The sequence below is a fragment of the Agromyces aerolatus genome (assembly GCF_031432255.1).
In the GTDB taxonomy this organism is placed as follows: domain Bacteria; phylum Actinomycetota; class Actinomycetes; order Actinomycetales; family Microbacteriaceae; genus Agromyces.
On record NZ_JAVKGQ010000001.1, the window covers coordinates 350,084 to 406,401 of the forward strand.

At 71.5% G+C, this 56,318-nt stretch carries 51 protein-coding genes and 2 riboswitches (2 of these 53 running past the window's edge); of the genes, 24 read left to right on the top strand and 27 right to left on the bottom strand.

Going from position 1 to position 56,318, the window contains the following annotated elements:
• A protein-coding gene (locus RH864_RS01660; RefSeq protein WP_310515755.1) for a TFIIB-type zinc ribbon-containing protein crosses the window boundary here: on the bottom strand, positions 1–33 show its start. 345 nt of this gene lie to the left of the window's left edge; the window shows 33 of its 378 coding nt (coding positions 1–33); its start codon is at positions 31–33; the stop codon falls past the left edge of the window.
• A gap of 178 nt (positions 34–211) precedes the next feature.
• Here RH864_RS01660 and RH864_RS01665 point away from each other — a divergent pair, with 178 nt between their 5' ends.
• From RH864_RS01665 to RH864_RS01675, 3 genes are read left to right on the top strand one after another with little or no spacing between them, the layout of a single operon-like run.
• Entirely contained in the window at positions 212–1,063 is an 852-nt protein-coding gene (locus RH864_RS01665; RefSeq protein ID WP_310516010.1) for an NAD-dependent epimerase/dehydratase family protein, read from the top strand.
• A gap of 9 nt (positions 1,064–1,072) precedes the next feature.
• Positions 1,073–1,366 carry a DUF1905 domain-containing protein gene (locus RH864_RS01670; protein ID WP_310515756.1) on the top strand — a complete coding sequence of 98 codons (294 nt, stop codon included), beginning with the start codon at positions 1,073–1,075 and terminating at the stop codon, positions 1,364–1,366.
• A gap of 46 nt (positions 1,367–1,412) precedes the next feature.
• On the top strand, positions 1,413–1,883 hold the full coding sequence (locus tag RH864_RS01675) for a hypothetical protein (RefSeq protein WP_310515757.1): 471 nt from the start codon (positions 1,413–1,415) through the stop codon (positions 1,881–1,883).
• A gap of 5 nt (positions 1,884–1,888) precedes the next feature.
• On the opposite strand, the gene RH864_RS01680 is transcribed toward RH864_RS01675, so the two are convergent.
• Positions 1,889–3,346: a phytoene desaturase family protein gene (locus tag RH864_RS01680; RefSeq protein ID WP_310515758.1), complete on the bottom strand. Its 1,458-nt coding sequence runs from the start codon at positions 3,344–3,346 to the stop codon at positions 1,889–1,891.
• A 23-nt stretch (positions 3,347–3,369) separates the two neighbouring features.
• Positions 3,370–3,846: an SRPBCC family protein gene (locus RH864_RS01685; RefSeq protein WP_310515759.1), complete on the bottom strand. Its 477-nt coding sequence runs from the start codon at positions 3,844–3,846 to the stop codon at positions 3,370–3,372.
• Between the two features lie 309 nt (positions 3,847–4,155).
• Between RH864_RS01685 and RH864_RS01690 the strand changes: the two genes are divergently transcribed.
• Complete coding sequence (locus tag RH864_RS01690) at positions 4,156–5,697, top strand: stealth family protein (RefSeq protein WP_310516011.1); 1,542 nt, start codon at positions 4,156–4,158, stop codon at positions 5,695–5,697.
• Here RH864_RS01690 and RH864_RS01695 read toward each other — a convergent pair.
• Complete coding sequence (locus RH864_RS01695) at positions 5,672–6,661, bottom strand: phosphodiesterase (RefSeq protein WP_310515760.1); 990 nt, start codon at positions 6,659–6,661, stop codon at positions 5,672–5,674. The two genes, RH864_RS01690 and RH864_RS01695, sit on opposite strands and share 26 nt — an antisense overlap.
• Before the next feature lie 307 nt (positions 6,662–6,968).
• Here RH864_RS01695 and RH864_RS01700 point away from each other — a divergent pair, with 307 nt between their 5' ends.
• Positions 6,969–8,702, top strand: a complete 1,734-nt coding sequence (locus RH864_RS01700) for an ABC transporter ATP-binding protein (protein ID WP_310515761.1) — start codon at positions 6,969–6,971, stop codon at positions 8,700–8,702.
• Entirely contained in the window at positions 8,699–10,783 is a 2,085-nt protein-coding gene (locus tag RH864_RS01705; RefSeq protein ID WP_310515762.1) for an ABC transporter ATP-binding protein, read from the top strand. The genes RH864_RS01700 and RH864_RS01705 overlap by 4 nt, the downstream gene beginning before the upstream one ends.
• 152 nt (positions 10,784–10,935) lie before the next feature.
• Here RH864_RS01705 and RH864_RS01710 read toward each other — a convergent pair whose 3' ends face one another.
• Complete coding sequence (locus tag RH864_RS01710) at positions 10,936–11,139, bottom strand: hypothetical protein (RefSeq protein WP_310515763.1); 204 nt, start codon at positions 11,137–11,139, stop codon at positions 10,936–10,938.
• A 153-nt stretch (positions 11,140–11,292) separates the two neighbouring features.
• On the opposite strand from RH864_RS01710, the gene RH864_RS01715 reads away from it, so the two are divergent.
• On the top strand, positions 11,293–12,618 hold the full coding sequence (locus RH864_RS01715; RefSeq protein WP_310516012.1) for an MFS transporter: 1,326 nt from the start codon (positions 11,293–11,295) through the stop codon (positions 12,616–12,618).
• 153 nt (positions 12,619–12,771) lie between these two features.
• Here the strand turns inward: RH864_RS01715 and RH864_RS01720 are convergent, their stop codons facing one another.
• On the bottom strand, positions 12,772–15,834 hold the full coding sequence (locus RH864_RS01720; RefSeq protein WP_310515764.1) for a DEAD/DEAH box helicase: 3,063 nt from the start codon (positions 15,832–15,834) through the stop codon (positions 12,772–12,774).
• A 104-nt stretch (positions 15,835–15,938) separates the two neighbouring features.
• On the opposite strand from RH864_RS01720, the gene RH864_RS01725 reads away from it, so the two are divergent.
• Complete coding sequence (locus RH864_RS01725; RefSeq protein WP_310515765.1) at positions 15,939–16,118, top strand: hypothetical protein; 180 nt, start codon at positions 15,939–15,941, stop codon at positions 16,116–16,118.
• A 27-nt stretch (positions 16,119–16,145) separates the two neighbouring features.
• Here the strand turns inward: RH864_RS01725 and RH864_RS01730 are convergent, their stop codons facing one another.
• On the bottom strand, positions 16,146–16,808 hold the full coding sequence (locus tag RH864_RS01730) for a nucleoside/nucleotide kinase family protein (RefSeq protein ID WP_310515766.1): 663 nt from the start codon (positions 16,806–16,808) through the stop codon (positions 16,146–16,148).
• A 143-nt stretch (positions 16,809–16,951) separates the two neighbouring features.
• Between RH864_RS01730 and RH864_RS01735 the strand changes: the two genes are divergently transcribed.
• The 3 genes from RH864_RS01735 (at position 16,952) to RH864_RS01745 (ending at position 19,852) form a co-directional block, all read left to right on the top strand.
• Entirely contained in the window at positions 16,952–17,539 is a 588-nt protein-coding gene (locus tag RH864_RS01735) for a DUF4232 domain-containing protein (protein ID WP_310515767.1), read from the top strand.
• Positions 17,540–17,645: 106 nt separating this feature from the next.
• Positions 17,646–18,530, top strand: coding sequence for an SDR family oxidoreductase (locus tag RH864_RS01740; RefSeq protein WP_310515768.1), 885 nt, complete (start codon positions 17,646–17,648; stop codon positions 18,528–18,530).
• A 101-nt stretch (positions 18,531–18,631) separates the two neighbouring features.
• On the top strand, positions 18,632–19,852 hold the full coding sequence (locus RH864_RS01745) for a DUF2510 domain-containing protein (protein ID WP_310515769.1): 1,221 nt from the start codon (positions 18,632–18,634) through the stop codon (positions 19,850–19,852).
• Positions 19,853–19,912: 60 nt separating this feature from the next.
• Here RH864_RS01745 and RH864_RS01750 read toward each other — a convergent pair whose 3' ends face one another.
• The 6 genes from RH864_RS01750 to RH864_RS01775 all read right to left on the bottom strand — a co-directional run bounded on the left by RH864_RS01750 (position 19,913) and on the right by RH864_RS01775 (position 24,323).
• Positions 19,913–20,506, bottom strand: coding sequence for a TetR/AcrR family transcriptional regulator (locus RH864_RS01750; protein WP_310515770.1), 594 nt, complete (start codon positions 20,504–20,506; stop codon positions 19,913–19,915).
• A gap of 126 nt (positions 20,507–20,632) precedes the next feature.
• Positions 20,633–21,373, bottom strand: a complete 741-nt coding sequence (locus RH864_RS01755) for a glucose 1-dehydrogenase (RefSeq protein ID WP_310515771.1) — start codon at positions 21,371–21,373, stop codon at positions 20,633–20,635.
• A 176-nt stretch (positions 21,374–21,549) separates the two neighbouring features.
• Positions 21,550–21,822, bottom strand: a complete 273-nt coding sequence (locus RH864_RS01760) for a hypothetical protein (protein WP_310515772.1) — start codon at positions 21,820–21,822, stop codon at positions 21,550–21,552.
• 17 nt (positions 21,823–21,839) lie between these two features.
• The gene (locus RH864_RS01765) at positions 21,840–22,352 is read right to left on the bottom strand and encodes a methylated-DNA--[protein]-cysteine S-methyltransferase (RefSeq protein WP_310515773.1); all 513 of its coding nucleotides are present in this window, start codon (positions 22,350–22,352) and stop codon (positions 21,840–21,842) included.
• 115 nt (positions 22,353–22,467) lie between these two features.
• On the bottom strand, positions 22,468–23,070 hold the full coding sequence (locus RH864_RS01770; protein ID WP_310516013.1) for a response regulator transcription factor: 603 nt from the start codon (positions 23,068–23,070) through the stop codon (positions 22,468–22,470).
• 14 nt (positions 23,071–23,084) lie between these two features.
• A complete protein-coding gene (locus RH864_RS01775; RefSeq protein WP_310515774.1) occupies positions 23,085–24,323 on the bottom strand; it encodes a sensor histidine kinase in 1,239 nt (412 codons plus the stop codon).
• Positions 24,324–24,491: 168 nt separating this feature from the next.
• On the opposite strand from RH864_RS01775, the gene RH864_RS01780 reads away from it, so the two are divergent.
• Positions 24,492–25,061, top strand: a complete 570-nt coding sequence (locus RH864_RS01780; RefSeq protein ID WP_310515775.1) for a small multidrug efflux protein — start codon at positions 24,492–24,494, stop codon at positions 25,059–25,061.
• 89 nt (positions 25,062–25,150) lie between these two features.
• On the opposite strand, the gene RH864_RS01785 is transcribed toward RH864_RS01780, so the two are convergent.
• Positions 25,151–30,052: a putative Ig domain-containing protein gene (locus RH864_RS01785; protein WP_310515776.1), complete on the bottom strand. Its 4,902-nt coding sequence runs from the start codon at positions 30,050–30,052 to the stop codon at positions 25,151–25,153.
• A 272-nt stretch (positions 30,053–30,324) separates the two neighbouring features.
• Here RH864_RS01785 and RH864_RS01790 point away from each other — a divergent pair, with 272 nt between their 5' ends.
• From RH864_RS01790 to thiM, 4 genes are all read left to right on the top strand, one after another.
• A complete protein-coding gene (locus RH864_RS01790) occupies positions 30,325–30,753 on the top strand; it encodes a (deoxy)nucleoside triphosphate pyrophosphohydrolase (RefSeq protein ID WP_310515777.1) in 429 nt (142 codons plus the stop codon).
• A gap of 19 nt (positions 30,754–30,772) precedes the next feature.
• The gene (gene glsA / locus RH864_RS01795) at positions 30,773–31,993 is read left to right on the top strand and encodes a glutaminase A (RefSeq protein ID WP_310515778.1); all 1,221 of its coding nucleotides are present in this window, start codon (positions 30,773–30,775) and stop codon (positions 31,991–31,993) included.
• 140 nt (positions 31,994–32,133) lie between these two features.
• Entirely contained in the window at positions 32,134–32,328 is a 195-nt protein-coding gene (locus tag RH864_RS01800; RefSeq protein ID WP_310515779.1) for a hypothetical protein, read from the top strand.
• A 141-nt stretch (positions 32,329–32,469) separates the two neighbouring features.
• A riboswitch (TPP riboswitch) is annotated at positions 32,470–32,567 on the top strand.
• On the top strand, positions 32,559–33,413 hold the full coding sequence (gene thiM / locus RH864_RS01805; RefSeq protein WP_310515780.1) for a hydroxyethylthiazole kinase: 855 nt from the start codon (positions 32,559–32,561) through the stop codon (positions 33,411–33,413). (Overlaps the previous riboswitch by 9 nt.)
• 64 nt (positions 33,414–33,477) lie before the next feature.
• On the opposite strand, the gene RH864_RS01810 is transcribed toward thiM, so the two are convergent.
• Positions 33,478–33,876 (bottom strand): DUF7715 family protein, encoded by a 399-nt coding sequence (locus tag RH864_RS01810; RefSeq protein WP_310515781.1) that lies wholly within the window; start codon positions 33,874–33,876, stop codon positions 33,478–33,480.
• A gap of 404 nt (positions 33,877–34,280) precedes the next feature.
• On the opposite strand from RH864_RS01810, the gene cspE reads away from it, so the two are divergent.
• Positions 34,281–34,484, top strand: coding sequence for a transcription antiterminator/RNA stability regulator CspE (cspE, locus tag RH864_RS01815; RefSeq protein WP_310515782.1), 204 nt, complete (start codon positions 34,281–34,283; stop codon positions 34,482–34,484).
• A 191-nt stretch (positions 34,485–34,675) separates the two neighbouring features.
• On the opposite strand, the gene RH864_RS01820 is transcribed toward cspE, so the two are convergent.
• Together RH864_RS01820 and RH864_RS01825 are read right to left on the bottom strand one after the other, a co-directional pair.
• The gene (locus RH864_RS01820; RefSeq protein WP_310515783.1) at positions 34,676–36,001 is read right to left on the bottom strand and encodes an RNA polymerase sigma factor; all 1,326 of its coding nucleotides are present in this window, start codon (positions 35,999–36,001) and stop codon (positions 34,676–34,678) included.
• On the bottom strand, positions 35,998–36,396 hold the full coding sequence (locus RH864_RS01825) for a YciI family protein (RefSeq protein WP_310515784.1): 399 nt from the start codon (positions 36,394–36,396) through the stop codon (positions 35,998–36,000). Before RH864_RS01825 ends, RH864_RS01820 begins: the two co-directional genes overlap by 4 nt.
• A gap of 138 nt (positions 36,397–36,534) precedes the next feature.
• Positions 36,535–36,633: riboswitch (TPP riboswitch) on the top strand.
• Here RH864_RS01825 and RH864_RS01830 point away from each other — a divergent pair.
• On the top strand, positions 36,625–39,030 hold the full coding sequence (locus RH864_RS01830) for a bifunctional hydroxymethylpyrimidine kinase/phosphomethylpyrimidine kinase (RefSeq protein WP_310515785.1): 2,406 nt from the start codon (positions 36,625–36,627) through the stop codon (positions 39,028–39,030). (Overlaps the previous riboswitch by 9 nt.)
• Before the next feature lie 306 nt (positions 39,031–39,336).
• Entirely contained in the window at positions 39,337–40,566 is a 1,230-nt protein-coding gene (locus tag RH864_RS01835; protein WP_310515786.1) for an alpha/beta hydrolase family protein, read from the top strand.
• Between the two features lie 13 nt (positions 40,567–40,579).
• Here the strand turns inward: RH864_RS01835 and RH864_RS01840 are convergent, their stop codons facing one another.
• The 4 genes from RH864_RS01840 to RH864_RS01855 all read right to left on the bottom strand — a co-directional run bounded on the left by RH864_RS01840 (position 40,580) and on the right by RH864_RS01855 (position 43,540).
• Positions 40,580–40,807, bottom strand: a complete 228-nt coding sequence (locus RH864_RS01840; protein ID WP_310515787.1) for a hypothetical protein — start codon at positions 40,805–40,807, stop codon at positions 40,580–40,582.
• A gap of 83 nt (positions 40,808–40,890) precedes the next feature.
• On the bottom strand, positions 40,891–41,892 hold the full coding sequence (gene gap / locus RH864_RS01845; RefSeq protein ID WP_310515788.1) for a type I glyceraldehyde-3-phosphate dehydrogenase: 1,002 nt from the start codon (positions 41,890–41,892) through the stop codon (positions 40,891–40,893).
• 155 nt (positions 41,893–42,047) lie between these two features.
• Complete coding sequence (locus RH864_RS01850) at positions 42,048–42,560, bottom strand: metallophosphoesterase family protein (RefSeq protein ID WP_310515789.1); 513 nt, start codon at positions 42,558–42,560, stop codon at positions 42,048–42,050.
• Positions 42,561–42,589: 29 nt separating this feature from the next.
• On the bottom strand, positions 42,590–43,540 hold the full coding sequence (locus RH864_RS01855; RefSeq protein ID WP_310515790.1) for a GlxA family transcriptional regulator: 951 nt from the start codon (positions 43,538–43,540) through the stop codon (positions 42,590–42,592).
• Between the two features lie 134 nt (positions 43,541–43,674).
• On the opposite strand from RH864_RS01855, the gene RH864_RS01860 reads away from it, so the two are divergent.
• Both RH864_RS01860 and RH864_RS01865 read left to right on the top strand, forming a co-directional pair.
• Positions 43,675–44,892, top strand: a complete 1,218-nt coding sequence (locus tag RH864_RS01860; RefSeq protein ID WP_310515791.1) for an AI-2E family transporter — start codon at positions 43,675–43,677, stop codon at positions 44,890–44,892.
• A gap of 179 nt (positions 44,893–45,071) precedes the next feature.
• On the top strand, positions 45,072–46,214 hold the full coding sequence (locus RH864_RS01865) for a glutathione-independent formaldehyde dehydrogenase (protein WP_310515792.1): 1,143 nt from the start codon (positions 45,072–45,074) through the stop codon (positions 46,212–46,214).
• Between the two features lie 174 nt (positions 46,215–46,388).
• Here RH864_RS01865 and RH864_RS01870 read toward each other — a convergent pair whose 3' ends face one another.
• Positions 46,389–46,562: a hypothetical protein gene (locus RH864_RS01870; protein WP_310515793.1), complete on the bottom strand. Its 174-nt coding sequence runs from the start codon at positions 46,560–46,562 to the stop codon at positions 46,389–46,391.
• A gap of 161 nt (positions 46,563–46,723) precedes the next feature.
• Here RH864_RS01870 and RH864_RS01875 point away from each other — a divergent pair, with 161 nt between their 5' ends.
• Positions 46,724–48,643, top strand: coding sequence for a BCCT family transporter (locus tag RH864_RS01875; RefSeq protein WP_310515794.1), 1,920 nt, complete (start codon positions 46,724–46,726; stop codon positions 48,641–48,643).
• A 223-nt stretch (positions 48,644–48,866) separates the two neighbouring features.
• The gene (locus RH864_RS01880) at positions 48,867–49,274 is read left to right on the top strand and encodes a hypothetical protein (RefSeq protein ID WP_310515795.1); all 408 of its coding nucleotides are present in this window, start codon (positions 48,867–48,869) and stop codon (positions 49,272–49,274) included.
• A 74-nt stretch (positions 49,275–49,348) separates the two neighbouring features.
• Here RH864_RS01880 and RH864_RS01885 read toward each other — a convergent pair whose 3' ends face one another.
• The gene (locus RH864_RS01885; protein ID WP_310515796.1) at positions 49,349–50,269 is read right to left on the bottom strand and encodes a 5'-3' exonuclease; all 921 of its coding nucleotides are present in this window, start codon (positions 50,267–50,269) and stop codon (positions 49,349–49,351) included.
• Positions 50,270–50,330: 61 nt separating this feature from the next.
• Between RH864_RS01885 and RH864_RS01890 the strand changes: the two genes are divergently transcribed.
• The gene (locus tag RH864_RS01890) at positions 50,331–51,389 is read left to right on the top strand and encodes an FUSC family protein (protein WP_310515797.1); all 1,059 of its coding nucleotides are present in this window, start codon (positions 50,331–50,333) and stop codon (positions 51,387–51,389) included.
• A gap of 187 nt (positions 51,390–51,576) precedes the next feature.
• On the opposite strand, the gene RH864_RS01895 is transcribed toward RH864_RS01890, so the two are convergent.
• From RH864_RS01895 to RH864_RS01910, 4 genes are all read right to left on the bottom strand, one after another.
• Positions 51,577–54,561, bottom strand: a complete 2,985-nt coding sequence (locus tag RH864_RS01895; RefSeq protein ID WP_310515798.1) for an OmpL47-type beta-barrel domain-containing protein — start codon at positions 54,559–54,561, stop codon at positions 51,577–51,579.
• Positions 54,558–55,118 carry a hypothetical protein gene (locus RH864_RS01900; protein WP_310515799.1) on the bottom strand — a complete coding sequence of 187 codons (561 nt, stop codon included), beginning with the start codon at positions 55,116–55,118 and terminating at the stop codon, positions 54,558–54,560. The genes RH864_RS01895 and RH864_RS01900 overlap by 4 nt, the downstream gene beginning before the upstream one ends.
• Complete coding sequence (locus RH864_RS01905) at positions 55,115–55,873, bottom strand: hypothetical protein (protein WP_310515800.1); 759 nt, start codon at positions 55,871–55,873, stop codon at positions 55,115–55,117. Before RH864_RS01905 ends, RH864_RS01900 begins: the two co-directional genes overlap by 4 nt.
• A gap of 426 nt (positions 55,874–56,299) precedes the next feature.
• Positions 56,300–56,318, bottom strand: the end of a protein-coding gene (locus RH864_RS01910) for a response regulator transcription factor (protein WP_310515801.1). The gene runs 656 nt beyond the window's last position; 19 of the gene's 675 nt are visible here — the last part of the coding sequence; its start codon lies beyond the right edge, outside the window; the stop codon is at positions 56,300–56,302.

Genomic DNA, 56,318 nt, shown 5'->3' on the forward strand with positions numbered 1-56,318 from the left:
CACGAGCACGGCTGCGTCGGTAGGGCACTGCATGTCGGGCTCCTTCGTCGAGGGTTCGGCGTGGCACAGGGGTCTCGACGCGAGCCTATTGATGCTGGCTGTGCGGTTGCTCGGCGACCTGGCCGGCGACGCGCAGATCGGCCACGAGCGCAACCGCGCGTCACCCGGCGGGCCCCTCGACCACCCGGCGCGCATCCCGCACACTGGGACGATGCGCATCATCGTCACCGGCGGCTCGGGCAAGCTCGGCCGCGCCGTCGTCCGAACGCTCCGCGACGAGGGGCACGAGGTCGTGAACCTCGATCGGGCCGGCGAGCGCGGCAGCGTCGTGGTCGTGGCCCTGACCGACGCGGGTCAGGTGCTCGACGCGGTCGCGGGCATCGACGAGCAGCACGACGGGGTGGATGCGATCGTGCACCTCGCCGCAGTGCCGGCGCCGGGCCTGATGAGCGACGTGGCGACGTTCCGCAACAACACGCTGTCGACGTTCAACGTGCTGCAGGGCGCGAGGCGGGCGGGCGTGAAGCGCATCGTGACGGCGGCGAGCGAGACCGTGCTGGGGTTGCCGTTCGACGTGCCGCCGCCGTACATCCCGGTCGACGAGGACGTGACGAGTCCCGAGTCGACGTACTCGCTCGTGAAACATCTCGAGGAGCAGCTGGCGATCGAGCTCGTGCGCTGGGATCCCGGGCTGTCGATCACCGCGCTGCGCTTCTCCAACGTGATGGACCCCGAGGACTACGCGGCCTTCGCGTCGTTCGACGCCGACGCGCGGCTGCGCAAGTGGAACCTGTGGGGTTACGTCGACGCACGCGACGGCGCGCAGGCCGTGAGCCGCGCACTGGCGGTCGCGAAACCGGGCTTCGAACGGTACGTGATCGCGGCGGCCGACACCGTCATGTCGAGACCGAACGCGGAGCTCGTGGCCGAGGTCTTCCCGGGTGTCGAGGTGCGCGGCGAGCTCGGCGAGCACGACACGATGCTGTCGATCGAGAAGGCGCGGCGCGAGCTCGGCTACGAGCCGGCGTTCTCGTGGCGCACGCACGTCGGCGGCGCCGCGTAGTCTCGGCGCATGCGCTTCCGGTTCACTGCACCGCTGTGGGAATGGTCGTCACGCGCCGAGTGGTATTTCGTGACCGTGCCGGCCGAGGCGTCCGCCGACATCGGCGAGATCCCGTTGCCGCCACGCGGGTTCGGCTCGGTCAAGGTCCGCGTCCGCGTCGGCGGTTCGCGGTGGTCGACGTCGATCTTCCCCGACTCGTCGCAGGGGGCGTACATACTGCCCGTCAAGAAGGCCGTACGCCAAGCCGAAGGGCTCGAAGCAGGCGAGCCGGTCACCGTCGACCTGGAGCTCGTCGACCTCTGAGGTCGGCCCATTGACCCACTCTCGCACGGGCATCTAGAGTACTGATATGCACTCTCGCCGTCGGAGTCTCCGCGTGCCCGCCCTCATCGTGACCATCGCAGCATGCCTCGGGGTGCTCGCACCCGCGGCAGCCCAGGCCGCACCCGACCCCGACGTCGAGCCCGTGACCGTGGTGTCGGCGACCCAGCTGCCGCCGCTGCAGGATCACCGGCCGATCTGGGTCGCCATCGATCCGTTCACCTGCCCGACCGACCACCCGTGGCTCGCGAGTCGGCCCTCGTCAGAGTACGACACGGTGCCGCGAGGGGTCGAGGTCGATCGCGGGCGGTCCGTGCTCGTGATGATCAATGGCGAGGCGACGGTCGACGAGGAGACGGGATACGTCACCGGCTGGGGCGCGGGCGCGAACCGCACCGCCAACCTGCATCCGACGGAGGCGTCGCACCTCACGCTCACCGCCCACTGCACCGACAACCCCGACCGCGCGTACCGCGACGGCGACCGCGACCGGTCCTGAGCGGGCTATCGCGGCGACAGATCCGGCCGGATCCGGGTGCCGAACTCGTGCCTGAGTGCGCTGAGCGCGGCGTACCAGCCGCCGAGCCCGTGCACACCCGGCCCCGGTGCCGCCGAGGCGCCGCAGAGGTACACCCCGGGTGCGGGAGTCCGCCACGGGTCGGGTGAGATGACCGGGCGTTTGAGCAGCTGCCAGACATCCGGCTCGCCCGACGAGATGTCGCCGAGCACGTAGTTGGGGTTGTGCGCCTCGACCTCGACCGCGGTGCTCGACGCGGTCGCGAGGATGGTGTCGCGGAAACCCGGCGCGAAGCGCTCGATCTGCGCGATCACCGCGTCGCGGCGGTCCACGTTCGAGCCGCGGGGCACGTGTGTATAGGTCCAGAGCGTGTGCTTGCCCTCGGGTGCGCGGCCCGGGTCGAACGGTGTGGGTTGCGACACGAGCACGTAGGGCGCCTCGGGGTGCACGCCGCGGGTCACCGCGTTCTCGGCCGCCGCGACTTCGGCGCGGGTGCCCCCGACGTGCACGGTGCCGGCCGCCGCGAGCTCGGCGTTCCGCCACGGGACCGGGGCCGACAGCGCGAAGTCGACCTTCGCGACGCCGTTGCCGTAGCGGAAGCGGTCGAGCGCGGCGAGGTACCGGTCGGGCAGCCGCGAGCCCGCGAGCTCGGCGACCGCGCGCGGCGTGACGTCGAGGAGCACGGCACGCGCCGGCGGCAGCTCGTCGAGTGTGGTCACCTCGTGTCCGGTCACGAGTTCGCCGCCGTGCGCGACGAGGTCGTCGACGAGGGCCGTGATGATCGCCTGACTGCCGCCGACGGGGATCGGCCAGCCGACCGTGTGCGCGTACGTGGCGAGGGAGAGCCCGGCGCCCGCGGCCGCGAGGCTCGGCAGCGGGAGGATGGTGTGCGCGGCAACGCCCGTGAGCAGCGCGGGTGCGAGATCCTCGGCGAAGCGGGCGTTCCATGCCGCACTCCCCTGCTCGAGGGCCCGCAGTCCGAACCGCACCGCGGTCACCGGGTCGGCGGGCACGCGGAGCAGCGCCGAACCGGTGAAGTCGGCGACGCCGCGCACGTGCGAGACGAGCGGGCGCATCAGTGAGCGGTAGGCGGCGCCGTCGCGGCCCAGCTCGCTCGCGGTGCGATCGAGGTCGCGCCACGCGAGCGCGGCGCGACCGCCGTCGAGCGGATGCGCGAACGAGAGCTCGGGTGCGACGAACTCGACGCGCCTGGTGAGGCCGAACTCGCGGAAGAACCGCGACGCGAACGCGAGCGGATGCACCGCCGAGCACACGTCGTGCCGGAACCCCGGCAGCGTCAGCTCGGACGTGCGGGCACCACCGCCGGGGGTCTCGTTGCGCTCGTACACGCGGACCGCGAGCCCCGCGCGCGCAAGCGTGACCGCGGCGGCGAGCCCGTTGGGTCCGGCCCCGACGACGATCGCATCGAGTTCCGTCCGAGGCATCCGCTCACCCATTCGCGACCGACTCACTCGGCATCAGGAACCGGCTCGGCCTCGGCCTGGCCGGTGCGGTGCCGGCCCTCGGCGAGATAGGCGAGCCGGTGCAGCGTCTCGGCGTTCCGTACCCGCAATGCGGGTTCGGTGAGGAGTCTCGGCACCCACGACCCCGGGCCTTCGACGGCCTCCTCCTGGATGCGCACGACGCATCCGTCACCGCGCGGTTTGACGTCGATGACGACGTGCGCCTCGCCCAGCGGCCAGCCCTTCGCCCGCAACCGCATGCGGTGCGGCGGCTCCCATTCGAGCGAGCGCGTCTCGTCGTCGATCACGAGCGGCCACGCGCCGACCGAGTGATGCAGCCGCGCCCCCTCGGCCGGCCACGCCTCGTCGACGTCGCGCATGCGCGAGGCGCCGACCACCCACGACGGGTAGAGCCACGCGTCGGCGAGCACTTCGAAGACCGCCTCGGGCGGGCAGTTCATGACTCGGACATTACGTGCCACGGATGTCTCCTCAAGGTCGCCTGCTCACGACCCTAGAGCGAGGCACCGACGGTGTGCACCGGGTTGACGAGTCAAGCGGTGCCTGGCATCGCCCGCGCAGCCATACAATCAGACTCCCAGCGCGCTGCGTTCCAGCGTGACCGCCCACCGTGAGGAGACCCCCGAGACGTGACCGACCGCGATCCTGCCGCCCGGCCCACTGCGTTCACGCACCCCGAGCCCGCACCGCCGCCGAGCTTCGAGATCGCCGACGAGCCCGAGCTGGTGCTCGTCCGCGCCACGCGGCGGTTCGATCGCGACGACATCGTCATGCGGAAGGGCGAGTACGCCCTGCGCAACGGTCACCAGACACCGCACGAGTCGATGGTCGAGGACCTGCTCGCGATCCGGCGGGTGCTCGACGACGCCGGGATCCCGCATCTCCTGGTGCGCGCCGACGGCATGCGACCGGTCCTCGCGGTCGATCGCGCCCAGCGCAAGGTGCTCGCACGGGCGTTCGCGGAGGCGTTCGCCGACGAGCCGTTCTACTCGGCCCCGATCGCCCCGAACAAGGCGAAGGGCACGGCACCGGTGCTGCTCGCCGACGGGCAGCTCGCCGCACATCGGAAGGCCAGTGCGTTCCGGCTCTACCGGCCGCGCATCGAGCCGCTCGGCCGGCTGCGGTACGGCAAGGAGACCGCGGTGCAGCTCGAGCTCTGGCGGTTCGGCGAGGAGATCATCGAGGCGCCGCTGCCGAACGCGCTGATGCGCACGACGCTGCCGCGCGGCGAGGCCGTCGAGGAGCCCGTCGAGCGCTACGGCACGACCTGGACGACGCTCGAGCACATGTGGCGGCCGCTCGCGAGCGATGTCGACTTCGACATCGACCTGGTGTTCTCGTGGGTCGACGGCTCGAGCGACGAGTTCGTGCGCGAGCGGGCCAAACGCATGCAGAGCTACGTCGTGGGCGAGGGCGACGACTCGGCGGCACGCTACCGGCAGATCGACGAGCTGAAGTACGCACTGCGCAGCGTGTACCTTTTCGCGCCGTGGGTGCGGCGGATCTTCATCGCGACGGACTCGCCCGCGCCCGCGTGGCTCGCCGAGCATCCTCGCGTGCGGATCGTGCGCAGCGAAGAGTTCTTCAGCGATCCCGAGGCGCTGCCGACGCACAACTCGCACGCGGTCGAGAGCCGGCTGCACCACATCGACGGGCTGGCCGAGCACTTCCTCTACTCCAACGACGACATGTTCTTCGGGCGACCGGTCTCACCCGACCTGTTCTTCTCACCGGGTGGCATCACGAAGTTCGTCGAGGCGGGCACGCGCATCGGGCTCGGCGAGTCCGCACCCGAGCGCAGCGGGTTCGAGAACGCCGCCCGCGTGAACCGGGCGCTGCTCGCGGGCCGGTTCGGCAAGGTGACGACGCGGCATCTCGAGCACTGCGCGGCGCCGCTCAGGCGGAGCGTCATGGCCGAGCTCGAAGCGACGTTCCCCGAGGAGTTCCGCCGGACGGCACGGGCGCAGTTCCGGTCGGCGACCGACATCTCGGTCACGAACTCGCTGTACCACTACTACGCGCTGATGACCGGCAAGGCGGTCGTGCAGCAGAACGCGCGCGTGCAGTACATCGAGACGACGCTCAAGCGCGCGCTTCCCGCGATGGACCGTCTGCTCAAGCGGCGCGACCAGGACATGTTCTGCCTCAACGACGGGTCGCGCCCCGAGATCCCCGTCGAGGTGCGGACCGCCGCGGTCACCGAGTTCCTCGAGCGCTACTTCCCATTCCCGGCTCCCTGGGAGAAGGGCGCGGACGCGAGCCCGGTCGCCGGTGTCGAGGCCCCCGCTATGGCAGCAGAATCGGCTCGGTGAACGGCCCCTCGGCGAACCGGCGTTCGAGCTCGTCGACCTCGCCGAACACGTCGGGCATGACGCTGGCGTCGGCGGGTGCGAAGCGCACGCCGGCGGCGCCCAGCCGCCGGGCGCTCTCCTCCGCGTCGATGTAGTCGAGTGCGGGGAACGCGCCGAGCGGCACGACCGAGTGCAGCACGGTCGACGGGTAGACGTGCACGAGGTTGAAGGCGCGCGCGCCGTCGCGGCCTCGCGTGCCCCCGACCGGGACGTTCAGGTCCTGCGTGTAGCAGGTGGCTGAGGCCACGGACACGGGGATCCCCGCGAACGTCGCCGTCGACGAGTAGTGCAGGTGGCCCGCGAGGATCGATCGGATGTCACTGCCCGCGACGACCTCGGCGAGCGCCGACTGGTCGTGGAGCTCGACGGATGCGGCGAGGTCGAGCACGCTCGGCACGGGCGGGTGATGCATGGCGAGGATCGTGCCGTACGGGGCATCCGTCGCGAGCTCTTCGGCGAGCCAGTCGAGTTGGTCGCCCGAGACCTCGCCGTGGTGGTGCCCGGGCACGGTCGTGTCGAGCGTGATCACGCGGAGCCCCTGGACGTCGTCGACCCGGTCGACGGGGCGGGTGCCGCCGGCGGGCTGACCGAGCAGCGCCCTGCGGAACTCGGAACGGTCGTCGTGGTTGCCCATGACCCAGATGACCTCGGCGCCGAGCCGCTCGGCGGCGGGCTCGACGATGCGGCGGAGCCGGTCGTACGCGTCGGCCTCGCCCTTGTCGGCGAGGTCACCGGTGAAGACGATCGCGTCGGGCCGGCCACCGGATGCCTCGAACTCGTCGAAGAGCTCACGCAGGTGGCGTTCGCTCGCGACCCGGTCGTACAGGGTTCGGCCGCCGCCCAGCAGGTGGGTGTCGCTGATGTGCAGAAGGAAATGACTCGGCCGCGGGTGTTCGGCCGTCCGGCTCGTCACGAGGAATCCCATCGTCTCGGATGTTGCGCAGCTTCGGGCTTCTTGCGCGCGACATTAGCCGATCATCTGCGACTGAACGGGCGGTGAACGCGGCGTGTGCGGGTTCTGTGCGGGGCAGCGCAATGCTGACCATGCCTCGGACACATAGCAATGCATGGATTCCGCCCTCGGTGAACGGCGATGTCGGAGGGTCCGTTTAGCTTGATTCCCGACCCTCACCAGTGAGAAGTTTGAACGCTGCGCGGGCGCATTTGGGGGTGCGTCTCTGCGCACCGAATGCTGCGCATTCGCCCTCCCGTTCCCCGCTCCCGGAGATCTCATGCTCGGAAAGCTCCTCGTCCGTTATCTCAAACCGTATTGGCTCCTGCTGCTCGGCGTCCTGGTCTTCCAGACCCTGGCGGCGTTCGGCAACCTCGCTCTGCCCGACCTCACCGCCGACATCGTGAACAACGGCGTGGCGCAGGCCGACACGGCCTACATCTGGTCGAGCGGCATCACGATGCTGACCATCTCGCTCGGTCAGATCACGGCGTCCATCATCGCGACGTTCTTCGCCGCGAAGGCGGCCATGCGCCTCGGTCGCGACATCCGCAACGACGTCTATCAGCGGGTGAGCGGGTTCTCCGAGCGCGAGGTCTCGCAGTTCGGGCCGGGCTCGCTCATCACCCGCAACACCAACGACGTGCAGCAGGTCCAGATGCTCACGATGATGAGCGCGACGTTCCTGATCACGGCGCCGCTGCTCGCGATCGGCGGCATCGTCATGGCGCTGCGCCAGGACATGGGGCTCAGCTGGCTCATCGCGGTCGCGGTGCCCGCGCTGCTGATCATGGCGATCATCATCATCAGCCGCATGGTGCCGCTCTTCCGCAAGTACCAGAAGAAGCTCGACAACGTGAACCGCATCATGCGCGAGCAGCTCACGGGCATCCGCGTGGTGCGGGCGTTCGTGCGCGAACCGATCGAGGCCGACCGCTTCCGCGTCGCGAACACCGACATCATGGTCGTCGGCCGCAAGGTCGGCTCGCTGTTCGTGCTGCTGTTCCCGCTCGCGATGCTGATCCTGAACGTGACGATCGTGGGCGTGATCTGGTTCGGCGCGATCGAGGTCGACGCGGGCACCGTGCAGATCGGCACGTTGTTCGCCTTCATGCAGTACGTCGGGCTCATCCTCATGGGCGTGCTCATGGCGAGCTTCATGACGATGATGATCCCGCGCGCCGCCGTGTCGGCCGAGCGCATCGGCGAGGTCCTCGACAGCCGCTCGACGCTCGAACGGCCGGCGAACCCGATCACGACGTTCCCGACGCCCGGCACGGTCGAGTTCCGCGACACCGAGTTCGCGTACCCGGGCGCCGAGCAGCCGGTGCTGTCCGGAATCTCGTTCGAAGCCCGTCGCGGCGAGACCGTCGCGATCGTCGGCTCGACCGGTGCGGGCAAGACCACGCTGGTCTCGCTCATCCCGCGGCTGTTCGACGCGACGGGCGGCACCGTGCTCGTGAACGGCGTCGATGTGCGCGAAGCCGACCTCGACCGCCTGTGGTCGACGATCGGACTGGTCCCCCAGCGTCCGTTCCTCTTCAACGGCACCGTCGCATCGAACCTGCGGTTCGGGCGGGAAGACGCCACCGACGAGGAGCTCTGGCACGCGCTCGAGATCGCCCAGGGCCGCGACTTCGTCGCCGAGATGGAGGGCGGGCTCAACGCACGCATCTCGCAGGGCGGCACGAACGTGTCGGGTGGTCAGCGGCAGCGGATCTCGATCGCCCGCGCGATCGTGCACCGTCCCGAGGTGCTCGTGTTCGACGACTCGTTCTCGGCGCTCGACCTCACGACCGACGCGAGGCTGCGACAGGCGCTCTGGCGCGAGCTGCCGGACGTGACCAAGATCGTCGTCGCGCAGCGCGTCTCCACGATCACCGATGCCGACCGCATCGTCGTCCTCGAAGACGGCGGCATGGTCGGGGTGGGCACGCACGCGGAGCTCCTCGAGACCTGCCGCACCTACCGCGAGATCGTCGAATCCCAGCTCGGAGCGGAGGCCGCACGATGACCAGCCCCACCCCCCTCAGCGAAGAAGAACAGCTCGAACTCGAGCTCGGCGAGCAGGCGCGCATCGCCTCCGACTCGTGGGACAGCGTCGCGCCCGGCAAGGCCGACAACTTCGGCAAGAGCTTCGGCCGGCTCATCGGCCTGCTGAAGCCGCACGCCATCGGGTTCATCTTCGTCTCGATCCTCGGCGCGCTCGGCGTCGTGCTCACCGTGATCGCCCCGAAGGTGCTCGGCGAGGCCACGAACATCATCTTCGAGGGCGTCGTCACCGCGAGCCTGCCGGTCGGCATCACCCAGGAGCAGGCGGTCGAAGGCCTCCGCGCCGCCGGCCAGACCGACTTCGCCAACATGGTCGCGGCGATGGACCACTTCCGCCCGGGCGAGGGCGTCGACTTCGTCGCGCTCAGCCAGGTGATCATGCTGGTGCTGCTGCTCTACATCGCGGCGTCGGTGCTCACCTGGCTGCAGGGCTTCGTGATCAACATCATCATGGTGCGCACCATGTGGCAGCTCCGTGAAGACGTCGAGGCGAAGATCAACCGGCTTCCGCTGCGGTACTTCGACCGTGTGCAGCGCGGCGAGCTGATCTCGCGGGTCACGAACGACATCGACAACATCACGCAGACAATGCAGCAGTCGCTGTCGACCGTGGTGACCTCGGTGCTCACCGTCGTCGGCGTGCTCATCATGATGTTCTCGATCTCGTGGCAGCTCGCGCTCGTCGCGCTCGTGGCGCTGCCGCTCATGGGCGTGATCTTCGGCATCATCGGCCCGAAGTCGCAGAAGGCCTTCGGCATCCAGTGGCGCAAGGTCGGCCGGTTGAACGCGCGCGTCGAGGAGTCCTTCTCGGGCCACGCGCTCGTCAAGGTGTTCGGTCGCGAGCGCGACTCGCTCGAGAAGTTCCGCGAGGACAACGAGGAGCTGTATCAGGCGGCGTTCAAGGCGCAGTTCCTGTCGGGCATGATCATGCCGGGCATGACCTTCATCGGGAACCTCACATACGTCGGCATCGCGGTGCTCGGCGGGCTCATGGTCGCGGGCGGCCAGCTGCGGCTCGGCGACGTGCAGGCGTTCATGCAGTACTCGCAGCAGTTCACCCAGCCGCTGTCGGAGCTCGGCGGCATGGCCGCGGTCGTCCAGTCCGGCACCGCGTCGGCCGAGCGGGTGTTCAACCTGCTCGACGAGGACGAGCAGGACCCGGACGCGGCGAACGCTCCCGCCCCGGTCGACGGCGACGGCACGATCGAGTTCGAGAACGTCTCGTTCTCGTACCACCCCGATCGTCCGCTGATCCGCGACCTGTCGTTCCGCGTCGAACCCGGGCAGACGGTCGCGATCGTGGGCCCGACAGGCGCCGGCAAGACGACGCTCGTGAACCTCATCATGCGGTTCTACGAGCTCGACCGCGGGCGAATCCTCCTGAACGGACAAGACATCGCGGCGCTCACCCGCCACGACGTGCGCGCCCGCACCGGCATGGTGCTGCAGGACCCGTGGCTGTTCGCGGGAACGATCCGCGAGAACATCCGGTACGGCCGGCAGTCCGCGTCCGACGAGGAGATCGTCGACGCGGCGAAGGCGACCTACGTCGACCGGTTCGTGCACTCGCTGCCCGACGGGTACGACACCATGCTCGACGAAGACGCCGCGAACGTCTCGGCCGGTGAGAAGCAGCTCATCACGATCGCGCGCGCGTTCGTGTCGCAACCGTCGGTGCTGATCCTCGACGAGGCGACCTCGTCGGTCGACACCCGTACCGAGCTGCTGCTGCAGAACGCGATGGCCGCGCTCCGCGCGGGACGTACGTCGTTCGTGATCGCGCATCGGCTCTCGACGATCCGCGACGCCGACCTCATCCTCGTGATGGAGCACGGCGACATCGTCGAGCAGGGCAGTCACGACGAGCTGATCACCGCGAAGGGCGCGTACTACCGGCTCTACAACTCGCAGTTCGAGCAGGCCGCGACCGACCTCGACGCGGAGCTCGCGGCCGAGCAGGGCACGGTCGTCGAGGGCGACCCCGCGATCCAGGGACTCGAGTCCTCGCCCGGCGAACCGGAGGCCGACACCGCGAAGGTGTGATCCCGTTGGTCGAGTGAGCTGCGCGCCAGCGAGCGCATCGAGACCCGGCGCCGGTCGAGGAGGCCGGCTGCCGGGTCTCGATACGCGCCGGGTCTCGATACGCGCCCTCCTTCGTCGGGCGCTACTCGCCCAACGGGGTGACGACGACGGCGTCACACCTCGTCGCGGCCCTCGACCTCGAGGGCGTTGTCGCGGTCGCCCCCGATCGCACCGGCGTCGCGGCCTTCGGCCGCGCGCTCATCGGCTTCGGGCGAGTCCTCGGAGACCTCCCAGGTCTCGTCTTCGAACTGATCCGGGCGCCCGCCCCGGGCGTCGAGGCCGAGCGGTTCCTCCAGCGGGTCGACGAAATCGGTCATCTCGTGCTCCTTCCTCGTGCCTTCGACCGTAGGCGAGCCGGGTCTCGACCGGAAGGGCTTGCACACGCGCAAGGGCCAGCACGAGGCATCCGTCGCCAATAAGCTGGCTGTGCCGTGACCAGTTCTCCTTTCGCCCCCGCACGCCCGTGGCGCATGTGGCTGGTGTGGGCGGTCGGCATCGCCGGGTACGTGCTCTCGGTCACGAACCGTACGTCGCTCTCGGCGGTCGGCACCGACGCCGCGGTGCGGTTCGACGCGGATGCCTCGACGCTGTCCATGTTCGCGGTCATCCAGCTGTTCGTGTACGGCGCGATGCAGATCCCAGTGGGTCTGCTCCTCGACCGGTTCGGTGCCCGCCCGATCATCACCATCGGCATGATCCTGATGGCGCTGGGCCAGGTCGTCATGGCATTCGCGTCCGACGTCGGCATCGGCATCGTCGCTCGCGTGCTGATCGGCGCGGGCGACGCCGCAGTCTTCCCCAGCGTGGTGCGGCTCATCGCGACGTGGTTCCCGGATCAGCGGAACCCGCTCATGGTGCAGCTGACGGGGATCATCGGCCAGACCGGGCAGATCATCTCGATCCTCCCGCTGGCGGCGCTCCTGCACGCCACGACGTGGAGTATCGCGTTCGGCAGTCTCGCCGGCCTCGGGCTCGTGCTCGCGGTGCTCATCTTCCTCATCGTGCGGAACCGGCCTCCAGGCCGGGTGGCCGACATCGCGGTCGACACGCAGACCGGCGCGATCCGCGTCGTCCGGAGTGCGGCCGATCTGCGTGAGGGCTTCCGCCAGTCGTGGGCCCACCCGGCGACCAGGCTGGCATTCTGGTCGCACTTCGCGACGCCGTTCGCGGGCACGGCGTTCGTCATGCTGTGGGGGTTCCCGTTCCTGACCGCGGGCGAGGGGCTCTCGCCGGCGACCGCGTCGCTGGTGATCACCTCGTTCGTGGTGTTCGGCATCGTCGCGGGCCCGGTGATCGGTGCGCTCTCGAGCCGGCACCCGATGCGCCGTTCGACCCTGCTCGTGCTGCCGACGGTCGCGTTCCAGGCGGTCGCGTGGCTGGCCGTCATCCTGTGGCCGGGTCAGGCGCCGCTCTGGCTGCTGTTCGTGCTCGCGTTCGCGCTCGGGACGGGCGGCCCGGCCTCGATGATCGCGTTCGACCACGCCCGCACGTACAACCCGAGCCACCGGCTGAGCACCGCGACAGGCATCGTCAACGGCGGCGGATTCTTCGCGGGCCTCCTCGCGATCCTGTTCATCGGCAGCGCGATGGACCTGCAGGGTGCGGGCACGCCGTCGACGTACACGCTCGAGGCGTTCCGTATCGCGTTCCTCACCCAGGTGCCGCTCTGGGTGCTGGGCGTGACGTTCATCGTGATCGAGCGTCGGAAGACCCGCATCCACATCGGCCTCAGGGAGCCGCGCGCGCCGCGCCGGACCCGGGGCCCACGCCGCCGGGGCGGCCCGACCGAGGCCTGATCGGCCGCGCTGAGCGGCGTCCACAACCGCACCGCGTCCGACCGCCTGCGCCAGCTGTGACCGTCGCGGCTGGCGCAGTTCGTCGAAGGTGGCGGGGCAGCCGGTACGTGGCGCGGCAGCGGGTACGCGGGCAGCGGGGAGGGCGCGGCGCCGTCACTCGTCGGCGAGCAGCTCGCGGAGGTCGTCGGCGGTGAGCGCGGAGCGCTGGTCCGGCTGGCCGGCATCGCCCTCCAGCACCGCGGCGACGAGCTCGCCCTTGCGGCGCTTGAGCGTCATGACCTTCTCCTCGATGGTGTTCGCGGCGACGAGCCGGTAGACCATGACCTGCTTCGCCTGCCCGATGCGGTGCGCACGATCGACGGCCTGATCCTCGCTCGCGGGGTTCCACCACGGGTCGAGCAGGAACACGTAGTCGGCCTCGGTCAGGTTGAGGCCGAAACCGCCGGCTTTCAGGCTGATGCAGAACACGGAGGCCTCGCCCGAACGGAACCGCGCGATCTCGGCATCGCGCCGCGCGAGCGGCGTCGATCCGTCGAGCCAGGCGAACGGCACGCCCTCGGCGGTCAGCCGCTCGGCTGCCTTGCCGAGGAACGACGTGAACTGGCTGAACACGAGTGCCCGGTGCCCTTCGGCGAGCACGTCGTCGAGCTGTTCGAAGAGCGCGTCGAGCTTGGCTGAGGCGAGGCCCGTGTGCGCCTCGTCGATGAGGCTCGCGTCGAGCGCGAGCATGCGGAGCAGGGTCAGCGACCGGTACACGATGTGCCGCTGCCGGTCGAGGTCGTCGACGAGGCCGAGCAGCTTGGTGCGTTCGCGTTGCAGCGTCGCGTCGTAGAGCCGGCGGTGCCGCGGCGCGAGCTCCACGGTGAGGATCTGCTCCTGCTTCGGCGGCAGCTCGGGTGCGACCTGTTCCTTGGTGCGGCGCAGCATGAGCGGGCGGATGCGTCGCCGCAGGCGCTCGAGCCGTTCGCGATGACCGGCCTCGATGGGCCGCCGGTACTGTTCGTCGAAGGCCCGTCGCGACGGGAAGAGACCGGGCGCCACAATCCGCAGGATGGCCCACAGCTCGCCGGTGTGGTTCTCGATGGGCGTTCCGGTGAGCGCGAGCCGGAACGGAGCCCGGATCGCGCGGGCCGCGTCGTGCACCTTCGTCGCGGGGTTCTTCACGAACTGCGCTTCGTCGAGCACCAGGCCGGCCCAGTCGCGGGCCGCGAAACGGGCGGCGTCGAGCCGCAGCACGGCATAGGTCGTGACGACGACATCGGCGGTCGCGGCGGCAGCCGCGAGCCGGCCGCGGTCGGCGGTGTCGGTCGCGAGGACGGCGGCGACACGGAGCCCGGGGGTGAATCGTGCGGCCTCGGCCAGCCAGTTCGAGGCGACCGAGGACGGTGCGACGACGAGGAACGGGTGCGGCGAGGCATCCGCCCGCCGCGCGTGCGCGATCAGCGCGAGCGTCTGCACCGTCTTGCCGAGCCCCATGTCGTCGGCGAGGATGCCGCCGAGGCGGCTGCGCCACAGCAGCGCGAGCCAGCGGAACCCGTCGAGCTGGTACGGCCTCAGCTCGACCTCGAGGCCGGGTGGCGGTGGCGTGTCCGCGCCGTCTCGGCCGGTGAGCCCGCTGACGGTCTCGCGCCACGAGACCGCGGGCTCGGCCTGATCGGCGAGGTCCTCGAATTCCGCCCACAGCGCGACCTGGCTGCGGTGGATGCGCACGCCGGTCTCCCACTCGTCGAGCGTCCCGGCTTCGTCGAGGAGGTCGCGCAACGGCTCGAACAGCGGCTGCGTGAGGTCGAGGTAGGTCTTGTCGACGAGCAGCAGACGACGCTGCCCCTTCGCGAGCGCGCGGAACAGCGGCATGAACGCCACCTTCCGGCCGTTCACGGTGACCACGACACCGAGGTCGAACCAGTCCGTCTTGGGCGACTCGACGGTCGTCACGGTGAGCTGCGGCACGCCGGCCTCGCGGTAGTCGGGCGGGTCGCCCGTGACGTCGACGCGCACGCGGTCGAGGCGGCGCAGGCGACGGATGACCCGGTCGGCGAACCAGGCCACGTCGGCGCCGCGCAGGGTGATCGGCGCCATCGGCAGTCCGCCGAGCTCGTCGCGCGCGGGCTCGATCACCTCGGGATCGAGGTCGGGGTCTGCCGCATCCGAGCCGGATGCTCCAGCCGCGGCATCGAGCACCGGGTCGTCCGCGATGAGCTCGCGGCGTCCGTCGGCGTGCTCCCAGTGCCACGCGAGGTGCAGCACCTCGTCCGGCTCGAAGCGGGCGTGGAGCACGAGGGTCGCGGGCATCGGCGGCGGCGGCTCGAAGCTGTCGTCGTGGCTCGTGATGGGCAGCGCCTCCGCGAGCCTCGGGTACGCGGATCGCAGGAACTCGACGGCTTCGCCTGGAACGACCCGGATGTCTCGTGGCTGGTCGAGCACCGCACGCTGGGCGGGGCTCAGTCCACCCGGGACGGGTGCGAGCGTGAGCTCGCCGGCGGCGAAGTCGAAGGCGTAGAGGCCGTGGTCGCCGATCGCGCGGGCGGCAGCGGCGGGCATGACGCGTCCGTCGAGCTCGACGTTCGGTGTCAGCACGAGGTCTGCAGTGCCCGCGTGCGTGGGCAGGTCCGCGCGTGCACGGGGCTCGCCCGAGGCATCCGGTCGGTCGTATCGCGCGTCGAGCCCGACCGTCGCGCTCGTCGCGAGGCGGACCGTTCGCGTCGCCGGCGAGCCGACGAGCGCGACGCCGAGGCGGGCCGCGTCGGCGAGGTGCGCCCAGAGCAGCGGGCTCTCGTACTCGTCGAGCGTGATCCACTCGGAGCCGTAGGTCGTGTACACGCTGGGGCTGCGGCCCTTGAGCAAGGCGAGATGGGCGAACCAGCGCGCCTGCTCGGGGTCGTAGCCCTGTGACGCGCCCTGAAACGCGATGTTCTGCCAGGTGAGCCCGGCTTTCGCCCACCCGTTGCGGGCTCCGGCGGCCACGGGCCGCACCGCCAGACGGTCGACGCCGTCGGCCCGCTTCGCGGGCTCGTCACGCGGTCCCTGCCAGTCGCCGTCGCGGCGAGCGCGGCGTCGCCGGAGCTCGAACTGGAGCGCGAGCGCGCGGAACCCCATCGCGGGCCGTGCGCCGGGCGAGGCGTCATCGCGGGCTGGCGGCCCTGATGCGCCGCCTGCCGTGATGCCCAGCACCTCGAGCTGCGCCCGCCAGTCGGCGGTCGGCGGATCGAGGGGCATGCGTTCATGCTCGCACGCTCCGCTGACAGGCGGTCATCGCGCGAAGCCGGTCCGCGACTGTCAAGCCCACGCCACCGCGCACGGCCGAGTGCGAGAGTGAGACCATGACCCACCACAGTGACCAGCGCGATCACCACGACGGCGGCCTCGGCAGCGAGGGCACGATCCCCGACGAGCCGGGCAGCGTCGGCGTCGGCGCGGGCGAGCCCACGACGTTCGAGCCCGAGGAGGACCCGGAGGCGGCGGCGAACCGGGACGACGACGCGGCCGAGCCGAACGAGTAGTCGCCCGCCCCACGACGGCGCGGCCGCTTACGCGAGCACGTCGCCCGTCGTCCCCGAGACCACGAGGTCCGCGCGTGCACGCGTCGGCTCGATGAGGCGCGCGTTCGCGCCGTCGACGTCACGCGCGTAAGCCTCGGCCACCTCGGGCGTCCGCCCGCCCGCGCGGTGGCGGGCGATGAGGCGAACCATCCGTTCGCTCTCCGGCGCAGCGCAGAACCAGGCCTCGTCGAGCAGCCCGCGAACGCGCCCCCAGGGCTCGTCGTCGCACAGCAGGTAGTTGCCCTCGACGACCACGATCCGGGCCTCGGGCTCTATGGCGATCTCGGCGGCCACGGGCTCGTCGGCGGCGCGTTCGAAGCTCGGGGCGTACACCGTGTGGCCGGTCTCCCCGCGGAGCCGCTCGAGCATCGCGACGAACCCCCAGCCGTCGAACGTGTCGATCGCGCCCTTCCGCTCGCGGCGCCCGAGGCGGTCGAGCGTCGCGTTCGCGAGGTGGAATCCGTCCATCGGCAGGTACGCCGCCGCGACCGCGCCGCGGGCCGTCACGGCGTCCACGACCGCGCGCGCGAGCGTCGACTTGCCCGCACCGGGGCTGCCGGCGATGCCGATGAGGAGCCGGCCGCCGTCACCCGGCGCGCCGAGCAGACGTTCGACACGAGCCGCAAGGGCGTCCGCAGCGTTCGGGGTCACGATGACCACCCTAGGCGGGCAGGCGCGGATGCAGGTGCCTTTTCGTGGTGCGCATCGGGCCGTGGTAATACACTAGTGTGATGTTCTACATCGCTCATCCCGTCCCCTTTCGAGGCACGACGGCGGAGGCTACGATCAGCCGCATGCCTCGTCTCCGCCTCCCCGCGCTGGCCGCCGCCTCCGCGGTCGCCGTACTGCTCTCCGGCTGCGCCGGCTCCTCGGCCACGCCGACCACCCCGCCGCCGCCGAGCCCGACGCCCACGGCGACTCCGACGCCGGCCGCCTCCGTCGACCCGAACGCCCCGTCGGGGCAGTGCGCCGACGATGCGCTCAGCGTCTCGATCTCGGGCGGCGATGCCGGCGCCGGGTCGACCGGTTACGACCTCGTGTTCACGAACACCGGGTCGGCGGCGTGCGAGCTGCGCGGGGCGCCCGGCGTCTCCGTGATTGACGGTTCGGGCACGCAGCTCGGCGAGGCCGCCGAGCAGGTCGGCGACGATGCGCCGGAGACGCTGACCCTCCAGCCCGGCGGGTCGGTGACGGCCCCGCTGACCGCCGTGAACATCGACCCTGACGGCGGCCCGCTCGACGACTGCCCGGTCGTGCACGGCACGGGCTACCGGGTCTACCCGCCGCACAGCTTCACGGGCTTCGTGGTCGACGCGAGCGATGTGCCGGCCTGCGACAGCGGCACGGTGTTCCTGAAGGTCGGCCCGGTGGCTGCGAGCTGATCGGGAATGCGGATGCTCCCCGCGGCGGTTGCTGCTCGGTGACCGGGCTCGCGCGAAGCGCGAGACACCGGGACCGAAGACCCCCGCAGAGAGACGGAGCCCACCCATGACCATCCTCGTCACCGCAGCAAGCGGCCAGCTCGGCCGACTCGTCGTCGAAGCGCTCCTCGCGCGCGGCGCGCAGCCGTCGGAGATCGTCGCGACGGCACGTGACACGGCCAAGCTCGCGGAGCTCTCGGCCCGAGGCATCCGAACCGCAGAGCTCGACTACGACCGCCCCGAGACGATCGCGGCGGCGCTCGACGGGGTCGACCGGGTGCTGCTCATCTCGGGGTCGGCACCCGGCGCGCGGCTCCAGGGGCACCGCAACGTGATCGACGCGGCGAAGGCGGCCGGCGTCGCTCAGCTCGTGTACACGAGCGCGCCGAAGGCGACGACGGCCGAGGGCTTCCCGCTCGCCGCCGACCACAAGGCCACCGAGGAGGCGATCGCTGCGGCAGGTGTGCCCGCCGTGATCCTGCGCAACAACTGGTACACCGAGAACTACGTTCCGGATGTCTCGCGCGCGGCCGAGACCGGCGTGATCGCGTCGTCCGCGGGTGACGGGCGGGTCGCGAGCGCGACGCGCGCCGACTTCGCGGAGGGCGCCGCCGCGGTGCTGCTCGACGGCCGGACGCTCGAGGGCCGGACGCTCGAGCTGACCGGCGACACCGCGTGGACCTTCGACGACCTCGCAGCGGCCGCCTCCGAGGTCGTCGGCCGCGAGGTGACGTACCAGCCTCTCTCGACCGAGGAGCAGGTCTCGGCACTGGAGTCGGCGGGGCTCGACCACGGAACCGCGGCCTTCGTCGCGGGCATCGACGACGCGATCCGGCGCGGCGTGCTCGGCGATGCGACGCCGACGCTGTCGGAGCTCATCGGCCGTCCGACGACGCCGCTCGTCGAGGCTCTGCGGGCGGCGATCGACGGCGAGCGCGCCGCGGCGGCGTGAGGTCGCCGGCGATTCCTCCACCGCGGTCTGCTGCGTGAGCCCCGGCGTCGTGGGGAGGCCTCCCCATGACGCCGGGCTCCGTTTCCTGCCAGGGTGGAAGCATGACTGACCCGAACCTCCCCCCTGCCGGCTGGTATGACGACGGCACCGGCACGGGCACCGTGCGCTACTGGGACGGCGCGCAGTGGACCGAGCACACGTCGTCGGCCACGCCCGCCGACGCGATCGCGTCCGAGCCGCATGGCGCCGAGGCATCCGCACCCGAGGCGGCCACGCTCGATGCCGAGGCGACCGCCGCCGAGGCATCCGTGCCCGCCGCAGCCCAGCCCGCAGCCGACTGGACCGCACCCGGCGAGCAGGCCGAGGCCGCCCCGGTGTATGCCCAGAGCGTGGCCGCGCAGAGCGCGTACACCCAGGACGCGGGCACCGAAAGCGCTCACGCGCAGCACCCGTATGCCCAGAGCCCGTATGCCCAGAGCCCGTACGCCCAGGGCCAGTACGCCCAGAGCCCCTACGATCAGAACCCCTACGCCCAGCAGCCTTACGCGCAGCCGGGCTCCCCGGAGGTCGGCGGCAAGAAGCCGGTCCACGTCCTCGGCATCATCGCGCTCGCCGTCGCGGGTGTCGGGTTCGTGCTCGCGTGCATCCCGGTGACCGTGCTGTTCGGCTGGTTCGTGTTGCCGATCGGCGTCATCCTGTCGATCGTCGCCCTGTTCATGAAGGGTGCCAAGTGGCCCGGCATCGTCGGCCTCTCGGTCTCCGTCGTCGGCCTGATCGTCGCCGCGATCGTGAGCATCGTGGCATTCGTCTTCGCGGTCGGCGAGATCGAGCGATCGATCGACGAGTTCGACTCGGGGTCGTCGGCGCTCGAGGAAGAGCTCGACGGTGCGTTCACTCCCGAGGTGTTCGGGTCGCGCGACGATCCGCTCGCGATCGGCGAGACGATCACCACCGACGAGTTCGAGGTCGTCATCAACAGCATCGACCTGGACGCGACCGAGCAGGTCCTCGCAGCCGACGAGTACAACGAGCCGCCCGCCGAGGGCGAGACGTACGCGATCGTCAACCTCACGGTGACGTACACCGGAGAGGAGTCGTCGACCGACAGCATGGTCGGCATCGACTACGTCGGCGCCGACGGCGTCGTGAAGAGCGACTCGTATGCCTACGCGTGGGGCATCGAGCCCGAGTTCGGCATGACCGAGCTGTTCGCGGGCGGCAGCGTCACGAGCAACCTGGTCCTCATGCTGCCGGCCGATCCCGACGGCGTCCTGCTCGTGTCGCCGGGCTTCTTCGACGAGGCGTGGGTGTCGCTGCGCTGATCGGCTCGAGCGGGGCTCGCTCGCCGACGCGCGAGCGCCGGGCCGCACGCGAGCGCCAGGCTACGCGCGAGCGCCAGGCCACCAGGCGGGCATGAGGGTCGCGATGCGGGCGGCCTCCGCCGTGGCATCCGTGTCGTCGGTGAGAGCCCAGGTCTCGATCGCGCCGACGAGCCCGCCCGCGATGTACGCGGCCGCCTGCGCGGTCGCGTGGTCGGTTCGCGGCGCACCGGGCACGTGTTGTTCGCGCCACACCTCGAGCGCGAGTCGCGCGCGGTGGCGGAGCCGGTCGTCGAGGGCGGCGCGGAAGACGCCGCGTGTGGCCGGGCCGAAGAGCGTGCGATAACCGGCACGCTCCTCGGTCACGTGGTCGAGGATGCGCCGCATCGAGCCCAGGTACCGATCCGCGACCTCGGCGGGCTGCTCGGCCGTGGCCTCGACCTCGACCTCGGCGATGCGGTCGATGTCGCGGCTGAACTCGGCGAGCGCGAACTCGCGCACGCTCTCGGCGTGGCCGTAGAACGTCGTGCGGTGCACGCCCGCCTCGCGGCACAGCTCGGCAACGCTGATGGTGTCGAGCTGCTGGCGCGCGAGCAGTCGCACGAGCGCTGCGGCGAGTGCCTGGCGGGTGCGGATCTGTCGGGGATCTGACTGCATCTGATCAGGGTAGTGAGCCGGTGAGCACCGGGCGGGCGGATGTCTCGCACGAGGCATCCGCCCACCTCAGCGCTGCGGCACCGCACCGGTGCTGCGGCGCAGGTGCGGCCGGTGCGGGCGGCGGACTCAGCTCTCGTAGTGCGAGAGCCCGGCGGTCTCGCCGCCGTCGGCGACGAACTCCGCGCCCGTCGAGAAGCTCGACTCGTCGCTCGCGAGGAACAGGATGAGGTTGGACAGCTCGATCGGCTCGCCGACCCGGTGCAGCGCGACGTGGTTCTGCGGCGTGTCGAGCTCGTCGGTCATGGGCGTCCGGATGACCCCGGGGTGCACCGAGTTCACCCGGATGTTGTACTTGCCGAGGTCGAGCGCGGCGTTCTTCGTCAGGCCGCGCACGCCGTACTTGGCGGCGTTGTAGCCGGGCAGCGCCTCGTAGCCCTGCAGCCCCGCGGTCGAGGAGATGTTGATGATCGATCCCGCGCCGCTCTGCTTGAGCGCGGGGGCTGCGGCCCGGATTCCGTAGAAGACGCCGGTGAGGTTGATGGCGATCATCGTGTCCCAGGCTTCGAGCGAGTATTCGTCGACGGGACCGAAGTTCGCGATGCCGGCGTTGTTCACGACGACGTCGAGCCCGCCGAACTCGTCGACGGCGAGCTGCACGGCCTGCTCCCACTGGGCGTAGTCCGTGACGTCGAGGTGGACGTAACGCACCCGCTCGCCGAGCTCGGCGGCGAGCGCCTCGCCTTCGGCGTCGAGCAGGTCGCCGATGACGACCTTCGCACCCTCTTCGACGAGGAGCCGGGCGTGCGAGGCGCCCATTCCACGGGCACCTCCGCTGATGAGAACCACCTTGTTGCTGACGCGTGCCATGTGCTGACCTTTCTCTCGCTTCCGGGGTCGAAAGACCCGGAGTGTTCCGGGTCGAAAGACCCCGTGCGGTTCGGCATCGTCGCGGGCTCGTGGCGTCGTGGCGGGTGCCGACCGCGGTGTCGGTGTACGCTTCTATTCTACATCTGTCGAATAGAGGCCGGGCTCAGAAGCTCACCTCATCGGCATTCCGCGATCACGGCACGGCGGGCCAACTCCTGCCGACCCGTGGGCGACACGTGCGACGACACGAACGCCTGCGCGTGACGAACGGCGAACTGCACCGCCTCGTGGATCGATACGAAACGCCGGGCGTCAAGACGGACCAGTGCCCGCCGAAGCTCGACGGACGCATCGACGAGGCCCGCGAGTTCGACCCGCGAGCCACGGCCGACCTGAGCGGCACATTCGGCCTCGTCGTCGCGGTTCGGCAGGGGGCTGTCGGGCCGCACCGACCCGACCCCCGAGCTCAGAACAGTCGCCGCTGCGCGACGACCGAAGCGCCCTCGAGCTCGAGGAGACGGAGTTTGCGTTCGAGGCCGCCGGCGTACCCGGTCAGGGCGCCGGTCGCCCCCACGACGCGGTGGCACGGCACGACGATGCTCAGCGGGTTCCGGCCGACTGCTCCGCCGACCCGGCGGGCGAGATTGCGATCGCCGAGCTCCACCGCCAGCGCTCCGTAGGTGGTGGTCTCGCCGTACGGGATCTCTCGTAACCGGGTCCACACCGCCTGCTGGAACGGGTCGCCTGTCGGGGCGATCGGCAGGTCGAAGTCGCGGCGCCGGCCGTCGAGGAACTCGGTGAGCTGCGAGGCGAGGTCGGCGAAGAGCGGGTCGGTCGACGACTCGACGCGTACGCCGGTCGACCCCTCGGCCGGCGGGTGCCAGTGCTGCGGGAAGTAGATGCCCGCCATCGCGTCCCCGTCGGCCACGACGAGCAGCTCCCCGAGCTCGGTGGGAAGTGTGGCGTGGCGGCGCGTCATACATCTATCCTCGCGCGCCCACGCCCGACGCCCGCCGGCTCGAGCAGCGGGAAACGGACTTCAACAGTCTGGGTCGTTCGCGACGGAGGAGCACGCGTATCGAGACCCGGCTTCGTCAGATCCAGCCCTGCTGCCAGGCGATCTCAGCGGCCTCGTGCCGCGAAGCGGCGCCGAGCTTCGTCATCGCGGACGACAGGTAGTTCCGCACGGTTCCGGGCGCCAGATGCAGGCGGTCGGCGATCTGCTGCACGCTCATGGTCGAACGGCTGTGACGGAGCACGTCGAGCTCACGATCGGTCAGCGGACAGCGTTCGGCCGTGAGCGCCGTCGCCGCGATCTCGGGGTCGATGTAGCGGCGGCCGGCAGCGACATCGCGGATCACGTTCGCCAGCTCCTCCGCGGGCGTCGACTTCGGCACGAACCCGGAGACCTTCGAGGCCAGCGCGCGGCGCAGCACGCCCGGGCGTGCATGACGGGTCACGATCACCACGCGCGTCGGCACCTCGGCGAGGATGCGGGTCGCCGCCTCGAGCCCATCGGCCTCGGGCATCTCCAGGTCGAGCAGACACACCTCAGGGCGGTGCTCGATCGCGAGCGACACCGCCTCCTCGCCGTTCGCCGCGCTCGCCACGACCTCGATGTCGGGCTCCAGGTTCAGCAGTGCGATCAGCGCACCGCGGATCAGGTGCTCGTCGTCGGCGACCAGCAGGCGGATCATGCCCGCGGGCGCGCTCACGACGCCGCCTCCACACCCACCGGCACCGACCTCTCCTCGACGGGCACCGTCGCCGTGAGCACGAACATGCCGCCCGAGGCATCCGTCGACGTCTCGAGCCGGCCGCCCACATCGGCGAGCCGCTCGCGCAGGCCCGCCAGGCCGGAACCCACGGACCGGCCCCACCCCGGAGCATCCGTGTCGCCGGCGACGCCGTCGTTCTCGATCGACAGCACGCTCGACCCGCCCGCCGCACCGAGCGTGATCGTCACGCGCGTCGCCTCACTGTGCCGCAGGATGTTCGTCGTCGCCTCTCGCACCACCGACGCGAGCGCGGCCCGCACCGACGGCTCGGTCGGCACCACCCCCACACGCAGCGCGCACGACGCACCCGCGGCGGTCAGCACCTCGCGGGCGTTCTCGAGCTCGTCATCGAGCGCGACCTGCCGGTAGCCCGCGACCAGCGAACGTGTCTCCTCGAGCGCCTGCTTCGCGATGAGCCGCGTCTCGTGGATGTGCTCGCGGGCCGCCACGGGATCGACCTCGAGCAGGCGCTCCGCGAGCTCCGACTTGAGCGAGATCACCTGCAGATGATGGCCCTGGATGTCGTGCAGGTCGGACGCGAACCGAAGCCGCTCCTGCGTGACCGCGAGCTCCGCCGCCGTCCGGCGCAGCCGGTCCATGCGCACGACGATCTCCCACCACCACAGGCTCGAGATCAGCATGAACGGCAGCAGGATCGAGTAGATCAGGAACATGATCATGCCGCCCCGCGGCAGCTCATCGAACGACTGATCGAGCACGACCGTCGCCAACACGATGTGCGCGACGAACAGCACCACGCCCAGCGCGAGCACGGCCCAGCGCCGCACCCGGGGCACGAGGCATGCGATGAGCGAGACCGCCGCCCACAGCGGCACGGCCGTCGCGAACGCGCTCGCCGGCGCGAACAGCCCGAGCGCCCACACGAAGCCCGCCGAGCCGACGAGGGCGAACGTCCAGCCGGCCGCGGGAAGCCCGCCGGCACGCCCGGCACGGAGGAACCAGCAGTACCGGATCTGCGCCGCCGCCGCGAGCACCACCGCCGCGATCACGACCACGGTGAACGGGTCGCCCGTCGAAAGGAAGTCCTCGAGCAGCGTCAGCACGACCACGGCCTCGAGGAAGCCGATGAAGAACACGATCGACGTGAGGGTGTAGTACCAGGTGGTCTGCACACTCCTGGCGTGCTCGGGCCTGGCCAGTGCGGCGGGCATGCCCTCGAGCGTAGGGCAGTGACAAATGTCACGGCGAGACATGCGGAATCCGCCGAGAACGGGTGACGCCGCGACACTGCCGCCGCCGCCGCGGATCCGGTGGACTCGAAGCATCGCCGAACGGAGTCATCCGGTTCGGGCAGGCACACCGAACGTCAGGAGCACCACATGAGCCTCATCGAAACCTTCCAAGACCTCGTCGCGCAGGTTCCCGACCTCGTGCAGCCGCTCATCATCGCGGGCGCCGGCGCGATCCCCTTCATCGAGGGTGAGGGCGCCGTGTCGATCGGCATCCTCGGCGGCATCACCCCCGTCGTCGCGGCGATCGCCGCCATGATCGGCAACTTCGCGTGCGTCGCCGTGCTCGTGCTGATCAGCGCCGGTGCGCGGCAGGCCGTCGTCACCCGGCATCACGAACGCGTGCAGGCCCGGGCGATGGCCGGCGGGGGCGAGGGTGGCGCCGCGGGCGCCGGGGGTGCGGGTGCCGGGGGCGCCGACCTGTCCGAGATCCCGGAATCGCCCCGCAAGGCCAAGTTCCAGCGAGCGCTCGTGAAGTACGGCGTGCCCGGCGTGAGCCTCCTCGGCCCGCTGCTGCTGCCCACGCAGTTCACCGCGACCATGCTCGCGGCCGCGGGGGTCGGCAAGGCCCGCATCCTCATCTGGCAGGGCGTCGCGATCTTCCTCTGGACCACGGTGTTCGCCGTGCTCATCGGCGGCGTGCTCTACGCCGTGCGCTGAGCCTGTTGCCACCGGCTCCGCGCCACTTCGGTCACCGCTGCGCCAGTCTTACTGGCGCGCTGCTGAACGAAGTGGCGCGGAGCGTGGGGTCAGCCGCGGGCGGTGCGGCGGCGGAAGGTGAGCGCGAGCCCGGCGAAGCCGGCCAGCATGAGCGCGAGGGCTCCCCCGAGCCACGCGGATGCCTCGACGCCGGTGTGCGCGATCTCGGCACCGCTCTGCCCGGACGAGGCGGGCGCCGGGGTCGGCGCCGGCACGCGCGGCGGGTCGGCGACGGGGCCGGTCGTCGAGACCTCGACGATGCGGCCGTCCTCGCCGACCGAGAACCAGACCGACGTCGTCGCCTCGACGCCGTCGGCACCGGTCGCCGTGAACCGTAGCTCGTGCGCCCCGAACGGCATGGTCGCGGGCAGCGTCGCCGACGCGGCCACCGTCCCGTCGACGGATGCCTCGCCCGAGGCGAGCACGATGGGCTCCGAATGCACGACGACCGACCAGCTCGAGGACGGCGCGAGGCCCGAGCCATCCGCCGCGATCTCGACCCCGGCCGCCTCATCACCGGGCTCGCCCGCGAACGTCAGCGACAGCTCGGGCTGCGCCACGACGAGCTCGAACGCGCGCGGCGCGGGGTCACGTGTCGCGTTGCGGGCGGTGAGCTCGAACGCGAACGTTCCGGCATCGGTCGGGGTGCCCGCAAGGGCCCACGTGCCGTCATCCGCCTGCACCGGTGCGAGGCCGGCCGGCAGTCCGCCGCCGGTGAGCTCGAACTCGACCGCGTTCGCCGCATCGAGCGGCAGCTCCGCTGCGACATTGCGGTCGAGGGCCGGGAACGCCTCGGTGACCCACTCGACGAGCGGCGCCGAGACCACACCCGTGAACCGCTGCTCGACCCCGATGTCGCCGTTCGAGGCCGTGATGGTCACGTCGTACGGACCGAACGCCGCAGGGACTCCGACGATCACGCCGTCGTCGAGGATGAGCCCGGCCGGCAGCTCGCCATCGGTCACGGCGTAGCCCGTGGCATCCGTCGCATCGAGCCTGACGGAGAACGGGACGCCCTCGCGGAGCTCGCCGAACTCGGTGATCTGCCAGACCGGCGCGTCGCGCACCTCGATCGTGAGGTCGACGGTGTGCTCGGCGACGCCGTTCCACATGGTCACCGTCACCGTGGTCGTGCCGGGATCGAGGGCGACGAACTCGATGCCCTCACCGAATGCCCAGCTCACGTCGAGGATCTCCTCGTTCGCGGCCACGACGTCTCGAACCCGGCCGTGCGCGACCGTCTCGGGGATGAGCAGGCCGTTTCCGGTGGTCATCAGGAACGAGGTCTCGCCGGTCCAGACCGGCACGTCGCGCACGTCGATCTGGAAGGTGCGCGTGCGGCCCTCACCGTCGGCGTTCGCCGCGCGGATGCTCGGCTCGAACCGGCCCGCCTCGGTCACCGTGCCGTGCACCCGGCCGTCGGCGTCGAGCGTCAGCCCGGTGGGCAACGCGCCCGACTCGAGCGTGAAGCTCGCGGCGTAGTCCGCGTCGAACGCGTCGTCGACGACCATGCCGACCTCGAGCGGACCGAAGAACTCGGTCACCCAGTTCACGGCGCCGTCCGCGACCGCGCCCGTGAACCGCCGCTCGAGCCGGATGTCGCCGTTCGACGCGGCGATCGTCACGTCGTACGGGCCGTACGCCTCGGGCGTGCCGGCGATGACGCCCTCGGCCAGGGTGAGACCCGCGGGCAGCTCGCCGTCGGTGATCTCGAAGCTCGTCGCGCCTGAGGCGTCGAGGGCGAGCTCGTAGGGAGCGCCGACCCGCAAGTCTCCGAGCGACGTGGTGACCCAGGTCGGCCGCGGCAGCACCTCGAGCTCGATGGCTTGCTCGTAGTCGCGCGAGCTGTTGGTCAGGGTGACGGTGACGGTCGCCGTGCCCGCCTCGACGCCGGTCAGCCGCACGCCGAACCGGCCGCGGAGTTCAGCGGTCGCGACGCTCTCGGGTGCGACGGTCGCGCCCTTCATGCTGCCGCCCGTGACCGAGGTGTTCGGCAGCTCGATGAACTCGCCGGCCGTCACCGTGTACGAGGTCTGGGCGACCCACACGGGGATCGCACGGACCGTCACGAGGAAGCCCTTGGTGGAGCCGATGCCGTCGGCATTCCTCGCCTCGACGCTCAACGAGTGCGTGCCGACCTGCGTGACCGCGCCGTGCAGGCGGCCGTCCGAGTCGAGCGTCAAGCCGGGCACGCCCGCGCCCCACTGGACGTACTCCACGGCGTTCGTGGCCTCGAGCTGCACGTCGACGTCGTCACCGACGACGAACGGACCGACATCGGCGGTGACCCACTCCACCTTGCGTGCGGCGACCGTGACCGTGAGGTCCTGGGTCCATTCGTGAACGCCGTTCGTGAACGTCACGGTGACCGTCGCAATGCCCGAGACGAGCGCGTCGAGCTGGAGGCTGGTGTCGGCGAGCACCTCGGCGTCCACGATGCCGTCCGGGGCGACCGTCGCGTCGGTCAGCCAGCCGAAGACCGTGGCCCGCTCGATGTTGAGCTCGTCGCCCGGCGCCAGGTCGTACGAGGTCTCGCCGACCCAGGTCGCGGCCGCACGAACGACGATCGAGAATTGCCGCATCACGTACTCGCCATCGGCATTGACGCCCCGGATGTAGGCGTACGAACCCCCGACCTGGGTTGGCGTGCCATGGAGACGGCCGTCGGGCTCGAGCGTGAGACCGTCAGGCAGGCGGCCGAACTCGAGCTCGTACTCGACGGCGTGGGTGGCTTCGAGCTGCAGGTCGACCGGGTACCCGACCGTGGCGTCGGGGATGCCGGGCGTCACCCACTGCACATACCCTGCTGCGACCGTGCCCGTGAACTGCCGCTCGACCGCAACGTAGCCGTCGGACGCGGCGATCGTGACGGCGTAGGGGCCGTGCTCGGTGGGTGTACCGGCGATCACGCCGTCTTCGAAGGTCAGACCCTCGGGCAGCTCACCGCCGGTGATCTCGAACTCCGTGGCATCCGTGGCCTCGAGCTCGAGCTCGAAGGGGACGTCGAGACGGAGGTCGCCGAACGACTCGGTGACCCAGACCACGCGTTCGACGACGACGACCGTGACGTCCTGCGTCCACTCGTCGGCACCGTTCGTGTACGTGACCGTGACCGTGGCGGTCCCGGGGGTGATCGGGTGGAAGGTCAGGATCCCCGGGGTCCACATCTCGGTGGTGAGGATGAGGGCCGGCGTGACCGTCGCTGAGGTGATCCAGCCGCCTTCGACCGCGCTCTCCGGCACGTCGAAGCGTTCGTCGTCCTTGATCGTGAACTCGGTCTCACCCGCCCAGGTGGCCGCGTCGATGACCTCGACGGTGACCGGCTTCATCAGCCCACCGCCCCCGAAGGCGCCGTCGGCGTTGAACGCGTCGATGCCCGTGGACACGCTCATCACGGTGGTCGGGGTGCCGTGGATCCGGCCGTCGCGTTCGAGCGTCAGCCCGTCCGGGAGCGGAGCACCGTTCATCCTGAAGTCGACGGCGTGCGTCGCTTCGAGCCGCAGGTCGACCGGGACACCGACCGTGAACGGACCGATGCGCTCCGTGACCCAGACGACGGCGCCCGCCGCGACGGTCCCGGTGAAGCGCTGTGCGGTCTCGCCGCCCCCGTTCACCGCGGCGATGGTGACGTCGTACGCGCCATGCTCGGTCGGCGTGCCCGTGACGGTGCCGTCGACCAGTTCGAGCCCGGCCGGCAGTGCGCCCGCGGTCACGCGGAAGCCCGTGGCATCCGTCGCCTCGAGCTGGGTGGTGAGCGGAACATCGACGCGCGTGAAGCCGAGGCCGGTGGTCTGCCAGACCGGCGCCGCCGGGTGGACGACGAGCTCGTACAGACGGTAGCTCGAGGCCCCGACGTTGACGGCCGAGAGCCAGACCTCGGAGGTCCCCGCCTGCGTCGGCGTTCCGATGATGCGGCCATCCGGCTCGACCGTGAGGCCGGGCGGCATGGTGCCGTCGTGGAGGGCGTACTCGTTGGCGTACCGGGCCTCGAGCTGGAACTCGTACGGCACGCCGATGACCGCCGGGGTGATCGTCCCCGTCATCCAGGTCACCCAGGGCGCCGTCACGCTTCCCGAGAAGGTCTGGTTCGTGACGCCGCCGGGGCCGCTCGCGGCGACCGTGAACTCGTACCGGTAGGGCCCGTTGTTGCTGCCGACCGTCGGCACGCCCGAGATGACCCCGTCGGCGAGGGTCAGGCCCGAGGGCAGTCCGCCCGCGACGACGGAGTACTCCGTCGCATCCGAAGCCTGCAGGGTATGGCTGACCCACTCGGCCGCTCGCATGTTGCCGAGGCTCGTGGTCTGCCAGACGGGGGCGGGCGTGGGCGGGGCGATGTAGAGCGCGAAGCCCTGATCCGCCGTGCCGTTGAGGTTCGTCGCCCGGACCGTGAAGCGGAAGGTGCCGTCGACCGTGGGCGTGCCGCTGAGCTTGCCCGAGCGCGACAGCTCGAGGCCGTCCGGGAGGGTGCCGGAGTGGACGGCGAAGTTGCCGAACGGGCTGACGACGAGATCCGCGTCATAGGGGGTGTCGATCGTGCCGGTCGGCAGGTCGGTGGTCTGCCATACCGGGGTGTCGTGGACACGGATCGCGACGTCGTAGTCCGTGTACGCGCCGTCCGGCGTCTCCTGCACGCGCATCGAGAAGCCGAATACGCCGGCCAGGCCGGGGACGCCGGTCAGCGCGATCCCGCCGTAGGACGGGTCGAAGCTCAGGCCGGGCGGCAGGTTCGGGGTGCCCGTCACCTCGGAATCGGCGAACGCCTCGTCGGCGATGACGACCTGGCCCTGGCCGTTGCCGATGATGTAGTTCACGGTGGTCAGGGGTGGCGTGGCCGCGTTCGCCGGACTGGTCGGCGTGAGCGCGAGCGCGGTCGCGGCCAAGAGCGCGGCGAGCGCCGCGGCCAGCGAGCGGATGAATCGGCGAGGAGTCTGCGTCGGCGCAGGCGGGTGCATGGCAGGGGCCCTTCGGGGGTCGGCCGCGCGCAGGGTACAGGCGGCCTGCCCATGATATGGGAGCGCGGGGTCCGAATCGAAGGGACCTGGGTCGCCAACCGCGCTCCCGTCGGCTGCTCGCCCCACTCGATCGGCGCGGGGCGCGTGGCTCCGCGCCACTTCGGTCGCCGCTGCGCCGTTCTTCCTGGCGCGCTGGTGAACGAGGTGGCGCAAAGCGCGAGCCGCGTCCAGCTAGCCTGAGCGAGAACAGCCCACCCCACCAAGGGAGCCCCGTGTCCGAACCGCTGCACGTCGTCGCCGCGGTGATCGAGCATGAGGGTCGGGTGCTCGCGTGCCGGCGGCGGGCCGGGAAAGCGGATGCCGGGAAGTGGGAGTTTCCCGGCGGGAAGGTCGAGGCGGGCGAGACGGCCGCGGAGGCGCTCGTGCGCGAGATTGTCGAGGAACTCGGCGTCGAAATCGAAGTCCACGACGAGCTGACCACCGACGACACGGACGTCGGCGGCCGGGTCATCCGTCTCACGTGCCTGCGCGCCACGCTCACCGCCGGCCGCCCTACCTCCAGCACCGACCACGACGCCATGCGGTGGGCGACACCGGCTGAGCTGGTCACGCTCGACTGGGCAGCGCCCGACCTTCCGGCGGTGCGGCTTCTCGCCGCCACAGCACCAACGGCCACCCCCACACCACCCGGCGGCTCCTGACCACCCCTAAACTGCCCCCATGCCGGTCGACATGACCCACCCCGTCCGCACCACGCTCGAGGCGATCCTCGACGCCGCCCGGCCCGACACGTCGGGGCACGTCGCGGACTACATTCCGGAGCTCGCGAACGTCGACCCCGAACCCCTCGGCATCTCGCTCGTCTCGACGCGCGGCGCGATCCACGACGCGGGGGACAGCGACATCCCCTTCACGATCCAGTCCGTCTCGAAACCCTTCGTGTTCGCGCTCGCGCTCGATGCCCTCGGCGTCGACGAGGTCACGAAGCATGTCGGCCTCGAACCGAGCGGGGAGCCGTTCAACGCGATCAGTCTCGACGCGGCATCCGGACGCCCGCTCAACCCCATGATCAACGCGGGCGCCATCGTGACCTCGTCACTCATCGAAGGCGCGACCGCGGACGCCAAGTTCTCTGCGATCAAGGCCGGGCTCGAACGGTTCGCCGGGCGCGACCTCGTCGTCAACGACGACGTCTACAGCTCCGAGCAGGACACCGGCGACCGCAACCGCGCGCTCGCGTATCTCGCGCTCGCGACCGGGGCCCTCGCGGCACCCGTCGACGTCGCGACGACCGCGTACTTCCGGCAGTGCTCGCTCGACGTCACCGCACGCGACCTCGCGATCATGGCCTCGACCCTCGCGACCGGGGGCGTGAACCCCATCACCGGTGAGCGCGTCGTCAGCGAGCACGCCGCGCGGTGGACCACCGCCGTCATGACCAGCTGCGGCATGTACAACGAATCCGGCACCTGGATGGTGCATGTCGGCCTTCCCGCGAAATCCGGCGTCGGGGGCGGGATCGTCGCCGTGCAGCCGGGGCAGTTCGGCATCGGCACGTTCAGTCCGCGCCTCGACGAACGCGGCAACAGCGTGCGCGGCGTCGCCATGCTCGAAGCACTCTCCAAGCAGTACGGCCTGCACATGCTCGCCCACCGCGGCACGCCGCTCTCGCCCATCGCGTCGCTCACGCCCGAAGCCGGCCACACGATCGCCGCGCTCCGCGGCGAGATCTACTTCGCGTCGGCGGAAGAGATCTTCACGCGCCTCACCCCCTTGTTGAACGACGACGGATGCCTCGTGCTCGACTTCTCCAACGTGACGCGTGTCGGGCTCGCCGTGAAAGAGCTGTTCCGGGCGGTGCCGGCGATCGTCGGCGTGACCAGCTCGGGGCAGCCGCGCGCCATCGTCGTCGACCCCGACGGCGTGCTCGACGACGCGTAGGCGGCGCGCGCGATTCAACGCTCGCTTGTCCCGGATCTGGGACAAGCGCTCCAGATCTGGGACATGGACCCACGTTGCGAGGCGGGCCTCGCGCTGTCAACCGTCTGCCGCCCACGGGGCGAGGCTGCGAGCGTGGGGGCATGACTGACATCTCGACGGGCAACCTCGACCCCGATGACCGCGACGCCGACCGCGACCAGCTGCCCATGACACAGGTCGACGAGGAGGAGGTCGCGAAGCACTCCGCGACCACGACCGAAGCGCCGGCCGGCGAAGGCTCCGGCATCGGCGGGGAGCCGACGCCGCTTCCGGCCGACGAGGAGCGCACCGACTGACGTCACGGCCCGGCCGCGGGCCCGGCCGCCAGCTGACCGCCGGCCACCAGGCAGGTACCCGCCGCCCGCCGGCACGTCTCGAGGCGGCTCCCGATCGCGCAGCGCGCTCGCGCAGCGAGCACCGCAGGGCATACACTCGCGGACAGTGACACGGGGTGCCGCGCACATGCGCGGCTGAGATCACACCCGTCGAACCTGATCTAGTTCGTACTAGCGAAGGGATGTCGCCCATGCGCGATCGTCTGACCGTCAACCATGCCCAGCACCACCTCGAGCGTCTCCGTGAGGCGTCGCCGCTGACGCACTGCATCACCAACAGCGTCGTCACGAACTTCACCGCGAACGCGCTGCTCGCAATCGGCGCGGCACCGGCGATGGTCGACATCGTCGGCGAGGCCGGGCCGTTCGCGCGCGTCGCCGGGGCCGTGCTCGTGAACCTCGGCACGCCGACGCCCGAGCAACGCGACGCCGCGCGCGAAGCGGTTGCCGGGACATCCGAAGCGCGAACCCCGTGGGTGCTCGACCCCGTCGCGATCGGCGCGCTACCGATCCGCACCGCGCTCGCGCACGAGCTCGTCGCGCAACGCCCGACGGTCGTGCGCGGCAACGCCTCCGAGATCCTCGCGCTCGCGGGTGAGGGAGCCGGCGGTCGCGGCGTCGACGCGGCCGACAGCACGGATGCGGCGGCGGAGGCCGCCGAACACCTCGCCCGCACGTACGGCTCGGTCGTCGCCGTCTCGGGCCCGGTCGACCTCATCACCGACGGCACGCGCACCGCACGCGTCTCGAACGGCGACCCGCTGCTCACCAGGGTCACGGGCGGCGGGTGCGCGCTCGGCGCGACCATGGCGGCGTTCCTCGCCGTCGCGCCCGCGAACGACGTCGACGGCCCCGAACAGGCCAGGTTCGACGCGACCGTCGCGGCGACCCTCGCGTACACCGTGGCGGCCGAGCTCGCGGCCGAGCGTTCGAACGGCCCGGGAACGTTCGCCGCACAGTTCCTCGATGCCCTCGCCGCACTGACGCCCGCGCGACTCGGTGAGCGCGCCCGAGTCACGGTCACGAGCCTGGCCAGCACGGCCTGACGCCCCCTCGTCACCGCGGGCGCTCCAGACGCCCCGGACGCTCCAGACGCTCCGACCACGCCCCTCACACCCCCGATTCCGCCTTCGGAACCGATCGTGCCCGGAACTCGACGAAGCTCCGCTCGAGCACCGCGCCGGTCGGCCACCGGGCGGCGACGGCGAGCATCTCGTCGGCCACATGCGGGATGCACGCCGCCTCCCACTGGTTCGCCGCCGCCCCGGTACGCATCAGGAGCACGATCTCACGGCGCGACCAGTCGGTCTCGACCACGAGCGCCGTCGACGAGGGTGCGCCGGACGACACACCGCCGAACGCCCGGCGGCACTGGCACAACGTCTCGTCGGGCCGCAGGATCGCCGCCGCGCAGAGGCCGGGGATCCAGGCGAGCTCGCCGTTCATGCCGAAGCAGAAGTCGCCGGCCCGCTCGCCCTGGGTGCGTGCCGTCACGGTGAGTATTCGCATGGGGTGTCTCCGTACTCGGCACGAGCAGGGGCAGGTTAGGGGGCACCTCCGACATCAGCGGCGACGCACTCCTCCTCCACAGACGCCGACTCCACAGACACCTCGGCAGCCTCGGGGACGGCCCGTCGCGTGACGTGTTTCGACTCGTAACATCCCCGTGACACGGCTTTGCCGTACACTGGCCCAAATGCCCAGGCCGTGGCCCTGATGCCACGCAGCGAAACGAAGTGTTATTACCGGTCTCACCACGCACCCCTCCCGGACGGCCCTCGCCCGTCCTCCCCACCGTGCGCCGCGGCACTGCCGCCTCCTCCTCCCACTCCCCTCAGAGCTCCACGCCGACGCCGTCGGCGTGGTACCCCCGGGCCACGGCCGTGGTCCTCAACGAAAAGGAAAATGACGACATGGCCACTGGCACCGTCAAATGGTTCAACTCCGAGAAGGGCTTCGGCTTCATCGCCCCTGACGACGGCTCCGCCGACGTCTTCGCTCACTTCAGCGCGATCACCGGCAGCGGCTACCGCAACCTCGAAGAGGGCCAGAAGGTCGAGTTCGACACCGAGCAGGGTCAGAAGGGCCCGCAGGCGGCGAACATCCGCGCCCTCTAAGGAGCAGCACGAACGGCGGGCCGTCACGATTCGTCGTGACGGCCCCGCTTCGTGCGTGCACGGCGGTCCGGCCACCGGCTGGTGTGCGAGTCGTCGGCACCGTTCACCGACACGCCGCCCGGATGCTCGAGGCGACGGCGTGTCGCCCGAAGTCGCCGACGACTCGCACACCCGCGGACGTGCGGGCCGGTTCACGGCCGTCGACGCGGCGACTCCGCCCGCGCCGCCAGGTACGCGCGCACCCCCGGGTCATCCGTCATCGTTGCGGCGCGAGCGAACGCGTCGCGCGCTTCGCCGACGCGACCCGCGCGCGACAGCAGGTCGGCCCTGGTCGCCCACCAGGGTTGGAACGGCTCCCCCACGGATGCCTCCGGCAGCAGCTCGAGCCCCGCATCGCCGCCATCCGTGCGCCCGACGACCGCGGCGAGCGCGACGCGTGCGCCGAGGCTCGGCGCGACCGCGACGAGCGCGACCGACAGCGCGCGGAGCGCGGCCCAGTCCGTCCGGCCGGTACGCCGCCGGTCGGCGTGCACGGCCTGCATGGCCGCCTCGAGCTCGAACCGGCCGGGCGCGGTGCCGGGGCCGGCGGCCGCCCGGCGCAGGTACGCCTCGCCCTCGTCGATCAGCCGCGCATCCCAGTCCGCGGGGTCCTGTTCGTCGAGCGGCACGAACACGCCGTTCGGCGCCGTGCGCCGCCGCGCGAGCGACAGCGTGGCGACCGCGGCGAGCCCCCACGCCTCCCGGTCGTCGCCGAGCAGCGTCGCGAGGACGACCGCGAGATACTGCGCCTCGCCCGCGAGCGAGCCGACGTCGCCGCGCCACGAGATCGCCGCGCAGCCGTACACGGCTTCGAGCAGGGCCGGGGTGCGTTCGGCGAGCGCGGCACGGTCCGGGATCTCGAACGGTATCCGCGCGAACTTGATCCGCCGCTTCGCGCGCACGAGCCGCTGCGCCATGGTCGCGGGCGGCACCGCGAACGCGGTCGCGATCTGCGCGGCCTCGAACCCGAGCACCGTCTGCAGCATGAGCGGCGCGCGGACGGCCGGGTCGATGGCCGGGTGCGCGCAGACGGCGAGCAGCTCGAGCCGTCGGTCGGGGATGCGCGCCGGGTCCAGGTCGGCGGACGGGTCGCGCGCGAACGGGTCGCGCGCGAATGAACCTGCGGCGGGCGACCCGGCGAGCGGATGCCCCGGGGCGGCGCCGGCCCGCGAGCGGCGGCCGTCCGAGGCATCCGGAGCGTCTCGCCGCTCGTCGAGCGGAACCGACGCGCGATACGCGGCGGACTTCCACACATCGCGTTGCCGGTTGCGGGCCACGGTGACCAGCCATCCCTCCGGGTTCTGCGGGACGCCCTGCACCGGCCAGGTGGAGAGCGCCGTCTCGAAGGCGCCCGCGATCGCGTCCTCGGCGAGCGCGAGGTCGCCGGTCGGTGCCGCGAGCACCGCGACGAGCCGGCCGTACGCCTCGCGTGCGACCCGCTCGGCCGCGGCGTACGCGGTGGCGCGCGAATCGGTCACCCGGCGTTCGCCGCGGGGGTCTCGAACGTCGTCCAGACCCCGTCGACCGTGTGGGTCGCACTCGGACGCACCTCGACCGCGCCCCACGAGACCGACGGCGCCTGGCGGGCGTACTCGATCGCCTGGTCGAGGTCCGGCACGTCGATGACGAACGTGCCGCCGAGCTGCTCCTTGGTGTCGGCGAACGGTCCGTCCTGGACCTGCAGCGCGCCGTCGGCGACACGCACCGTCGTCGTGACGTCGGAAGGCTGCAGCACCTCGGCCGAGATCAGCACGCCCGCGGCGTGCAGCGTCGCGGCGTAACTCGCGAACGCGCGCTGGCCCTCGGCCATGCTCTCCTCGCCGAGCTCGTCGGGCGACATCTCCGGGTAGTGCAGCAACAGGCTGTATCGCATGATCGTGTCCTCTCCCGTTCGACGCCCAGCGTAGTGAGCGCCCGGGCCGGCCGTTCCGGCCCTTCACGGTGATGACGATCGAACCCCGTGCCGATCGACAGGCGGGGCGAAGTGTCGGCGCTGCACGCTACACTCGGCCGCAGTGACACGGGGTGCCGCGCACGACGCGCGGCTGAGATCACACCCGTCGAACCTGATCTAGTTCGTACTAGCGAAGGGATGTCGCCCATGCGCGATCGTCTGCCCATCGACCCCGCCCGGCCCGATGCGGCTCGCCAGGGCTCTGCCCACCTGGGGCCGGCGCCTCAGCGGGCCGACCTCTCGCTCTACCTCGTCACCGACGCCGCCCTGTGCGGCCCACGGGGTGTCGTGGCCGTCGTGGCCGAGGCCGTCGCGGGCGGGGTGACCGCCGTGCAGCTGCGCGACAAGGCCGCCGGCGATGCCGAGCTGCTCGTGCAGCTGGAACAGCTCGCCGAGGTCATCGACGGGCGTGCGACGCTCCTCGTCAACGACCGGCTCGAGGTCGCGGTCGCGGCGCGAGCACGAGGCATCCGGGTCGATGGCGTCCATCTCGGGCAGGGTGACGCCGCGGTCGTGGCCGCGCGCGAGGCGCTCGGCCCCACCGCGATCGTCGGCCTCACCGCGAACACGGTCGCGCATCTCGAGGCGGTCGGGCGGATGCCTCGGGGCACCGTCGATTACGTCGGTGTCGGCGTGATCCGGCCGACGGCGACGAAGGCCGACCATCCGCCCGCACTCGGCGTCACGGGGTTCGCGGCGCTGGCCGCGGTCAGCCCGGTGCCGTGCGTCGCGATCGGCGGGGTGCAGGTGGCGGACGTCGCTGCGCTACGCGCGTCCGGGGCGGCGGGCGTCGCGGTGGTGTCGGCGATCTGCGCGGCGGCGCAGCCGCGGGCGGCCGCGGCGGAGTTCGTCCGTGCGGCGGAAGCCGCTGATCGAGTAGGCGCGCCAGCGCCGTATCGAGACCCGGAGACCGGCACGGCGCAAGCCGCTGGTCGAGTAGGCGCGCCAGCGCCGCATCGAGACCCGGAGGCCGGCGCGGCGGGTCTCGATACGGGTGCTCCTTCGTCGCGCCCGACTCGACCGGCGGGAAAGGCGGGAGCGGCCGCGCGCCCGACTCGACCAGCGGGGGCGGTTCCGCGGGTGCTGTCGGTCGCGGGGAGCGATCCGTCGGGCGGGGCGGGGATCCAGGCCGATCTGAAGTCGATCGCTGCGGTCGGCGGGTACGGCATGGCCGCGATCACGGCGCTCACTGCGCAGAACACGCACGGCGTGCGCGGCGTCCACGTGCCGCCGCCGAGCTTCCTGCGCGCGCAGCTCGACGCGATCTCCGACGATGTCGCGATCGACGCCGTCAAGCTCGGCATGCTCGCGAACGCCGAGGTCATCGATACGGTCGCCGACTGGCTCGACGCCGTCCGGCCGCCGGTCGTCGTCCTCGACCCCGTGATGGTCGCCACGAGCGGCGACCGGCTGCTCGACGCCGACGCCGAGGCGGCGATGGGCCGGCTGCTGCCGCTCGCGCACCTCGTCACCCCCAACCTCGACGAGCTCGCTGTGCTCGCCGGCGCGCGCCGCGCGCGCACGTGGGCCGACGCGATCGTGCAGGCCGAGTCGGTCTCGGCGCTGTTCGGTCTGCGCGTGCTCGTCAAGGGCGGGCACCTCGGCGGCGACCTGGCCCCCGACGCGCTCGTCGACGCCGCGACCGCGACGACGGTCACGTACGGCCGGTCGGCGCTCGGCGGCGAGCGCATCGTCACGTCGGCGACGCACGGCACCGGATGCTCCCTCTCCTCCGCCGTCGCCTCGCTGCGCGTCTCGCTCGGCGACTGGGAACCCGCGATCGACGAGGCCCGGCGCTGGCTGCGCGAGTCGATCCGGCACGGCGAGGCACTCGGCGTCGGCTCGGGGAACGGCCCGGTCAACCACTTCGCCGGGCTGTGGTCGCGCGGCGGCACGACCACCGCACCGGTGCCCGCCGAGGTCGAGGCCCGCTGGTGGTCGGCGATCGACGACGTGCGCTCGGGCATCGACGACCTGCCGTTCATCCGCGGCCTCGCCGACGGCACGCTCGCCCGTGCGCCGTTCCTCGAGTACCTCGCGCAGGACGCGCTCTACCTGCGGGACTACGCACGCGTGCTCGCCGAGGCCTCGCGCCTCGCCCCCGACGCCGCGGCGCAGGCGTTCTGGGCGGGCTCGGCCAGTGGGGCCATCGCGGGCGAGCTCGAGCTGCATGAGAGCTGGCTCGGCGCCGAGGCATCCGTCACCGAACCCGACGCGATCACGACCGCGTATCTCGACCATCTGCTCGCGACCGCCGCACGCGGCGACTACGCGGTGCTCGTCGCCGCACTGCTGCCGTGCTTCTGGCTCTACACCGATCTCGGGGAACGGCTCGCGGCGGGTGGGTTCGGCGATGCGGCGCTCGCGCCGGAGCATCCGTACGCGTCGTGGCTCGCGACCTACGCGGATCCCGCGTTCGCGGCGGCGACCCGCGAGGCGGTCGCGATCGTGACCCGGGTCGCGTCGCACGCGACGCCCGGCGTGCGCGAGCGGATGCTCCGGGCCTTCCGGGTCTCGTCGGAGCACGAGCTCGCGTTCTTCGATCGCGCGTGAGTGTTCGCCGCGGCACATCACCGAACGGGCGCACGTGGCGGGTCCCATCGCGAAACACCCGCCATTCGCGACCGTTCAACCATCTCGCCGGCACGACCCCCGGCACGACCCACAACCCTCGAACGGGCGCAGATGGCGGGTCCCGTCGCGAAACACCCGCCATTCGCGACCGTTCGATCGACACGACCCTCGATCGACACGACCCGGGTGCGCTCGGGCGCGCAGTGACAGGATCCGGATGACTCGGTACGTTTGGCAGGACACCGGCCCTCGAGCGCCGGCGCGCGACCCCCAGGAGACGGTGTGATGCACGCAGACGCCAAGCCCGCGCCCGCCTTTGCGGGAGCCTTCGCGGCCAGCCCCGACTTCGACTACGAGGTGCGCGGCGCGGTGGGCGCCACCGTGGGCGGAGGCGGCGACGTCGGCGAGATCCTCGCGGCGGTGCGCGACGTCAAGGCGAAAGACCACGAGGGCTGGTTCGCGGCCTGGCGCGGCCTCGGCGAGCGCGTGCTCGCCCAGGCGGATGCCTCGGCGGGGCGCGGGCACGCGGTCTCCGCCGCCTCGGCGTACCTGCGCGCCGCATGCTACCTGGGTCGCGCGGTGAACGCGGTGGCCTCGCTGCCGAGCGAGGACGAGCTGCTCCCGACCTTCCGTGCGCACCACGCCGCGTGGGAACGGTACGTCGATCACGTCGCGATCCCGGTCGAGCGACTCGAGATCCCCTACGAGGGCACCACGCTGCCCGGATACTTCTTCCGGGCCGCGGGCGATGCGACCGCCCGTGCGACGCTCGTGCTGAACCTCGGCAGCGACGAGTCGATCGCTGACGCCTGGGTCGGCGCGGGCCCCGCCGCCATCGCGCGGGGATACCACGTGCTCGTCTTCGCCGGCCCGGGGCAACAGGAGATGCTCTTCGAGCGGAACGTCCCGTTCCGGCACGACTGGGAGGCCGTGCTGACGCCGGTCGTCGACGCACTCGTCGCGCGATCCGACGTCGACGCGGCGCGGCTCGCGGTGTGGGGGGTCAGCCAGGCCGGCTACTGGGTGCCACGCGCGCTCGCGTACGAGCACCGATTCGCGGCGGCCGTCGTCGACCCCGGTGTCGTCGATGTGTCGACGTCATGGCTCGACCACATGCCGAAGAGCATGCTGAAGCTGCTCGACGCCGGCGATGCGCAGAAGTTCGACCACGAGATGGCGATCGGCATGAAGTTCTCGGCCGAGGCCGCTCGAACATGGCGGTTCCGCGCCCGCCCGTACGGCGGGTTGGGCTACTTCGCGACGCTCACCGAAGTGCTGAAGCAGCGACTGACCGACGACGAGGGCGCCGCGATCACCACGCCCATGCTCGTCACGGCGCCCGAGCACGAGCAGTTCTGGCCGGGCCAGTCGGCGAAGCTCGCCGCACTGGCGCCCGCCGCATCGACCCTCGTCGACTTCACCGCGGCCGAAGGCGCGGACATGCACTGCGAGCCGCTCGCGCACGCCGTGCTCGCCGAGCGCGCGTTCGACTGGCTGGACGAGCGGCTCGGCTGACGCCGCTACGACGTCAGATCACGCCGACGAACGAGTCCCGTCGGAGCTGCTCGTGCGTCGCGTGGAACCTGCCGTCGGCGGTCCACCAGGCCTCACGGCCCTCGGCGTTCGGCTCGTTCTCAACGACGACGGGCCAATGCTCCTTGATGTTCTTCACGTAGTACCGCAGCTCGCCGCCGACGGTGCGTTTCTCCAGCTTGTCCGAGCGCTCGAGTCGCTCCTGCGTCAGGTCCTCATCCACGCTGCTCATGGTAGGGCGTGAACAGACGTATGCCGGCTCCCCCTCCACGAGGAAGCCGGCATACGTGGTTCAGCGACGCGCGATCAGCCGCGCGCGAGCAGCTGCAGCGTGTCGATCACGCGGTTCGAGAAGCCCCACTCGTTGTCGTACCAGGCGACGACCTTGACGTGACGGCCGTCGACGCGCGTGAGCTCGGCGTCGAAGATCGACGAGGCCGGGTTGCCCGTGATGTCGGTCGAGACGAGCGGGTCGTCGGAGTACTCGAGGATCCCCTTCAGCCGGCCGTCGGCGGCCTCGCGGTACGCGGCGAGCACCTCGTCGCGCGTGACGTCGCGCGCGACGGTCGTGTTGAGCTCGACGATCGACCCGACCGGGACCGGGACGCGGAGCGAGTCGCCCGACAGCTTGCCGTCGAGACCCGGCAGCACGAGCCCGATCGCCTTCGCGGCGCCGGTCGAGGTCGGCACGATGTTCACGCCCGCGGCGCGCGCACGGCGCGGGTCGCGGTGCGGGCCGTCCTGCAGGTTCTGCTCCTGGGTGTACGCGTGCACGGTGGTCATGAAGCCGTGCTCGATGCCCGCGAGCTCGTCGAGGACCGAGGCGAGCGGCGCGAGCGCGTTCGTCGTGCACGACGCGTTCGAGACGATGACGTGCGACGCGGGGTCGTAGGCGTCGGTGTTGACGCCGTACGCCAGGGTGACGTCGGCGCCGTCGGCCGGTGCGCTCACGAGCACCTTGCGGGCGCCCGCGGCGAGGTGCGCCGACGCGGCCTCCTTGCTGGTGAACCGGCCGGTCGACTCGAGCACGAGGTCGACGTCGAGCGCCTTCCAGGGCAGGTTCGCGGGGTCGCGCTCGGCGAGCACCTTGATGCGCATGCCGTCGACGACGAGCTCGTCGCCGTCGACCTCGACGGGGCGGCCCAGCCGGCCGAGGGAGCTGTCGAACCTGAGCAGCTGGGCGAGCGCCTTCGGTTCGGTGAGGTCGTTGATCGCGACGATCTCGAGGCCGTCGGGCTCGCGCTCGAGGAAGGCGCGGAGCACATTGCGACCGATGCGGCCGAATCCGTTGACGGCGATCCGGGTCATTGAGGGGGTCCTTTCCGTATGCCGGCCCGGCGCTTCCACTGGGCCGCACCTACCCTCGCCGAGATCGGCTGACCTCGAAAGTGGCCGTCGAGACACCTTGCGCAAGCATTCGGCCACACGCTGGTCCAGTGAGATCGGCTCGACCGGCGAGGCGGTCAGGGACGCGAGACCGGGACGAGCTCGACGTCGCGGAGCGCGCCGTCGGCCGCGACGGCCGTCATCATGGTGCAGACCGGCTGCCGGCGCCGGTCGGTGGGCGAGCCCGGGTTGAGCAGACGGATGCCTCCCGGCGTCACCGTGTCCCACGGGATGTGACTGTGACCGAACACCAGCACGTCGAGCCCGTCGGTGCCGTATGCGGCATCCGTTCGGCGCTCGCGCCCGCCGGCCGCACCCGTCTCGTGCACGACACCGAACCGCACGCCCTCGATCTCGGCCTCCGCGAACTCGGGGAGCCGCGCCCGCAGGCCCGGGCCGTCATTGTTCCCGGAGACGCCGATGAGCCGCGCGGCGCGATCCTCGAGCGCGTCGAGGGTCGCGACATCCACCCAGTCCCCCGCGTGCACGACGACGTCCGCGTCGTCGACCGCGCGCCAGACATCGTCGGGCAGCCGGCGCGCCCGGGCGGGCACATGCGTGTCGGAGATGAGCAGGAGTCGCGTCGCCATGCCCCCATCCTGCCGCGACCGGGAGGCCGCTACTCCGCGAACGTGTGCCGGTACTCGCTCGGCGACGTGCCCAGGATGCGGTGGAAGTGCAACCGCAGGTTCGCGCCCGTGCCGAGCCCCACCCGGTCGGCGATCTGCTCGACGCCGAGATCGGACCGCTCGAGCAGCTCGCGCGCGAGATCGACCCGGGCCCGCAGCACCCACTGCATGGGCGTGTACCCGGTGTCCTCCACGAACCGCCTGGAGAACGTGCGCGTCGACACGTTCGCGTGCCGCGCGAGCGCGCTGACCGTGATCGGCCGGTCGAGCCGCGCGAGCGCCCACTCGCGCGTCGCGGCGAACACCGGCCCGAGCGACTCGGGCAGGCTTCGCGGCACATACTGCGCCTGACCGCCGCTCCGATAGGGGGCCGCGACGAGGCGCCGCGCGACGTGGTTCGACAGGCCGACGCCGTGGTCGCGGCGCACGAGGTGCAGGCACAGGTCGATCCCCGACGCCGCGCCCGCCGACGTCAGCACGCGCCCCTCGTCGACGAACAGCACGTTCTCGTCCACGTCGATGGCCGGATGCCTCGCCTGGAGCTGGCGCGTGTAGTGCCAGTGCGTCGTGGCGCGCAGACCATCGAGCAGACCCGTCGCGGCGAGCGCGAACGCCCCGGTCGAGATCGCCGCGAGCCGCGCACCGCGCGCGTGCGCCGCACGCAACGCGTCGACCACCTCTGACGGCGGGTCCTCCCGGTCGGGGTGCCGGTAGCCGGGCACGAAGATCGTCTCGGCCCACTCGAGCGCCTCGAGCCCGTCGCTCACGTGATACGCCAGCCCGTCGCCGCCCGTCACGGGCCCGGGCACGCGCCCGCACATGCGCACGACGTACGGCATGCTCTGCCGCGTCGTGAAGATCTGCGCCGGGATCCCGACGTCGAGCGGCTTCGCGCCCTCGAGCACGAGCACCGCGACGCGGTGATGGAGGCTCAGGGTCATGCCCGCCAGCCTGCCATGCCGGCAGCACCTGTGCGGTTGCCCTGAGGCTGCGGGACACACCCGTCAAGCCGTTGCCCGCACGGGGACGGCCGCCTTGACTGGACGGGACGACGGCGCTCCGGCGCGAAAGGGTGATGCGCGTGAGCGAGCAAGACCGGACCGCAGTGGAGCCGAGGTCGCGGTGGGCGGGCCCCACCGGCCCGATCTGGAGCGATCGGCTCGGCCGATGGAGCATCCGGGCCGTACAGCTGATCGTGCTCGCGGTCGCGGCCGGCGCCGCGATCTGGGCCCTGCTCCAGGTCACTCTCATCGTCATCCCGGTGCTCATCGCGATCATCCTGGCGTCCGCCGCGGCGCCGCTCATCGCCTGGCTGCGACGACACGGCGTACGGCCGATGCTCGCCGCATGGATCACCCTGCTCGGCGGCATCATCGTCTTCGGCGGCATCGTCACGCTCATCGTGCTCGCGGTCCGCAGCCAGTGGGGCGACCTGGCCGACTCCGCGGTGGCGGGGTTCCGGGACCTGCAGGGCTGGCTCGCGGGCCTCGACCTGCCGATCGACGCGGCGCAGCTGGACTCCATCGGAGACACCATCGTCGGCTTCCTCACGAGCGCGGAGTTCGGCGCCGGGGCGATCGCGGGCGTCTCGGCCGCGACCGAGTTCGTGACGGGCACGTTCCTCGTCCTGATCGTGCTGTTCTTCTTCCTCAAGGACGGCGACAAGATCTGGGCGTTCTTCATGCGGCCATTCACGGGCTCACGCCTCGAGCGCGGACGGCGCGTCGGCACGACCAGCGTGAAGGTGCTGGGCGGCTACGTGCGGGGCACCGCCATCGTCGCGTTCGTGGACGCGGCCGGCATCGGCATCGCACTGGCGATCCTGCAGGTGCCGCTCGCGCTCCCGCTCGCCGTCGTGGTCTTCCTCGGCGCGTTCATCCCGCTCGTCGGCGCGACCGTCGCCGGCATCCTCGCCGCGCTCGTCGCGCTCGTCGCCAACGGCCCGATCGTCGCCCTCATCGTCGTCGCGGTCGTGATCGCCGTGAACCAGCTCGAGGGCGATCTGCTGCAGCCCGTCGTCATGGCGCAGTCGCTCAAGCTGCACCCCCTCGTCATCCTCGTCGCCCTGACCGCCGGCACGATCCTCGGGGGCATCACCGGCGCGGTCCTCGCGGTGCCGATCGCGGCGGTCGGCTGGGCGATCATCAAGGTCTGGGATGCCCCGGACCCCACGCTCGACACACGAAAGCCGCTGCACTGGGGCAGACGCAAGGCACCGAAACCCGAGCCGGCCCCGGACCGAGCCCCCCAGCCCGCCGCCACCCCCGACTCGGATGACACCCCCACCGCCTGACCCTGACCCGCCGAGTGTTACCGAAGCGCGTCGACTGTGGCCGTTGCGTGCCCACACGCGGGGCGTTCCGGTAACACTCGGTGTTGTCCCAGGGCGGAAACGTGTCAAGCCCCGTGTGGTGTCGGGTGGTCGCGTCTTGGCTGGAGAGCCAGGAGACGAGACGAAAGACGAGGTGCGACATGAAGGCAGTGGTGTTCCGGGGCGCGTTCGACGTCCAGGTGGAAAGTGTCGAGGAGCCGAAGATCGAGGCGCCGCTCGACGCGATCGTGCGGATCACGACCGCGAACATCTGCGGGTCGGACCTGCATCCCTATGAAGGACGTGCGCCGATGGAGTCCGGCATGACCCTCGGCCACGAGAACATGGGCATCGTCGAGGAGGTCGGCCCAGGCGTCGAACGGATCCGGGTCGGCGACCGGGTGTCGGTGCCGTTCAACATCGCGTGCGGCACGTGTCGCAACTGCAACGAGGGGTACACGTCGGCATGCCTGCGGGCGAACCCGTCGGGCATGCCCGGCGCGGGGTACGGCTACCCGAACATGGGCCCGTACCAGGGCGGCCAGGCCGAGTACCTGCGGGTGCCGTGGGCCGACTTCAACCTGCTCGAGCTGCCGCAGGGCACCGAGCACGAGGCCGACTTCACGATGCTCTCCGACATCTTCCCGACCGGGTACCACGGCACCGAGCTCGCGCACGTGCGCCCCGGCAGCTCGGTCGTGATCTTCGGCGCCGGCCCCGTCGGGCTGATGGCCGCGCACAGCGCGGCGCTGCGCGGGGCCGCACGCGTCTTCGTGGTCGACAAGGAACGCGACCGTCTCGACCTCGCCGAGCAGTACGGGGCGACCACGATCGACTTCTCCACGACGTCCGTCGAGGACGCGATCATGGACGCGACCGACGGCAACGGCGTCGACTGCGGCGTCGAGGCCGTCGGATATCAGGCGCACGACGCGAGCGGCCAGGAGCACCCCGAGCTGGTGCTCGACGAACTCGTGAAGGTCGTGCGGGCGACCGGCGCGATCGGCGTCGTCGGCGTGTACGTCTCAGAGGATCCCGATGCCGCCGAGGAGGGCGCGAAGGAGGGGCGGTACGGCTTCAACTTCGGCGCCGCCTTCGAGAAGGGCCTGAAGATCGGCACCGGCCAGTGCCCCGTGAAACAGTACAACCGCGAGCTCCGAGACCTGATCATCCAGGGCAAGGCGAACCCCTCGCGCATCGTCTCGCACGAGGTGAGTCTCGACGAGGCCCCGAACGCCTACGACCAGTTCGACAAGCGCGTCGACGGCTGGACCAAGGTGCTGCTGCATCCCGCGGCGGCCTGACCGGCCGACGGTCGAGTCGGCGCGAACGCGGCGTATCGAGGCCCGGAGGGCCGGCCTCACGACCTGGTCACCGGGGTCTCGATACGCGGCTCGTTCCTCGCGCGCTACTCGACCGACGAAGTGGCTCGTTCCTCGCGCGCTACTCGACCGACGAAGTAGCTCGTTCCTCGCGCGCTACTCGACCGACGACGACGCGCGCTGCTTGACCGACGACGACGCGTCGAGGGCGGGGATCCAGACGCGCATGCGGGAGGGGCCGCGCTCGGCCCACTCGTGGTAGCGGGCCAGCGGCACCTCCTCTCGGGCGCCGGTGCGGCGGTCGGCGAGGGTGACGAGTACGGTGCCCACGGCGTCGCGGGGCGGGACGGCCGGGTCGACGCGACGAGACCGAGCCGGGCGTGCGACACCTTCCCGTGCGACTGGTGATCCGGGGGTCGACGATCGAGCGCCGCTGAGGCGCGCCGGTCAAGCCCCGTCCGTGGAACGCGGCTGAGTCATAGCTTGGTGGGATGAGCGAACCGACTCCCCCGCCGGCACCGCCGGCCGGGCAGCGGCGGCTGCCGCCCGTGCAACGCTGGGTGTTCTGGCCCGCCGCGGTGATCGTGATCGTCTTCGTCGCCTTCACGCTGATCGCCCCGAATGCGGCGGAGGCCCTGTTCGGCGCCGTGCAGACCGGCATCGTCAACGCGTTCAACTGGTACTACGTGCTCATCGCGGCCGTGTTCGTCGCGTTCGCACTGTTCCTCGGGTTCAGCCGCTTCGGAGACATCAAGCTCGGCAAGGACGACGACGAGCCCGAGTTCAGCCGCCTGTCGTGGTTCTCGCTGCTGTTCGCCGCTGGCATGGGCATCGGACTCGTGTTCTACGGGGTGAGCGAGCCGCTCAGCCACTTCGTGCACCCGCGACCGGGCGTGAGCGGAACCCCCGAACAACTCGCGCAGCTCTCGCTCAGCCAGACCTATCTGCACTGGGGCATCCACGCCTGGGCCATCTACGTCGTGATCGGCCTGGCCCTCGCGTACGCCATCCACCGGCGCAAGCGGCCGATCTCGATCAGGTGGACGCTCGAGCCGTTGCTCGGCAAGCGCGTCGAGGGCGGATGGGGTCATGCGATCGACGTCGTCGCCCTCGTCGGCACGCTGTTCGGCGTCGCGACGTCGCTCGGACTCGGCGTGCTCCAGATCAGCGCGGGACTCGAGGCCGCAGGCCTGTTCCGGCCTGACGAGCTCGGCCAGATCATCATCATCCTCGTGATCTCGCTCTGCGTGCTGGCCTCCGTGCTCTCGGGCGTCACGAAGGGGATGAAGTGGCTGTCGACGACGAACCTGATCCTCGCGGCGCTCCTGGTCCTCTACATCCTGGTGATGGGGCAGACCGAGTTCCTGCTGCGCGACTTCGTCCAGTCGATCGGCAACTACATCCAGAACTTCGTCGGGCTGTCGTTCAACGTCAGCGCCTTCCAGGGGACCGCCGGCGAAGAATGGCAGGCGGCCTGGACCTCGTTCTACTGGGGCTGGTGGATCTCCTGGGCGCCGTTCGTCGGCATCTTCATCGCGCGCGTCTCGAAAGGCCGGACGGTGCGCGAGTTCGTCGCGGGGGTCATCCTCGTTCCGACGCTGCTCGGCATCGTCTGGTTCAGCGTCCTCGGCGGCTCGGCACTCGCGATCGAGCTCACCGCACCCGGGACGCTCGTGAGCGCCGACGGCACCGTCGACGTCGAAGGCGCCTTGTTCGAGCTGTTCCGCCACATCCCGGGGACGCCGGTGCTCACGTTCGGCGCGCTCCTGCTGATCGCGGTGTTCTTCATCACCTCGGCCGACTCCGGCGCGCTCGTCATGGGCATGATCGCCACCGGAGGGCGACTCGATCCCGCCCGCTGGGTGCGCGCGTTCTTCGTCGCGATCACCGCGCTGCTCGCGATCGCGCTCCTCCTCACCGGCGGCCTCGACGCACTGCAGACCGCTGCGATCCTCATCGCGCTGCCGTTCAGCGTCGTCATGCTGCTCATCTGCGTCGCGACCTGGGTCGCGTTCGCGCGCGAACGCCGGGCGTACGCGCGCGCCGAACGGGCGAGGTTCCTCGACCACATCGGCGAGTACTACGGGCTCGAGGTCGAAGAGCCCTCGCAGCGCGGCGTGTTCGGCCGCGGGCCGAGATGGATGCGCGGCTTCCAGCGAAGGTTCGGGCCGCGGGGCGCGGCGGGGGTGCCGGGCAGCGGCCCGGGCACCGCAGGAGCGGCCGGCGCACTGCCGACGATCGACCTGCCGCGCGCGGCGAGCCCGGGTGCGCTCGCGGCCGAGTCGACGGGGGATCCCGAGGTCTCGGGCGCCGACGTCGACGAGCTGGTCGACCACGACGAGCTCTCCGACCTCGACGATCACGACATCCCCGAGCACGGCGAGGATACCCCCGGCACGGCCCCGCGCTGACGCGCCGGTGCCGTGCCGTGCCGTGCCCACCACCGAAGCCCGTTTCGAACGGGCGCGGATGGCGGGTGCGGGCGGGAGCGCACCCACCATCCGCGCCCGTTCGGGTGCGCTCGCGCGGGCCGCGCGGAGACGCGCAGAATGCGGATTCCCGCACGCGCTCCGTCGAAGCCGTGACGGTTCACGCGGTTGCCCGTAGGCTCGAACGATCGACGAGGGGGTGCGGATGAGCGGCGAACCTCCCAGCGGGGAGCCTCCCGTCTGGGGCGGCGGTGCGGTCGACGGGCCGGGGTGGTCCGCGCTCATGGCCTGGACCGGGCTCGTGCTCGGCGCGGTCGCCCTGCTGTTCGCGTTCGCCGCGCCGCTCGGCTCCCAGCCGAGCGGCATCGTGTGGGTCGCGGTGTTCGGCGCGATCGCGGTCTGGTTCGGCCTGTTCGGCAACCGACAGCTCCGGAACGCGGAGGGCGGTCATCGCCTCAGCGCGATCGTCGGGCTCATCGGCGCCCTGCTGGGGATACTCACGCTCGCCGTCATGGCGTACGCCTGGCTCGCGCTCATGCTCGGCGGGTGGCCGGTGCCGTCGGCCTGGGAGCTGCCCGTCGAGGCGCCGGCCCTGCCCGGCACGTCGACCTGATCCACCGCCGGCACGCCCCGTCGGGCACGCCCACCCACACCCCGCTCGAGTTTTCAGAGGGATGCGGGCGGGGGTCAGGCGAAGGCGGCGAGCGCGCGACCCACCGAGCCGCCGAGGTTCCACTCGGTCGCGAGTCGTTCGAGGCGCTCGCGGTGCTCGGGCGCGACCGGACGCCGCGTGGCATCCGGCACCGGCAGGTCGAGGTCGCGGACGACCTCGACGACGCGCGGCGCGACGTCGAGGTATCCGCTCGCCGCCGTGAGCTTGGCGCGCACCCCGGCCGACATGCCGGCCGCACCGCTCACCGCGGCCTCGCGGATGCCGTCGAGGTCGACGAACGCCTGCAGCAGACCGGCGGCGGTCTTCTCGCCGATGCCCGCGACCCCAGGCAGGCCGTCGGACGTGTCTCCCCGCATGGCCGCGAAGTCCGCGTACTGCGACGGCAGCACGCCGTACTTGCCGACGACCGTCGCATCGGTGACGAGCTCGAGCTTGCTCATGCCGCGCGCGGTGTAGATCACCCGCACCCCGGTCGCATCGTCGACGAGCTGGAACAGGTCTCGGTCACCGGTCACGACGTCGACGGGCACGGATGCCCCGGTCGCGAGCGTGCCGATGACGTCGTCGGCCTCGTGCTCGGCCGCACCGACGATGGGGATGCCGAGCAGTCCCAGCACCTCTCGGATGAGCGGGATCTGGCGTACCAGGCCGGGAGGCGTCTCCTCGACGTCCGGCCCGCCGTCGACCGCGCGCTCAACCCGGTGCCCCTTGTAGCCCGGGATCAGCTCGACCCGCCACGCCGGGCGCCAGTCGTCGTCCCAGCACGCGACGAGCTGCGTCGGTTCGAAGTCGGTGACGAGCTTCGCGATCATGTCGAGCAGCCCGCGCACGGCGTTGACGGGCGTGCCGTCGGCGCGCTTCAGCGAATCGGGCACGCCGTAGAACGCACGGAAGTACAGCGAGGCGGTGTCGAGGAGCATGAGTCGGTCGGCCACGTGCCGATCCTTCCATGCGCCACCCACTCGTGCACGCCCTCCGCGGGTCTACCGTTGGTCCATGGCGATCGCGACGTCCTTCCGTGCCGTGCGGCGGATGCCGCTGCTCCAGGTCGTCAAAGCCGTGGTCGCCACGATCGGCGCCTGGCTCGTCGCCGGGTGGCTGATCCCGACCCCACTGCCGGTGTTCGGGGCGATCGCCGCGCTGCTCGTGGTCCAGCCGAGCGTGAACCAGTCCTTCGGCAAGGCGATCGAGCGCAGCGTCGGCGTCATCCTCGGCGTCCTCGTCGCGACCGGGCTCGTGCTCCTCCTCGGATCGGCGAGCTGGGTCGTGCTCATCGCCATCGCCGCGGCCCTGCTGATCGCCTGGGCGCTCCGGATGACGCCCGGCACCGCGAACCAGGTCGCGATCAGCGCCATGCTCGTGCTCGCCCTCGGCGGAACGACGCCCGACTACGCGCTCGACCGGGTCATCGAGACCTTCATCGGCGCCGTCATCGGCATCGTCGTGAACGCGCTCGTCGTGCCGCCGGTCGCGATCGCGCCGGCACGCCGCGACCTCGCCCTGCTCGGCGGCGAGCTGGCGGCCTCGCTCGACCGGCTCGCGACCGCGCTCACCACCGCCCAGTCGCCGGCGGCGCTCCAGGAGCTCCTGCTCGAAGCCCGGCTCATGCGCCCCATGCGCGACGCGGCCGACGCGTCGATCGCGACCGGCGAGGAGTCGCTCACCCTCAACCCACGGCGCTCCAGGCACCGCGACGAGCTGCGCGAGATGCGCATCCTCCTCGACCGGCTCACCCCCATCGTCACGCAGGTGGTCGGGATGACCCGCGCGGTGTTCGACCACTACGACCCGTCGCTCGCCGAGGAGCCGACGGTCCCCGCGATCGCCGAGCAGCTGCGCCGCGCCGGCCACGACGTCCGTCTCGCGGTGCACCTGGCCGACGTCGACCCCCAGCCGCCGACCTCGGCCGTGCCGGCCCTCACGTCGCCGCTCATCGTCGCACCCCCTCGCACGGACCACTGGATCGTCATCGGCTCGCTCATGGAGGACCTGCGCCGCATCCGCCACGAACTGCTCGACGCCCCGGAGCCGCCCGACGAGCCCCGCCGCGACTGAGCCCGCCACCCGCCGGTCGAGGAGCGAAGCCCACCCGCTGGGTCTCGATACGCTCGCTGGAGCGTAGCTCACTCGACCAACGAGCGGTGCCCCGCTGGTCGAGTAGCGAAGCGTATCGAGACCCGTCACCGGGTCTCGATACGCTCGCTGGCGCTCGCTGGCGCTCGCTACTCGACCAACGCGGGGATCAGCTCCTCGCGGAGCGGCGACGGGCGACGAGCAGGAACGCCGCACCCATGAAGAGTGGGAGCAGCAGCGCGGCCACGATCGGCGCGACCGGCAGTCCGGTCATGGGCAGGCGCGCCTGCCCATCGCGGTCAGCGGATGCCTCGCCCGCGGTCCGAACGTCGCCGGGCGTCGCTCCCCCGCCCGCCGGGCCTCCCGTGCCGGGGCGCGGGCCCGGATCGACCGGGCCGGGGCCAGGTCCAGGGCCGGGGCCAGGTCCAGGACCAGGGCCGGGAGCGGGTCCGGGCTCGCCGTCGGGGCCGACGACCTCGTACGTGAAGACGTCCACGGTCTCATGGCCCGCGTAGTCGCGCGCCGTCGTGGTCACGCTGAACACGCCCGGCTCGTCGGTCGGGATCGCCGTCATCTGACCCAGCTCCGACTCGCAGAGCTCGACCCCGGATCCCTCGTCCGTGCAGGAGTACCCCCAGACGACGCCGTCGCCGACCTCGTACTCGCGACCGTGCGGGGCCGCGCCCGAGGCATCCGGCACGAGGCTCTCGGGCTGTAGATCGCCGTAGGCGATCTCGGGTGCCGTCAGATCGATCCGCAGGTCGATCCGGATCGGCTCGCTCGCGCCGCCGGCGTCCTCGGCCCAGTAGTACAGGGTCGTGTCGCCCTCGGCGCTCACCGTCACCTCACCCGAGCCTTCGGCCGAGCCGGTGCCGGTCTGGGCGCCATCGAGCTCCCAGTGCACGGTCTCGGCGCCGCTGCCCTCGATGCCCCGGATGGACACCGTGACCGGATCCCTGTGCCACTCGTGCTCGTTGGCCTCGGCCGAGAGCTCGGCGATCGCACCGAGCTGCGGCGCGGGGTCGTCGTCGAGCACGGTGTACTCGGCCCGCACGACGGTGTCGTTGCCCGCACGGTCGACCGCGTTCACCGACAACTCGTACGTGCCCGGCGTGTCCGTCGGCAGGGCCGCACCGTACGGCGTGGAGCCGACGCACGTGAGGATCTGCGAGTGATCGTCGCCGCAGGTGTACCGGGCGGGCAGGTGCGCACCGACCGGAACCTCGACGCCGTCGACGGACGGGTCGATGCGCACGCTCGGCGGCACCCGGTCGAGCTGGATCAGCCGCGTCCGCACCGACGTGAGGTTGCCCGCGTGGTCCGCGGCGCGATACTCGATCTGCGTCTGCCCGTCGACCGTGACCGGAACCTGGGCCTCGTTGCCGGCGACACGCGTCCAGTCCACACTCGTGCGGTACTCGACCCACGCAACGCCCGAGCCGGGGTCACTCGCCGTGATCGTCGCCGTGACATCGCGGCGGAACCATCCGCGCGCGTTCGACGCCGCGGGCTCGGTCGTGACCACGAGGGTCGGCGGCGTCACGTCACCCCCGGCGACGACCTCGAGCGTGCCCGATGACCTCGTCTCGAGACCCGCGTTGTTCACGGCCCACAGGTGGTACTGCAGGGTGCCCTCGACGTCCGTCGGCAGCACCCCGCCCGGCGGGACGACCGGCCCATCGACGATGTCGAGCATGCAGAGGTCGATTCCGGAGTGCGGATCCCCGCAGGAGAACTCGGCCGTCGCGGCCTCGCCGACGCCGACGGTGCCCTCAGCAAGCACTCCCGACGGGGCGACCTCGGGCGCACTCCGATCGAGCCGGACGGTCGTGACGACCGGCTCGGACACGTTGTGCAGCCGGTCCCACGCCCACGCCTTGACCTCGTTCACGCCGTCGGCGGTCACCGGGATCCTGACGAAGTCGGCGTTGTCGGCCGACCGGGGCCCGTCGCCGACCTGGTGCCAGAGCACGAAGATCCCCGACGGGTCCTCGGCGGTCACCTCGACCGAGACGGGCTGCGTGAACCAGCCCCCCGGCCCCGGGTTCGCGGGGTCGGTGACCGCGGTCAGGACCGGCGGCTCGCCGTCGGTGCCGACCACGCGCGCCCAGTTGACGTCGGAGTGCTCGACCCCGTCGACGGTGGCGCGCACGACGACCGTGTAATAGCCCGGGCGCAGGGTGGCGGACGCCCACCGGTGCCGGTCCGACCCGGCCGTCGCGGTGAAAGGCTGGTACAGGCCGTTGTCGCCGGTGAGCACACCGGTGACCTCGGCGTCGTGAATGAACCCCGCATCGTTCCGGAGATTCACCTCGACGGCGACCTGCTGAGCCGCGGTCGAGGTCGCGAGGGTCATCGTGACCGCACCGGCACGGTGGAAGGTGAACTCGTAGCTCGCGTTCACCGCACGCTCGGTGCCGTTCCGGATCTCGAGATGCCAGCGCCCGGTCGCCTCGTAGCTCTGGGGATAGGCGAACAGGTTCTTGTACTCCCGCTCGGCGCCCGTCCACCCCTGCGCGCTCCCGTCCGGCCGGACGAGCCGCGCGTCGACGCCGACGGGCGCGACCACGACGGCCCGCACACCCGACGCCTCCACCACGTCGAGCGGGATCACCCGGGTCTGCCCCGGTGCGATGCCGTCGGCGACCAGGTCGGCGGCCGCACCCGCCGGTTGAGGAGCGAACGACGAAGGAGCATGCGTATCGAGACCGGGTGACACCGTCTCGAGGTCGGGTTGCGGGGCCTCGATACGCTCGCTGGCGCTCGCTACTCGACCAACGGTGGGCGCCGGTCCGGGTTCGACCGGCGCATCGGTCTCGATGGGGGCACCCGTCTCCACCGGAGCACCCGTCTCCACCGGAGCATCCGCCTCCACCGGAGCATCCGCCTCCACCGGAGCACCCGTCTCCACCGGAGCATCCGCTTCGACCGGGGCATCCGTCTCCACCGGAGCATCCGTGTCCACCGGGGCATCCGCTTCGACCGGGGCATCCGCTTCGATCGCGGTCTCGGTCTCGACCGGGGCGTCCGCGGGCGCAGGCTCGCTGCCGAAGGCGGCGGCCGAGACGCCGAGGCCGAGGGGAGCCGCGACGAGCGCGCTCACCGCGATGGTGAGGGCGCGACGGCCCCAGACGCTCATGATCGGGCGCGTCATTCGAGCCCCTCCTGCAGCGCGAACGCGATGACGAAGCCGCCGTCGCTCTCCCTGATCTGGAACGCGACCTCGGCGCCCTGACCGTCGAGCGACTCGTAGCCCGTGCCGTTCTCCTCGCCGCTCACGCGGAACCGCTCGTACGAGGCGGGCAGCACCGACTCGTAGTGGGCGAGCACCTCGTCGATGCCGGCGGTCGCCGCGTATGACGCGGTCTCGACCGAGCCGCCGCCGCCCGTCACGCAGAGGGTCGAGCCGGCGGGCGGCTCGGGCCAGTCAGCGGGGCGGGCCTCGACGTCGGCGAGGTCCGCCGGGACGACCGCGCCCACGAACGCCGCAGCGCATTCCTCGGGCACGCCGAGGGCTTCGCGGTCCTCGATCGCGTCGTCGAGCGCGCCGTCCTCGGCGTACGTGTCGGCCTCCTCGATGCCGGCCGGGTCGACGCCGGCGTCTCCGCCGGTGCATCCGGCGAGCGCGAACGCCACGGCGACGCCGGCGACCAGGGCCAGCCGGGAGCGTGCCCGGGTCGCGCGTGCTCGGCTCGTGCGTGTGCCGGTCATCGGAGCACCTCGGGGTCCGTGATCCGGCTGCGCCCGATCGCGAGCCATACGCCGAGCACGACGAGCCACATCTGCATGAGCGTGCCGGGGATGCCGGGGACGCCCATCGCGAACATGACGCCGCTCACGAACAGCCCGGTCAGCGCGCTGACCGTGCCGAGGATGCGCGAGACGATGCGCTCCACGAAGGCCATCCACGCGACCGCGAAGGCCGAGACGAGCACGCCGAACCACGGCAGGTAGGCGCCGAAGTCGGTGAGCATGTAGTAGACGAACAGCCCGTCCTCGCCGTAGAGGCCGGACTCCGGCCCCAGGTAGTTCGCGAGGGCACCCTTCCAGCCGTAGCCGAGCACGGCCGCACCGGCGGTCACGAGCAGGCCGCCCGAGAACACCCGCGCTCCGGCGGAGCTGAAGTGGCGCTCGACGCGGCTGCGCCAGAGACCCTGGAAGATCAGCAGCGCGAACACGGCACCGAGGCCCGCCATCCAGCCGAGCCGGCCGGCGACGACGTCGAGCGTGAACACGTCGGCGGCGGTGACCGCGTAGTCCTCGCCCGCGAGCCAGGCCTCGGTCTCGGCCGGCGGCCGGACGTCGAAGACGAGCGTGCCTGCGGCGCCGAGCGCGCCGGCGACGACCGCCCAGAGCGGCCACGCCGTGAAGCGGAACCCGCGGCGCGAGCGCGTCGGGCCTGTCGCCGCGCCGGGCGCGGGTGCGCCGGGCGCCGGTGCGCTCAGCGATTCGGGTGTGCTGGACATGGGATTCGCTTTCGTTCGAAGGGCGCAGCCACGAAGCTGCGGGAGCCGCACGTCGCGGCACCCTCCGAGACTCGACGGCCCGACGGCCCGGGCCACAGGTGCGAATGTCCTGAACCGGCCCGGTGCAGCCCCGGGACGCGCAGGTGGGTCGGCTGCCCGAAGTGTGTTGGAGTGCCGAAAGTGGGTCGGCCGCCCGAAGTGTGTCGGCCGCCCGAAGTGGGTCGGCCGCCCGAAGTGGGTCGGCCGCCCGAAGTGTGTCGGCCGCCCGAAGTGTGTAGGCCGCCCGAAGTGTGTAGGCCGCCCGAAGTGTGTTGGAGTACCGAAAGTGTGATGGAGGCTCGCCGTGCAGGGGCTCCGACACACTTTCGGCACTCCAACACACGCGGCGCGGCGCGGCGCGGCGCGGCGCGGCGCGCGGCGCGCGGATCAGCCGGTGGCGGTGCGC

Coding starts and splice junctions, on each gene's coding strand:
- RH864_RS01665 (WP_310516010.1), top strand. CDS start 212: ATGCGCATCATCGTCACCGGCGGCTCGGGCAAGCTCGGCCGCGCCGTC.
- RH864_RS01670 (WP_310515756.1), top strand. CDS start 1,073: ATGCGCTTCCGGTTCACTGCACCGCTGTGGGAATGGTCGTCACGCGCC.
- RH864_RS01675 (WP_310515757.1), top strand. CDS start 1,413: ATGCACTCTCGCCGTCGGAGTCTCCGCGTGCCCGCCCTCATCGTGACC.
- RH864_RS01680 (WP_310515758.1), bottom strand. CDS start 3,346: ATGCCTCGGACGGAACTCGATGCGATCGTCGTCGGGGCCGGACCCAAC.
- RH864_RS01690 (WP_310516011.1), top strand. CDS start 4,156: ATGCGGAAGGGCGAGTACGCCCTGCGCAACGGTCACCAGACACCGCAC.
- RH864_RS01695 (WP_310515760.1), bottom strand. CDS start 6,661: ATGGGATTCCTCGTGACGAGCCGGACGGCCGAACACCCGCGGCCGAGT.
- RH864_RS01700 (WP_310515761.1), top strand. CDS start 6,969: ATGCTCGGAAAGCTCCTCGTCCGTTATCTCAAACCGTATTGGCTCCTG.
- RH864_RS01705 (WP_310515762.1), top strand. CDS start 8,699: ATGACCAGCCCCACCCCCCTCAGCGAAGAAGAACAGCTCGAACTCGAG.
- RH864_RS01710 (WP_310515763.1), bottom strand. CDS start 11,139: ATGACCGATTTCGTCGACCCGCTGGAGGAACCGCTCGGCCTCGACGCC.
- RH864_RS01715 (WP_310516012.1), top strand. CDS start 11,293: ATGTGGCTGGTGTGGGCGGTCGGCATCGCCGGGTACGTGCTCTCGGTC.
- RH864_RS01720 (WP_310515764.1), bottom strand. CDS start 15,834: ATGCCCCTCGATCCGCCGACCGCCGACTGGCGGGCGCAGCTCGAGGTG.
- RH864_RS01725 (WP_310515765.1), top strand. CDS start 15,939: ATGACCCACCACAGTGACCAGCGCGATCACCACGACGGCGGCCTCGGC.
- RH864_RS01735 (WP_310515767.1), top strand. CDS start 16,952: ATGCCTCGTCTCCGCCTCCCCGCGCTGGCCGCCGCCTCCGCGGTCGCC.
- RH864_RS01740 (WP_310515768.1), top strand. CDS start 17,646: ATGACCATCCTCGTCACCGCAGCAAGCGGCCAGCTCGGCCGACTCGTC.
- RH864_RS01745 (WP_310515769.1), top strand. CDS start 18,632: ATGACTGACCCGAACCTCCCCCCTGCCGGCTGGTATGACGACGGCACC.
- RH864_RS01750 (WP_310515770.1), bottom strand. CDS start 20,506: ATGCAGTCAGATCCCCGACAGATCCGCACCCGCCAGGCACTCGCCGCA.
- RH864_RS01755 (WP_310515771.1), bottom strand. CDS start 21,373: ATGGCACGCGTCAGCAACAAGGTGGTTCTCATCAGCGGAGGTGCCCGT.
- RH864_RS01765 (WP_310515773.1), bottom strand. CDS start 22,352: ATGACGCGCCGCCACGCCACACTTCCCACCGAGCTCGGGGAGCTGCTC.
- RH864_RS01770 (WP_310516013.1), bottom strand. CDS start 23,070: ATGATCCGCCTGCTGGTCGCCGACGACGAGCACCTGATCCGCGGTGCG.
- RH864_RS01775 (WP_310515774.1), bottom strand. CDS start 24,323: ATGCCCGCCGCACTGGCCAGGCCCGAGCACGCCAGGAGTGTGCAGACC.
- RH864_RS01780 (WP_310515775.1), top strand. CDS start 24,492: ATGAGCCTCATCGAAACCTTCCAAGACCTCGTCGCGCAGGTTCCCGAC.
- RH864_RS01785 (WP_310515776.1), bottom strand. CDS start 30,052: ATGCACCCGCCTGCGCCGACGCAGACTCCTCGCCGATTCATCCGCTCG.
- glsA (WP_310515778.1), top strand. CDS start 30,773: ATGCCGGTCGACATGACCCACCCCGTCCGCACCACGCTCGAGGCGATC.
- RH864_RS01800 (WP_310515779.1), top strand. CDS start 32,134: ATGACTGACATCTCGACGGGCAACCTCGACCCCGATGACCGCGACGCC.
- thiM (WP_310515780.1), top strand. CDS start 32,559: ATGCGCGATCGTCTGACCGTCAACCATGCCCAGCACCACCTCGAGCGT.
- RH864_RS01810 (WP_310515781.1), bottom strand. CDS start 33,876: ATGCGAATACTCACCGTGACGGCACGCACCCAGGGCGAGCGGGCCGGC.
- cspE (WP_310515782.1), top strand. CDS start 34,281: ATGGCCACTGGCACCGTCAAATGGTTCAACTCCGAGAAGGGCTTCGGC.
- RH864_RS01825 (WP_310515784.1), bottom strand. CDS start 36,396: ATGCGATACAGCCTGTTGCTGCACTACCCGGAGATGTCGCCCGACGAG.
- RH864_RS01830 (WP_310515785.1), top strand. CDS start 36,625: ATGCGCGATCGTCTGCCCATCGACCCCGCCCGGCCCGATGCGGCTCGC.
- RH864_RS01835 (WP_310515786.1), top strand. CDS start 39,337: ATGCACGCAGACGCCAAGCCCGCGCCCGCCTTTGCGGGAGCCTTCGCG.
- gap (WP_310515788.1), bottom strand. CDS start 41,892: ATGACCCGGATCGCCGTCAACGGATTCGGCCGCATCGGTCGCAATGTG.
- RH864_RS01850 (WP_310515789.1), bottom strand. CDS start 42,560: ATGGCGACGCGACTCCTGCTCATCTCCGACACGCATGTGCCCGCCCGG.
- RH864_RS01855 (WP_310515790.1), bottom strand. CDS start 43,540: ATGACCCTGAGCCTCCATCACCGCGTCGCGGTGCTCGTGCTCGAGGGC.
- RH864_RS01860 (WP_310515791.1), top strand. CDS start 43,675: ATGCGCGTGAGCGAGCAAGACCGGACCGCAGTGGAGCCGAGGTCGCGG.
- RH864_RS01865 (WP_310515792.1), top strand. CDS start 45,072: ATGAAGGCAGTGGTGTTCCGGGGCGCGTTCGACGTCCAGGTGGAAAGT.
- RH864_RS01875 (WP_310515794.1), top strand. CDS start 46,724: ATGAGCGAACCGACTCCCCCGCCGGCACCGCCGGCCGGGCAGCGGCGG.
- RH864_RS01880 (WP_310515795.1), top strand. CDS start 48,867: ATGAGCGGCGAACCTCCCAGCGGGGAGCCTCCCGTCTGGGGCGGCGGT.
- RH864_RS01890 (WP_310515797.1), top strand. CDS start 50,331: ATGGCGATCGCGACGTCCTTCCGTGCCGTGCGGCGGATGCCGCTGCTC.
- RH864_RS01895 (WP_310515798.1), bottom strand. CDS start 54,561: ATGACGCGCCCGATCATGAGCGTCTGGGGCCGTCGCGCCCTCACCATC.
- RH864_RS01900 (WP_310515799.1), bottom strand. CDS start 55,118: ATGACCGGCACACGCACGAGCCGAGCACGCGCGACCCGGGCACGCTCC.
- RH864_RS01905 (WP_310515800.1), bottom strand. CDS start 55,873: ATGTCCAGCACACCCGAATCGCTGAGCGCACCGGCGCCCGGCGCACCC.